The organism is Streptomyces sp. NPDC029292 (assembly GCF_055569295.1).
This window is the reverse complement of record NZ_JBVHXR010000001.1, coordinates 611,342-668,631: the sequence shown is the minus strand read 5'-3', so window position 1 is coordinate 668,631 and position 57,290 is coordinate 611,342. Positions and strand designations below refer to the sequence as shown.

At 70.5% G+C, this 57,290-nt stretch carries 50 protein-coding genes and 2 pseudogenes (2 of these 52 running past the window's edge); 28 read left to right on the top strand and 24 right to left on the bottom strand.

Going from position 1 to position 57,290, the window contains the following annotated elements; genetic code table 11:
* Both ACZ4WS_RS03080 and ACZ4WS_RS03075 read right to left on the bottom strand, forming a co-directional pair.
* A protein-coding gene (locus ACZ4WS_RS03080; RefSeq protein ID WP_467976578.1) for a glycoside hydrolase family 16 protein crosses the window boundary here: on the bottom strand, positions 1-1,141 show its 5' portion. It extends 257 nt beyond the left edge of the window; the window shows 1,141 of its 1,398 coding nt (coding positions 1-1,141); its start codon is at positions 1,139-1,141; its stop codon lies beyond the left edge, outside the window.
* Positions 1,142-1,326: 185 nt separating this feature from the next.
* Positions 1,327-2,589, bottom strand: coding sequence for a L,D-transpeptidase (locus ACZ4WS_RS03075; protein ID WP_467976576.1), 1,263 nt, complete (start codon positions 2,587-2,589; stop codon positions 1,327-1,329).
* A 292-nt stretch (positions 2,590-2,881) separates the two neighbouring features.
* Between ACZ4WS_RS03075 and ACZ4WS_RS03070 the strand changes: the two genes are divergently transcribed.
* On the top strand, positions 2,882-5,581 hold the full coding sequence (locus ACZ4WS_RS03070; RefSeq protein ID WP_467976574.1) for an FAD/NAD(P)-binding protein: 2,700 nt from the start codon (positions 2,882-2,884) through the stop codon (positions 5,579-5,581).
* A gap of 85 nt (positions 5,582-5,666) precedes the next feature.
* On the top strand, positions 5,667-6,722 hold the full coding sequence (locus ACZ4WS_RS03065) for a hypothetical protein (RefSeq protein WP_467976572.1): 1,056 nt from the start codon (positions 5,667-5,669) through the stop codon (positions 6,720-6,722).
* 3 nt (positions 6,723-6,725) lie between these two features.
* On the opposite strand, the pseudogene ACZ4WS_RS03060 reads toward ACZ4WS_RS03065, so the two are convergent.
* The 3 genes and pseudogenes from ACZ4WS_RS03060 to ACZ4WS_RS03050 all read right to left on the bottom strand — a co-directional run.
* A pseudogene (locus ACZ4WS_RS03060) lies at positions 6,726-7,187 on the bottom strand (MMPL family transporter); the annotation flags it as partial.
* Between the two features lie 19 nt (positions 7,188-7,206).
* Positions 7,207-7,974 carry an IclR family transcriptional regulator gene (locus ACZ4WS_RS03055; RefSeq protein ID WP_467976570.1) on the bottom strand — a complete coding sequence of 256 codons (768 nt, stop codon included), beginning with the start codon at positions 7,972-7,974 and terminating at the stop codon, positions 7,207-7,209.
* Entirely contained in the window at positions 7,971-8,399 is a 429-nt protein-coding gene (locus ACZ4WS_RS03050; RefSeq protein WP_467977156.1) for a MarR family winged helix-turn-helix transcriptional regulator, read from the bottom strand. The genes ACZ4WS_RS03055 and ACZ4WS_RS03050 overlap by 4 nt, the downstream gene beginning before the upstream one ends.
* A 283-nt stretch (positions 8,400-8,682) precedes the next feature.
* On the opposite strand from ACZ4WS_RS03050, the gene ACZ4WS_RS03045 reads away from it, so the two are divergent.
* Genes ACZ4WS_RS03045 through ACZ4WS_RS03030 form a run of 4 tightly spaced genes read left to right on the top strand, consistent with a single transcriptional unit; the run spans position 8,683 to position 12,461 of the window.
* Complete coding sequence (locus ACZ4WS_RS03045; RefSeq protein ID WP_467976569.1) at positions 8,683-9,600, top strand: SDR family NAD(P)-dependent oxidoreductase; 918 nt, start codon at positions 8,683-8,685, stop codon at positions 9,598-9,600.
* On the top strand, positions 9,600-10,472 hold the full coding sequence (locus ACZ4WS_RS03040; RefSeq protein ID WP_467976567.1) for an amidohydrolase family protein: 873 nt from the start codon (positions 9,600-9,602) through the stop codon (positions 10,470-10,472). Before ACZ4WS_RS03045 ends, ACZ4WS_RS03040 begins: the two co-directional genes overlap by 1 nt.
* Before the next feature lie 10 nt (positions 10,473-10,482).
* Entirely contained in the window at positions 10,483-11,991 is a 1,509-nt protein-coding gene (locus ACZ4WS_RS03035; RefSeq protein ID WP_467976566.1) for an acyl-CoA synthetase, read from the top strand.
* Between the two features lie 14 nt (positions 11,992-12,005).
* Complete coding sequence (locus tag ACZ4WS_RS03030; protein WP_467976564.1) at positions 12,006-12,461, top strand: MaoC family dehydratase; 456 nt, start codon at positions 12,006-12,008, stop codon at positions 12,459-12,461.
* A gap of 3 nt (positions 12,462-12,464) precedes the next feature.
* Here ACZ4WS_RS03030 and ACZ4WS_RS03025 read toward each other — a convergent pair whose 3' ends face one another.
* Positions 12,465-13,313, bottom strand: a complete 849-nt coding sequence (locus ACZ4WS_RS03025; RefSeq protein WP_467976563.1) for a hypothetical protein — start codon at positions 13,311-13,313, stop codon at positions 12,465-12,467.
* Positions 13,313-13,696, bottom strand: a pseudogene (locus ACZ4WS_RS03020) (histidinol-phosphatase); the annotation flags it as partial. The gene ACZ4WS_RS03025 and the pseudogene ACZ4WS_RS03020, both read right to left, overlap by 1 nt.
* A gap of 190 nt (positions 13,697-13,886) precedes the next feature.
* On the opposite strand from ACZ4WS_RS03020, the gene ACZ4WS_RS03015 reads away from it, so the two are divergent.
* Complete coding sequence (locus ACZ4WS_RS03015) at positions 13,887-15,134, top strand: RNA-guided endonuclease InsQ/TnpB family protein (protein ID WP_467976561.1); 1,248 nt, start codon at positions 13,887-13,889, stop codon at positions 15,132-15,134.
* On the opposite strand, the gene ACZ4WS_RS03010 is transcribed toward ACZ4WS_RS03015, so the two are convergent.
* From ACZ4WS_RS03010 to ACZ4WS_RS02985, 6 genes are all read right to left on the bottom strand, one after another.
* Entirely contained in the window at positions 15,121-16,971 is a 1,851-nt protein-coding gene (locus ACZ4WS_RS03010) for a LamG-like jellyroll fold domain-containing protein (protein ID WP_467976560.1), read from the bottom strand. The two genes, ACZ4WS_RS03015 and ACZ4WS_RS03010, sit on opposite strands and share 14 nt — an antisense overlap.
* Before the next feature lie 35 nt (positions 16,972-17,006).
* Positions 17,007-19,922, bottom strand: coding sequence for a glycoside hydrolase family 2 TIM barrel-domain containing protein (locus ACZ4WS_RS03005; protein ID WP_467976558.1), 2,916 nt, complete (start codon positions 19,920-19,922; stop codon positions 17,007-17,009).
* Positions 19,922-20,758 (bottom strand): carbohydrate ABC transporter permease, encoded by an 837-nt coding sequence (locus ACZ4WS_RS03000; RefSeq protein ID WP_467976557.1) that lies wholly within the window; start codon positions 20,756-20,758, stop codon positions 19,922-19,924. The genes ACZ4WS_RS03005 and ACZ4WS_RS03000 overlap by 1 nt, the downstream gene beginning before the upstream one ends.
* Positions 20,759-20,770: 12 nt before the next feature.
* Positions 20,771-21,733 carry a carbohydrate ABC transporter permease gene (locus tag ACZ4WS_RS02995; protein ID WP_467976555.1) on the bottom strand — a complete coding sequence of 321 codons (963 nt, stop codon included), beginning with the start codon at positions 21,731-21,733 and terminating at the stop codon, positions 20,771-20,773.
* Between the two features lies 1 nt (position 21,734).
* Positions 21,735-23,021, bottom strand: coding sequence for an ABC transporter substrate-binding protein (locus ACZ4WS_RS02990; RefSeq protein WP_467976553.1), 1,287 nt, complete (start codon positions 23,019-23,021; stop codon positions 21,735-21,737).
* A gap of 84 nt (positions 23,022-23,105) precedes the next feature.
* Positions 23,106-24,113 (bottom strand): carbohydrate kinase family protein, encoded by a 1,008-nt coding sequence (locus ACZ4WS_RS02985; RefSeq protein ID WP_467976551.1) that lies wholly within the window; start codon positions 24,111-24,113, stop codon positions 23,106-23,108.
* A gap of 127 nt (positions 24,114-24,240) precedes the next feature.
* Here ACZ4WS_RS02985 and ACZ4WS_RS02980 point away from each other — a divergent pair, with 127 nt between their 5' ends.
* From ACZ4WS_RS02980 to ACZ4WS_RS02965, 4 genes are all read left to right on the top strand, one after another.
* On the top strand, positions 24,241-24,990 hold the full coding sequence (locus ACZ4WS_RS02980; protein ID WP_467977154.1) for a DeoR/GlpR family DNA-binding transcription regulator: 750 nt from the start codon (positions 24,241-24,243) through the stop codon (positions 24,988-24,990).
* 43 nt (positions 24,991-25,033) lie between these two features.
* Positions 25,034-26,371, top strand: a complete 1,338-nt coding sequence (locus tag ACZ4WS_RS02975) for a 6-phospho-beta-glucosidase (RefSeq protein ID WP_467976549.1) — start codon at positions 25,034-25,036, stop codon at positions 26,369-26,371.
* Positions 26,372-26,396: 25 nt separating this feature from the next.
* On the top strand, positions 26,397-29,441 hold the full coding sequence (locus ACZ4WS_RS02970) for an alpha-mannosidase (protein ID WP_467976548.1): 3,045 nt from the start codon (positions 26,397-26,399) through the stop codon (positions 29,439-29,441).
* 206 nt (positions 29,442-29,647) lie between these two features.
* Entirely contained in the window at positions 29,648-30,466 is an 819-nt protein-coding gene (locus tag ACZ4WS_RS02965; RefSeq protein WP_467976546.1) for a sulfotransferase family protein, read from the top strand.
* Here the strand turns inward: ACZ4WS_RS02965 and ACZ4WS_RS02960 are convergent.
* The 4 genes from ACZ4WS_RS02960 to ACZ4WS_RS02945 all read right to left on the bottom strand — a co-directional run bounded on the left by ACZ4WS_RS02960 (position 30,426) and on the right by ACZ4WS_RS02945 (position 35,193).
* Complete coding sequence (locus ACZ4WS_RS02960; protein WP_467976544.1) at positions 30,426-31,451, bottom strand: D-cysteine desulfhydrase family protein; 1,026 nt, start codon at positions 31,449-31,451, stop codon at positions 30,426-30,428. The genes ACZ4WS_RS02965 and ACZ4WS_RS02960 overlap by 41 nt on opposite strands.
* A gap of 169 nt (positions 31,452-31,620) precedes the next feature.
* Entirely contained in the window at positions 31,621-33,309 is a 1,689-nt protein-coding gene (locus ACZ4WS_RS02955) for a carbohydrate binding domain-containing protein (RefSeq protein ID WP_467976542.1), read from the bottom strand.
* A gap of 215 nt (positions 33,310-33,524) precedes the next feature.
* Positions 33,525-34,037: a hypothetical protein gene (locus ACZ4WS_RS02950; RefSeq protein ID WP_467976541.1), complete on the bottom strand. Its 513-nt coding sequence runs from the start codon at positions 34,035-34,037 to the stop codon at positions 33,525-33,527.
* Between the two features lie 4 nt (positions 34,038-34,041).
* Positions 34,042-35,193, bottom strand: a complete 1,152-nt coding sequence (locus ACZ4WS_RS02945) for an ATP-grasp domain-containing protein (protein WP_467976539.1) — start codon at positions 35,191-35,193, stop codon at positions 34,042-34,044.
* 264 nt (positions 35,194-35,457) lie between these two features.
* Here ACZ4WS_RS02945 and ACZ4WS_RS02940 point away from each other — a divergent pair, with 264 nt between their 5' ends.
* Both ACZ4WS_RS02940 and ACZ4WS_RS02935 read left to right on the top strand, forming a co-directional pair.
* Positions 35,458-36,366, top strand: coding sequence for a metallophosphoesterase family protein (locus tag ACZ4WS_RS02940; RefSeq protein ID WP_467976538.1), 909 nt, complete (start codon positions 35,458-35,460; stop codon positions 36,364-36,366).
* Positions 36,314-37,012, top strand: coding sequence for a 4'-phosphopantetheinyl transferase family protein (locus ACZ4WS_RS02935; protein WP_467976536.1), 699 nt, complete (start codon positions 36,314-36,316; stop codon positions 37,010-37,012). The genes ACZ4WS_RS02940 and ACZ4WS_RS02935 overlap by 53 nt, the downstream gene beginning before the upstream one ends.
* Here the strand turns inward: ACZ4WS_RS02935 and ACZ4WS_RS02930 are convergent.
* The gene (locus ACZ4WS_RS02930; protein WP_467976535.1) at positions 37,003-37,239 is read right to left on the bottom strand and encodes a hypothetical protein; all 237 of its coding nucleotides are present in this window, start codon (positions 37,237-37,239) and stop codon (positions 37,003-37,005) included. The two genes, ACZ4WS_RS02935 and ACZ4WS_RS02930, sit on opposite strands and share 10 nt — an antisense overlap.
* A 239-nt stretch (positions 37,240-37,478) precedes the next feature.
* Between ACZ4WS_RS02930 and ACZ4WS_RS02925 the strand changes: the two genes are divergently transcribed.
* Entirely contained in the window at positions 37,479-38,522 is a 1,044-nt protein-coding gene (locus ACZ4WS_RS02925) for an alpha/beta fold hydrolase (protein ID WP_467976533.1), read from the top strand.
* A gap of 100 nt (positions 38,523-38,622) precedes the next feature.
* A complete protein-coding gene (locus ACZ4WS_RS02920; protein WP_467976531.1) occupies positions 38,623-38,868 on the top strand; it encodes a hypothetical protein in 246 nt (81 codons plus the stop codon).
* On the opposite strand, the gene ACZ4WS_RS02915 is transcribed toward ACZ4WS_RS02920, so the two are convergent.
* The 3 genes from ACZ4WS_RS02915 to ACZ4WS_RS02905 are packed head-to-tail and all read right to left on the bottom strand — an operon-like array spanning position 38,865 to position 41,321.
* Positions 38,865-40,085, bottom strand: coding sequence for an MAB_1171c family putative transporter (locus tag ACZ4WS_RS02915; protein ID WP_467976530.1), 1,221 nt, complete (start codon positions 40,083-40,085; stop codon positions 38,865-38,867). The genes ACZ4WS_RS02920 and ACZ4WS_RS02915 overlap by 4 nt on opposite strands.
* A gap of 13 nt (positions 40,086-40,098) precedes the next feature.
* Positions 40,099-40,629, bottom strand: a complete 531-nt coding sequence (locus tag ACZ4WS_RS02910; RefSeq protein WP_467977152.1) for a toxin-antitoxin system, toxin component — start codon at positions 40,627-40,629, stop codon at positions 40,099-40,101.
* Between the two features lie 35 nt (positions 40,630-40,664).
* Positions 40,665-41,321, bottom strand: coding sequence for a helix-turn-helix domain-containing protein (locus ACZ4WS_RS02905; RefSeq protein ID WP_467976528.1), 657 nt, complete (start codon positions 41,319-41,321; stop codon positions 40,665-40,667).
* A 221-nt stretch (positions 41,322-41,542) separates the two neighbouring features.
* On the opposite strand from ACZ4WS_RS02905, the gene ACZ4WS_RS02900 reads away from it, so the two are divergent.
* On the top strand, positions 41,543-42,199 hold the full coding sequence (locus ACZ4WS_RS02900; RefSeq protein ID WP_467976526.1) for an MmyB family transcriptional regulator: 657 nt from the start codon (positions 41,543-41,545) through the stop codon (positions 42,197-42,199).
* Positions 42,200-42,354: 155 nt separating this feature from the next.
* On the opposite strand, the gene ACZ4WS_RS02895 is transcribed toward ACZ4WS_RS02900, so the two are convergent.
* Positions 42,355-43,134, bottom strand: a complete 780-nt coding sequence (locus ACZ4WS_RS02895; protein WP_467976524.1) for a PDC sensor domain-containing protein — start codon at positions 43,132-43,134, stop codon at positions 42,355-42,357.
* A complete protein-coding gene (locus tag ACZ4WS_RS02890; RefSeq protein ID WP_467977150.1) occupies positions 43,091-43,897 on the bottom strand; it encodes a FadR/GntR family transcriptional regulator in 807 nt (268 codons plus the stop codon). Before ACZ4WS_RS02890 ends, ACZ4WS_RS02895 begins: the two co-directional genes overlap by 44 nt.
* A 125-nt stretch (positions 43,898-44,022) precedes the next feature.
* On the opposite strand from ACZ4WS_RS02890, the gene ACZ4WS_RS02885 reads away from it, so the two are divergent.
* Genes ACZ4WS_RS02885 through ACZ4WS_RS02870 form a run of 4 tightly spaced genes read left to right on the top strand, consistent with a single transcriptional unit; the run spans position 44,023 to position 48,037 of the window.
* Positions 44,023-45,060, top strand: a complete 1,038-nt coding sequence (locus ACZ4WS_RS02885) for an ABC transporter ATP-binding protein (RefSeq protein WP_467976522.1) — start codon at positions 44,023-44,025, stop codon at positions 45,058-45,060.
* A gap of 53 nt (positions 45,061-45,113) precedes the next feature.
* Positions 45,114-46,313 carry an ABC transporter substrate-binding protein gene (locus ACZ4WS_RS02880; protein ID WP_467976520.1) on the top strand — a complete coding sequence of 400 codons (1,200 nt, stop codon included), beginning with the start codon at positions 45,114-45,116 and terminating at the stop codon, positions 46,311-46,313.
* A 7-nt stretch (positions 46,314-46,320) separates the two neighbouring features.
* Entirely contained in the window at positions 46,321-47,211 is an 891-nt protein-coding gene (locus ACZ4WS_RS02875; RefSeq protein WP_467976519.1) for an ABC transporter permease, read from the top strand.
* A gap of 10 nt (positions 47,212-47,221) precedes the next feature.
* The gene (locus ACZ4WS_RS02870; RefSeq protein ID WP_467976517.1) at positions 47,222-48,037 is read left to right on the top strand and encodes an ABC transporter permease; all 816 of its coding nucleotides are present in this window, start codon (positions 47,222-47,224) and stop codon (positions 48,035-48,037) included.
* 13 nt (positions 48,038-48,050) lie between these two features.
* On the opposite strand, the gene ACZ4WS_RS02865 is transcribed toward ACZ4WS_RS02870, so the two are convergent.
* Positions 48,051-49,460: an aminopeptidase P family protein gene (locus tag ACZ4WS_RS02865; RefSeq protein ID WP_467976516.1), complete on the bottom strand. Its 1,410-nt coding sequence runs from the start codon at positions 49,458-49,460 to the stop codon at positions 48,051-48,053.
* Positions 49,461-49,552: 92 nt separating this feature from the next.
* Between ACZ4WS_RS02865 and ACZ4WS_RS02860 the strand changes: the two genes are divergently transcribed.
* From ACZ4WS_RS02860 to ACZ4WS_RS02825, 8 genes are all read left to right on the top strand, one after another.
* Entirely contained in the window at positions 49,553-50,710 is a 1,158-nt protein-coding gene (locus ACZ4WS_RS02860; RefSeq protein WP_467976514.1) for an NAD(P)/FAD-dependent oxidoreductase, read from the top strand.
* On the top strand, positions 50,707-51,006 hold the full coding sequence (locus ACZ4WS_RS02855) for a (2Fe-2S)-binding protein (protein WP_467976513.1): 300 nt from the start codon (positions 50,707-50,709) through the stop codon (positions 51,004-51,006). The genes ACZ4WS_RS02860 and ACZ4WS_RS02855 overlap by 4 nt, the downstream gene beginning before the upstream one ends.
* On the top strand, positions 50,999-52,714 hold the full coding sequence (locus tag ACZ4WS_RS02850; protein ID WP_467976511.1) for an FAD-dependent oxidoreductase: 1,716 nt from the start codon (positions 50,999-51,001) through the stop codon (positions 52,712-52,714). Before ACZ4WS_RS02855 ends, ACZ4WS_RS02850 begins: the two co-directional genes overlap by 8 nt.
* A 119-nt stretch (positions 52,715-52,833) precedes the next feature.
* Positions 52,834-53,730: a dihydrodipicolinate synthase family protein gene (locus ACZ4WS_RS02845; RefSeq protein ID WP_467976509.1), complete on the top strand. Its 897-nt coding sequence runs from the start codon at positions 52,834-52,836 to the stop codon at positions 53,728-53,730.
* Between the two features lie 32 nt (positions 53,731-53,762).
* Positions 53,763-54,764, top strand: a complete 1,002-nt coding sequence (locus ACZ4WS_RS02840) for a proline racemase family protein (protein WP_467976507.1) — start codon at positions 53,763-53,765, stop codon at positions 54,762-54,764.
* Positions 54,765-54,822: 58 nt separating this feature from the next.
* Complete coding sequence (locus ACZ4WS_RS02835) at positions 54,823-55,512, top strand: GntR family transcriptional regulator (RefSeq protein ID WP_467976506.1); 690 nt, start codon at positions 54,823-54,825, stop codon at positions 55,510-55,512.
* A gap of 69 nt (positions 55,513-55,581) precedes the next feature.
* Positions 55,582-56,580, top strand: coding sequence for a LacI family DNA-binding transcriptional regulator (locus ACZ4WS_RS02830; RefSeq protein ID WP_467976504.1), 999 nt, complete (start codon positions 55,582-55,584; stop codon positions 56,578-56,580).
* A 141-nt stretch (positions 56,581-56,721) separates the two neighbouring features.
* Positions 56,722-57,290 carry the start of an ABC transporter substrate-binding protein gene (locus tag ACZ4WS_RS02825; protein WP_467976503.1) on the top strand. The gene runs 775 nt beyond the window's last position, so 569 of the gene's 1,344 nt are visible here — the first part of the coding sequence; the start codon lies at positions 56,722-56,724; its stop codon lies beyond the right edge, outside the window.

Genomic DNA, 57,290 nt, shown 5'->3' with positions numbered 1-57,290 from the left:
CAGTGGAACCGAAGTTGACGCCCTTGTAGAGCGCGTAGTCGCCGTTCGCGAGCGCGCTGATGTTCTGGCCGCCGCCCGTGTCGGTGGTGGTCTCGGTGCCGACGCCTGCCTGGGCGTCGTACGACTCGGCCTGGATCGCGCTGTAGGCGTCACGGTTGCCGGACGGGGGAGGCGTGGTACCGCTCCCATTGGACTGAAGAACCTGGACGTAGTCCACGACCAGCGGGTGGCCGGGTTCCGTGCCGCTGTCCGGGCCGCCGCCGAAGGCGTCCGGGAAGCCGCCGCCCATCGCCACGTTCAGGATGACGAAGAACCCGTGGTTGGTGGCATTCGCCCAGGTCGTCGCGTCGACCTGATTCGCCTTCACCGTGTGGAAGTTGACGCCGTCGAGGTAGAAGCGGATCTCCTCGGGGCTGGTCGACCTGTCCCACTCGGCGGCGTACGTGTGGAAGCCGGCCTGACATGTGGTGCCGGTGCAGGGCGTGTTTCCGCCGATGCCGCTGGTCTCGTTGCACGGGCCGCCCGGGCTGGTGCCGCAGTGCATCGTGGCCCACTCGGTGTTGAGGCCCTGGACGTTCTCCATGATGTCCAGCTCGCCGACGCTGGGCCAGTTCTGGTAGTTGCCGCGGTAGGGCGCGCCGAGCATCCAGAAGGCGGGCCAGTAGCCCTTGGCGGCGGCGCCGGTCACATTGGGCATCTGCAGCCGGGCCTCGACGCGCAGCTTGCCGCCCGCGGGTGGCTGGAAGTCGGTGCGGTTGGTCTCGATGCGGCCCGAGGTCCAGTTGCCGGAGGCGTCGCGGCGCGGGGTGATCAGCAGGTTACCGCTGCCGTCGAGTGCGACGTTGTTCGTGCTGGAGGTCATCGTCTCGACCTCGCCGGTGCCCCAGTTGGCGGCGCCGCCCGGATAGCTGGTGCCGGTGTCGTACTGCCAGTTGGCGGTGTTGACGCCGGATCCGGCGGCCCCGTTGAAGTCGTCGAGGAAGACCTGGGACCAGCCGGACGGGGGTGTGGGGGCGGACGCGTTCGCGGGCAGGGTGGCGGCCGTGGCCGCGGCGGCCGCCAGGCCGAGGGTGCTGAACACAGCGATGAGCACGCGCCGCAGGGGGCCGCGTCTGACAGGTGTGCCGGAAGTTTCACTCATGGGTGCCTCTTCGGGTACGGAGTGGGGTGCGCGGGCGTTTTTGAGAGCGCTCTCACAGGCAGCTGCGCGGCCAATGTGCTCTCTGTCACTCCAACCGTCAAGAGGTGAAGTCGATAAAGTCCTTTCCCTGTACGGGAGTTCAGGCAATGAAACGGGGGGTTTCAGGGACGTACGCGGTGTACGTCCTAGAGAGCGCTCCCCGCCTTCCAGTCCGCCCACGACAGGTTCCACCCGTTGAGGCCGTTGGACGCCTCGACGGTCTTCTCGCCCGAGTTCTTGACGATCACCACGTCGCCGAGGATCGAGCTGTTGTAGAACTTGTAGCCCGCCACGGAGTTGTCGTCGGCGCCCTTGGCGTCGTGCAGACCGACGCAGCCGTGACTGGTGTTGCTGCTGCCGAAGACCGACGTCGAGGCCCAGTAGTTGCCGTGGATGAAGGTGCCGGACGTGGTCAGGCGCTGGGCGTGCGGGACGTCCGCGATGTCGTACTCGTCGCCGAGACCGACGGTCGAGGACTCCATCCGGGTCTCCTTGAACCGCTCGCTGATCACCATGATCCCGGACCAGGTGGTGTGGTCGGCGTCGCCACCGCTCACCGGGTAGGTGGCGAGGGTCGAGCCGTCCCGCTCGACCGTCATCGTCTTCTTCGCCAGGTCGACCGTGCTGACCTGGCGGCGGCCGATGTGGAAGGTGACGTCCTTGGACTGCGTGCCGTAGACGCCGTCCGTGCCCTCGACGTCCTTGAGGCGCAGGCTCAGCGTGATCTTCGTGCCCGCGGCCCAGTACTCCTCGGGCCGGAAGTCGAGCCGGGTGTCACTGAACCAGTGGCCGACCACCTCGACCGCGGGCTCGGCCGTCACCGTGATCGCCTTCTCGACGGCGGCCCGGTCCTTGACGGCCTCGGTGAAGTTGATCGACACGGGCATGCCGACGCCGGAGGTCGAATTCGCCTCGGGAGTGAAATAGCCCACGAAGGTCTCGCCGGGGGACTTCGTGACGAAGGTCGCGGTCTGCTCGTCGGCGCCCTGTGGCTTCGCTGTGACCGTGTACTTGGTGCCCGAGTACGGATTCCTGGTGGAGATCCATTTCGTACGGGCGTCATTGAGGGACCCGGCCAGGGTGGAACCGTCGTTGCCGGTGACCTTGACGGTCGAGAGCGTGCCGTCGGTGACGGTCACCTCGACCGGGCTGCTGAAATCGGCCTTCTTCGTGCCGTCGGCGGGCGTGACGGTGACCGTCGGCGTTCTGACCTTGGCCTTGGCTTGCGTGCTTGCTGCCGTCGTCGCGCCGGTGGTCCCCTCCGAGGCGTCCGCAGAGTCGCTGCAGCCCGTCAGGGCGACGGCCGGTACGGCACCGAGGACGGCGAGAATCCCGCGCCGTGACCACGCGGGCCGGTCGGACCGGCCCGCTGTCTGCCCGGACCGGTTCGATATCTGAGGGACGCCCACGGCACGCCTTTCTTAGATCACCACTGGGGGTGCATCTTGCGCCACTTCCATGGGTTGATCCTTTGAATCCCCGGGCCCCACCTGAGATTCCTGTGAAGACAGCGTGCGGGAAGGCCTGAAACCACGGTTGCCGGGCCGCCGCAGTTTGTGAACAGAGTATGAGCAGCCGACAGGCGCCCTGAGTTTCCGGTGAGATCCCCATGCCGGGAGCCCTTCCCCACCTGTCCGGTCGGAATAGTGAAGAAGGAGTTCCGCTTACCGAGCCCGCAGTACACCCTCGCCGGAGGTATTTGTGATTCCAGCCCGCAAGCGGCACACCGTGGCCATCGTCGGAGCGGGTGCCGCCGGCACGCTCACCGCTGTCCAGCTGTGCGAGACGGCGACCCGCCGCCGGGTGCCCCTCGACATCGTCCTGGTCGACCCGGCCCCGGAAGCCGGAGGCGGCACCGCCTACGCCACCCCCGACCCGCGGCACAGGCTCAACGTGCCCGCGGGTGGCATGAGTTGCTACCCCGACGACGCCGGCCACTTCACCCGCTGGCTGTGCCGGCACGGCGAACCCACCGTCACCGGCACCGACTTCGCCACCCGCTACCGGTACGGCGCCTACCTGGCCGACACCCTGGCCCAGGCGATCGTGCGGGGCCACGGCACGGTCGCCGTACGCCGGCTGCGGACCCGGGCGGAGAGCTGTACCGGCACCCCCGAGGGCGGGATGGAGTTCCACCTCGCCGACGGGGGACACCTGGTGGCCGACAGCGCGGTGCTCGCCACCGGGCCCGCCGCCACGCGGGGCGACTGGGCCCCGGCCGGACTGCGTGCCTCCGGACGCTTCATACGGTCGCCCTGGTCGCCGGACGCCCTCGACGGTCCGCTCGCCGACACCGCCGACGTGCTGCTGGTGGGCAGCGGACTCACGGCGGTGGACCTGGCCCTGAGCCTCGACCGGCCCGGACGCACTGTGCACGCCGTCTCCCGGGGCGGCCTGCTGCCCCAGCCGCACACGCTCAGCCCCGCCGGAGCGATGGCCGCCCCCGACGGGCTCGACGCGCCGTCGCTGTCCGCGCTGCGCAGGACCGTCTACCGTCACATCGGCCGGGCCGTCCGCACCCACGGCGACTGGCGCCCCGCGCTCGACAGCCTGCGCCCGCACACCGCGCGGCTGTGGCGCAGCCTCACCCCCGAGGAACGGGCCGCCTTCCTGCAGCGGGAAGGCACGGTGTGGAACACCCATCGCCACCGGATGGCGCCCGCGACGGCCGAGTCGGTGTCCCGCGCTCGTACCGCCCGGCGACTGCGGGTGCATGCCGCCACGGTCGCGGGCGCCGCCGTCCAGGGCGACGGCCCGGTCGTCGTCACGCTCTCCAACGGCCTTGACGTACAGGTTGGTTGGGTCATCGACTGCACCGGACCCGGACCGCGCCCCGAAGATCCCTTGTGGCGTTCGCTGTTCGACGCCGGTGCCGCGGTGCCCGGCCCGCTGGGCATGGGTGCCGCGACCCGCGACGGCCGTCTCCTCGACGCCGAAGGCCGCGCCGAGCGCCCGCTGTTCACGCTCGGCGCTCCGCGGCGCGGTGAGCTGTGGGAGACCACGGCCATTCCGGAGATCCGCGTCCAGGCCGCCGCCCTGGCGCAGGAGTTGCTCGCACCGTTGACGCCGCGGCGGCGGGCGGTGCGCCGCAGGCCCGTCGACGCGCTCGGGCTCGCCCTGTCCACGCACGCCGACGCGGCCGCCGCCTACCGCACCGGGCTCGACCGGGTCCTCAAGGTCAGGGCCGGAGCCGAGGACGCCTTCGGACGCGCGGTGGCCCTCGACCCCGGTTTCGCGCTCGGGCACGCCGCGCTCGCCCTGCTCGGCCACGAGTGCGGCGCCGACATCGACGTACCGAGGGCCCTCGCCGACGCGCAGCGCTCGGCGCGCGAACGGGCCGACGAGCGCGAGCGGTCCTTCGTGGACGTCGTCACGCGCCGCATCCAGGGCGCCTCCGCGGACGGGGGTGCCGGGGGTGCCGGGGGTGCCGACGCCCTCCTCGGGCATCTCGACACGCATCCCGCCGACGCGCTCGCACTCGCCGCCGCCGTGCCCACCATCGCCTTCTCCGGTATCAACGACCTCGACGACGCCTATGCGCTGCGCCTGGTCGAGCGCACCTCGCCGGCGTACGACGGCCACTGGTTCCACACCTCGCTGCTGGCCTTCCTGCGCCAGGAACAGGGCCGCTTCCAGGAGGCCGCCGAGCTGGCCCACCGCGCGCTGGCCGCCGAGCCCGCCTCCGGCCACGCCGTGCACGCGCTCGCCCACGTCCACTACGAGTCCGGCGCCCACGCGGCGGGCCGCGACTGGCTCGACGCGTGGGTGTCCGGGCAGGGCCGGGGCGCCGTCCACCGGGCCCATTTCTCCTGGCACATCGCCCTGCACGAACTGGCCTTGGACGACCCCGCCGCCGTACGCAGGCGCTGGTTCGCGCAGCTCGCCCCCGGGCGCGTGAGCGGGGTGCGGGCGCTGGTCGACTCGGGGTCGCTGCTGTGGCGGGCCCGGCTGAGCGACAGCTGGCGCGGGCAGGTGCCCGCGGCGGACGTTCTCGACACCGTCGCGCGCGAGGTCGTGGAGCGGCCCGCGACCGCGTTCACCGCGCTGCACGTGGCGGTCGCCCTCGCCGCCGCCGGGGACCTGGCGGCCCTGCGCCGCCTGCGCGACCACGCCGCGGGCGCCGACCCCGTACAGCGCGAGGTCATCGTGCCGCTGTGCGAGGCCTTCGCCGCGCTCGTCGAGGAGCGGTTCCAGGAGGCGGCCCGCGGCCTCGACGCCCTCTTGCCGGTGCTCCGCAAGGTCGGTGGCAGCGCGGCGCAGCGCGAGGTCGTCGAGGAGACGCTGCTGTACGCCCTTGTGGCGGCGGGGCGTTGTGAAGCGGCACGGCGGCTGCTGGGCGCGCGGCTCGACCGCGGGTCGGCGCCGCGGGACCAGCGGCTGCTGGCCGCGCTGCCCGGCTGAGCGGCCTGTCTCGTACGGGGCCCTGTTCGATCACGTGTCGGACACGGCCCCCGTGGTGCGTGTGGCCCTGGGGGAACCTGCCGGTGTGGCGAGACGCGGGGGATGTCTGGTGGACGGTCTGCTGGCCGTGCTGGGGCTCGCCCTGGTGCTGGTCCTGAGCGGGATGGCCTGGCTCTGGATCAGTGGCCGGCAGGACCAGGACGCGGCGCACGACAGGCTCAAGCAGTCCGTGGAACTGACGCGGACCCGGCTGTTGCGGGCGGCGGCGGACGGCACGCTGCTGGGGACCGAGATCGACCGGGCGGTCGCCGGCACGGGCAAGCCCCGGGCCGATGTCCGGCGCCACGGACAGCAGGTCACGGTGACCGCGCTGTTCATGGGCATGGGGGGTGGCTTCGGGGGCCGCACGGAGACCGGCTGCTACCGCTTGGAGGCCGTCCCGGCCGCCGACCCGCCCACTGTTTCCGCGCACGAACTGCCCGCCGCGAGCTGCCGCGACCGGCCGACGACCTCGTACCGGGATCCCGCCGCGGTGGCCGCGGACGTCGTCGCGGAACTGCGCGCGGCCGTTGCCCGCGGGGGGCTCACAGCCGTCGAGCACGCACCTGTCTGGCAGACCTACGGAATCGCCCGGACGGGCCAGGAGACCAAGGACGGCCGACTGACCACTCTCGTCCTGCTGTCCAAGGGGCTCGGCTCGCAGAACCGGGACTGCTACGAGTTCCGCGCCGGGCGGAAGCCCGTCACTGTCACCTCCAGGAAGCTGGAGCCGGACGGCTGTTTCCGCATCGAGCGCGAGCGGGAAGCCCGGGCGGAGGCGGCCCGGCGTGCCGAACTCGAAGCGAGCGCACAGAAGATCGAGCGGCGGCTCGACCGCGCTGTCACCGACAGGAGGCTGACGGACGCCGAGTTGGCACGGGCCCTCGCGCTGCCGAGGACGGACTCGTTGGGCCTGCCCGCGGTCGACGACCCGGTAGCCGTACCGGTCGGCACGGAGCGGTCGTCCGCCGAGGTGATCGTCGTCGCCAAGGTCAATGCCCTGCAGCAACCGGTGTGGAACGAAGGCTGCTACGAGTTCCGCGTCCATCTCGCGAAGCAGTCCGTCACCCGCCGTGCTACGGCGACGGACTGCCTCAACTAGGGTTCACTTACGGGCGAGTTGCTGCCGGGGCGCTGCTTCCTCGCGCACCCCGAACCGGTCGTGCGCCCGCCGCAGCGGACCCGGCGCCCACCATGCCCGCCGCCCGAGCAGCGCCATGGTCGCCGGTACGAGGAGCATCCGCACGACCGTCGCGTCGATCAGGACCGCCAGGATCAGCCCGAGGCCGATCTGCAGGATGGGTGAGAAGCCGCCCGTCATGAACGCGCCGAACACGACGGCGAGGAGCAGGGCGGCGCAGGTGACCACGCGGCCGGAGCGGCGCAGACCGTCCACCACGGCCCCCTGATGGTCACCGGTCCGCAGCCAGGTCTCGCGCATGCGGCCGAGGATGAACAGCTCGTAGTCCATGGCAAGACCGAACGCGATCGCGATGATCAGCGGGGGCGCGGTCAGGCTCAGCGCGCCCAGGCCCTCGGCGCCCAGCAGCCCGGCCAGGTGCCCGTCGGGCCCCCGCGTTGCGCCGCTAAGAGCCCCGCTCGACCGGCGTCTGCGGCTGCCACCCCAGTACCCGCGAGATCCCGCGCGCCGCGAGCCGCACCGCAGGGATCAACGCCGGGACCTGCGCGTCGACTTGGGGCACCACGACCGAGACGGCCGCCACCACTGTGCCGCCCGCGCCGAGCACCGGAGCCGCCACCGACACGGCGTCGTCGGTGACCTGACGGCTGCTCACCGCCACACCCGTGCGCCGGACTTCGGCCAGCACCCGGCGCAGCCGCACCGGATCGGTGAGGGTGTACGGCGTGAAGGAGGCGAGCGGACGGTCGCAGTACGTCTCCTGGAACGCCGGGTCGCCGTGCGCGAGGAGGGCGAGCCCCACACCGGTCGCGTGCAGGGGCCAGCGGGCGCCCACCTGGATGCGGACGCCGACCGCGGAGCGCCCGGAGATCCACTCGATGTACACGACCTCGGAGCCGTCGCGGACCGCCAGCTGCACGTTCTCGTGCGTCGCTTCGTACAGGTCCTCCAGGTACGGCAGCGCGATCTGCCGCAGCGCGAGACCGCGCGGAGCGAGCGCCGCGACCTCCCACAGGCGCAGGCCCACGTGGTAGACACCGTCCTCGTCCCGCTCCAGGGCGCCCCACTCGGTGAGCGCGCCCACCAGCCGGTGGGCCGTGGTGAGGGTGAGCCCGGCCCGGCGGCTGATGTCCGTCAGGGACAGCGCCGGGTGCTCGTGGTCGAAGGCGGCGAGCACGGCGAGGAGGCGGTCGGGCGCGGACAGGGTGGTCATGAGTCGAGTTCGGTTTCCGCGATCCGTTGCAGGAGGGTGTGCAGGGTCTCGCGCTCGGCGAGGTCGAGGGGCCGGAGCAGATCGTTCGTGACGCGCAGGCCCGCTTCGTCGGTGTCGCGCAGGAAGGACCGGCCGTCCTGCGTCAGCACGACGATCCGGCTGCGGCGGTCGTCCGGCGACGGGCGGCGCTCGGCGAAACCGAGCTTCTCCAGGTCGTCGACCAGACCGACGATCGCGCTCGGGTCATAGCCGAGCCGCGTGCTCAGTTCCCGCTGCAGCGCGCCCTCGGAGGTGGCCAGGAAGCGCAGCAGCGCGTAGTGGCGCAGGCGCAGTCCCGACTCCTGCAGGAACGTGTTGAAGAGCTGACCGGAGCGCAGGCCCAGGCGGTACAGCAGATAGCCGGTGTCCGCGTGCAGCCCGCGCATCCACGGCTCCTGGGCGTCGATGGGGGCGGGGTTGGTGGCATGCGGCTGGCCTGCGATGACGGGCTCCCTGGGCCGGGCCCCGGGCGGGGGCGGTTCGTACGTACTCGGCACGACATCACGCCGTACTCCGCACAGCATGACGCACGGACGAGTCGGCAACAACTATTGACGTCAACAATTATTGTCTTTAGCTTCGATCTCGTAGCCGCAGCACCGAACGTGAAGCCGCGCTTCCAGCGGCTCACCGCATCTTGAGCCGACCGCATCTCGAAGGGACCCCCTCGTGCCCAGCATCGATCTCACCGGCAAGGTGGCCGTCGTCACCGGCAGTGGCCGTGGCCTCGGCCTGGCCTACGCACACGCCCTCGCGGCCGTGGGCGCCTCCGTGGTCGTCAACGACGTCGACGAGGCCGTGGCCGAGCAGGCCGTGAAGTCCATCACCGAGGCCGGCGGCAGGGCCGTGGCCGAGGTGGTCGCGGTCGGTACCAGCGAGGCCGCGGACCGGCTCGTGGCCCGCGCGGTCGAGGAGTTCGGACGGCTCGACATCCTGGTCACCAACGCGGGCATCCTGCGCGACAAGGTGCTGTGGAAGATGACCGACGACGACTTCGACGCGGTGATCACCACCCATCTGAAGGGCACCTTCACCTGCGCCCGCGCCGCCGCCGTGCGGATGCGCGAGCAGGGCGAGGGCGGCTCCCTGATCCTGGTCGGCTCGCCGGCCGGGCAGCGCGGGAACTTCGGCCAGACGAACTACGCCGCCGCGAAGGCGGGCATCGCCGCCATGGCCCGTACCTGGTCGATGGAGCTGGGCCGCGCGGGCATCACCGTCAACGCGATCGTGCCGGTCGCGGCCACCGCGATGACCGAGACCATCCCCGTCTTCGCCCCCTACATCGAGGCCATGAGGAACGGCGAGCCGCTGCCCGACTTCCTCCGCAAGGGCGAGGGCTTCGGCACCCCCGAGGACTGCGCGGCCCTCGTTCCCTTCCTCGCCTCGGAGGCCGCGCGCGGTGTCACCGGGCAAGCCATCGGCATCGGCGGCGACAAGGTGGCACTCTGGTCGCATCCGCAGGAGATCAAGGCGGCGTACGCGGACGGCGGCTGGACCCCGGACACCCTCGCCGACGCCTGGGCCACCTCCGTCGGCGCCGAACCGCAGACCGTAGGGATCCCCGCGCCCAAGCTGCCGGAGGCGTGATGGACCTGAACGAACTCGTCGCGATCGACGTCCACACCCACGCCGAGGTGTCGTCGAAGGGCCACTCCTCGCTCGACGACGATCTGCATGACGCCTCCAGCGCCTACTTCAAGGTCGAGGGCAAGCGGAAGCCCACCCTGGAGGAGACGGCCGCCTACTACCGCGAGCGGAAGATGGCCGCCGTGATCTTCACGGTCGACGCCGAGTCCGCCACCGGCACCGAGCCCGTCCCGAACGAGGAGGTCGCCGAGGCGGCCGCCGCCAACCCGGACGTGCTGATTCCCTTCGCCTCCATCGACCCCTTCCGCGGCAAGGCGGGGGTCAAGCAGGCCCGCCGCCTGGTCGAGGAGTACGGGGTGAAGGGCTTCAAGTTCCACCCCAGCATCCAGGGCTTCTTCCCCAACGACAGGTCGGTGGCGTACGACCTGTACGAGGTGATCGAGGAGACCGGCGCGATCGCCCTCTTCCACACCGGGCAGACGGGGATCGGCGCCGGAGTGCCCGGCGGCGGCGGGATCCGGCTCAAGTACTCGAACCCGCTGCACGTCGACGACGTCGCGGCCGACTTCCCGCACCTGAAGATCATCCTGGCGCACCCGTCCTTCCCCTGGCAGGACGAGGCCCTCGCCGTGGCCACGCACAAGCCGGGCGTGCACATCGACCTGTCCGGCTGGTCGCCGAAGTACTTTCCGCCGCAGCTGGTGCAGTACGCCAACACGCTGCTGAAGGACAAGGTGCTCTTCGGCTCCGACTTCCCCGTCCTCACCCCCGACCGCTGGCTCGCCGACTTCGAGAAGCTGCCGATCAAGGACGAGGTCAAGCCGAAGATCCTCAAGGAGAACGCCGCCCGTCTGCTCGGGCTCACACCGTAAGGGGCATCGGATGCGCAATGAGGGACTGGGGTCATGGCCCGCACGCCGGGCCCGCAAGACCCCGCACCGCACCGCCCTGATCCACGGCGACAACAGCGTGAGCTACGCCGAGCTGTACGCACGCACGACCCGTCTCGCACAGGCCCTGCGCGCCCTGGGCCTGCGCCGCGGCGACCGGGTCGCCTACCTCGGCCCCAACCATCCGTCGTACCTCGAGACCCTCTTCGCGGCGGGCATGCTGGGCGCGGTCTTCGTACCGCTCAACCCCCGCCTCGCCGGGCCCGAGATCGCCTACCAGCTGGGCGACTCGGGAGCCAAGGTCCTCGTGTACGCGCCGTCGCTGGCCGGGCTCGTCGCAGGCCTGCCGGGCAGCTCCGACGTACGGACATTCGTCGAAGTCGGCGCCCGCTACGAGGAGTTGATCGCCGGAGCCGCCGACGAGCCGGTCGACCAGCCCGTCACCGCCGACGACACCTGCATCATCATGTACACCTCGGGCACGACGGGCCGCCCCAAGGGCGCGATGCTCACCCACGGCAATCTGACCTGGAACGCGGTCAACGTGCTCGTCGACCACGATCTGATCACCGACGAACGCGCCCTGGTCTCCGCCCCGTTGTTCCACACGGCCGGGCTCAACATGCTCGCCCTGCCGGTGCTCCTCAAAGGCGGCACCTGCGTCCTGGTCGAGTCCTTCGACCCGGCGGCCACCTTCGACCTGATCGAACGGCACCGGATCACCTTCATGTTCGGCGTGCCGACCATGTTCGACCAGGTGGCCCGCCATCCGCGCTGGGCCGACGCCGACCTGTCCTCGCTGCGCATCCTCACCTGCGGCGGCTCACCCGTGCCGACCCCGCTCATCGCCGCCTACCAGGAACGCGGGCTCACCTTCCTCCAGGGGTACGGCATGACCGAGGCCGCGCCCGGCACCCTCTTCCTGGACGCGGAACACGCGGTCGGCAAGGCGGGTTCGGCGGGGGTGCCGCACTTCTTCAGCGATGTTCGGGTGGTACGGCCCGACTTCACGCCGGTCGACGTCGGGGAGACGGGCGAAGTGATCGTCCGCGGGCCGCACGTCATGCCCGGCTACTGGGGCCTGCCCGACGAGACGGCCGCCGTCTTCGCCGACGGCTGGTTCCGCAGCGGGGACGCCGCACGCGTCGACGAGGACGGCTATGTCTTCATCGTCGACCGCATCAAGGACATGATCATCTCGGGCGGCGAGAACATCTATCCCGCCGAGATCGAGGACCTGCTCCTCGCCCACCCCGACATCGTCGAGTGCGCCGTCATCGGAGTGGCCGACGACAAGTGGGGCGAGGTGCCGCGCGCGGTCGTCGTCGGCCGCGAGGGGGCCGACCTGGACCCGGACGCCGTCCTGGCGTCGCTGGCCGGACGCCTCGCCAAGTACAAGATCCCGAAGTCGGTCGTCGTCGCGGACGAACTCCCGCGCACCGCCTCCGGAAAGCTCCTCAAGGCCCGTGTCCGTACGCGGTACGGCACAACCGACTCCTAGACAAGGAACGCCCTGTGACCATCACCGTGAACGGCCTCGACGAACTCAAGAAGCTCGCGGGCAGCGACCTCGGCACCAGCGAGTGGATCGAGGTCACCCAGGAACGCGTCAACACCTTCGCCGACGCGACCGGCGACCACCAGTGGATCCACGTCGACCCGGAGAAGGCCGCGGCGGGCCCCTTCGGCGCGCCCATCGCGCACGGCTATCTGACCCTCTCCCTCTTCATCCCGCTCTTCACCGGGCTGCTGGACGTCGAGGGCGTGTCGACGAAGGTCAACTACGGCCTGAACAAGGTGCGTTTCCCCGCCCCGGTGAAGGTAGGTTCGCGGATCCGGCTGGCCGCGAAGCTCGCCTCGGTCGAGGACGTGCCGGGCGGGGTGCAGATCGCCGTGGACGGCACGATAGAGATCGACGGCGGCGGGAAGCCCGCCGCCGTCCTGCAGAGTCTGTCGCGGTTCTACGCCTGACCGTTATTGCTGCCGGTACGAGTACACGGTGGTGGCCAGTGCGCACGCGCCGGGCTGGACGACCTCGGCGCGCAGCGTGCCCCGTACGGCGTCGTAGTCCACGCCCTCCGCCTCGTACGTCCCGTCCGTGCACAGGCTGCGCTGCGGCACGGCGAAGAGGCTGGTGACGTGACCCGTGATCGGCTGACCGTCCAGCTGGTGCTCCAGGTCGACCTGGAGGGTCGGCCGGTCCTCGGGGAACAGCGTGCGGGAGCTGTCGTCCGAGGCGCACAGCAGGCGGGTGTCGTTCACGAAGTCGCAGCCCTGGATGTCACGGACCGGCTTGTCGAGGGTGATCTGCCAGGCCTCCGCCAGGGCGCCGCCCTTGCGCGGGGTCGACGGATTGAGCAGCGGAGTGGGGAAGACCTGGAGCCGGTTCTGGTCGCCCCACTCGCCCGAGACCAGCCACTGCCCGTCGGGCGAGACGGTGGCGAAGGAATTGTTCAGCTTCTCGCCCGGGTTGAGCTGGTGGACGTACTCGTAGCGCCTTCCGGCGGGTGTGGTGACGGCGAACATCTTCGACGTCGCCGTGTCCGGTCCCTGATAGGCGTCGAAGACGTACCCCTGCGCGATGTCCGGGTCGCCGACGTGGTTCCAGCCCTTGATGCGCAGATCGAGGGGGATGGAGGCGAGGCCGCGGTGCAGCAGCGAGCCGTCCGCGCGGCTCGCCAGCCCCTGACCGCCGCTCAGCGAGTCGACGTACGCCGTGCCGGTCTCGGTCCAGCGGGGCTCACCGGCCACCGCGGACGACGTACTCATGCCGACCGTGAAGGCACCCAACAGGGAGGCCAGGGCAAGAAACTGACGTTTCATCAAGAACCTTCCACGTCGACGAAGACCGGGTTCGCATAGAACCACGTATCGACCCACGGGTCACCGTTTCCGGGCACGTGCGGAATCGGACCGTGCGGGTCGATCGAGGCGCCGAGATACCCCGCACCGTTGCGGTTCCCGTCGCTGCCGCGCAGCCGGACGTAGAAGGACTCGTCGCCCGCGACCAGCGGGATGCGCAGGGTGTACGTCCCCTTGCGGCCGGTCACGTCCCACGTGCGTACGACCGTGGTGTCGGGCGCCCGCCAGTCGTCACGGTCGGCCACCGGGCCGCGCACCGCGCCGCGGATCACGTCGACGTGGGCGTGCTCGTGCAGGAGGCTGTGCGGGTTGGGACGCGAGGCCATGGTCACGCTCACGTTCAGCAGATTCTTGTGAGGAACCCCAGGGCTTCGGTCCTGGGAGGAAGCGCATCCTCGCGGCCCGGTGCGGAGCGACCAGGTGTCGCGTCCGGCGCAGCTGTTGAGGCATACACACGGTGGCATGTTCACTCGGTGGGGTGATGGGTGGGGAACGTGCGACGGGAAGTCGTACGGGTGTGTACGTTCGGTGATCGTGAAGCTGGTGGTGCAGGTCAAGCTGCTGCCGACGCCCGTGCAGGCGGCGGCACTTGAGGCGACCCTGCGCGCCTGCAACGAGGCCGCCAGCTGGGTGGGCGAAGTGGCCTTCGAGCGCTGCGAGTTCAAGAACTTCGCCCTGCGTAGGCACACCTACGAGCAGGTCAAGACCCGGTGGAACCTGGGGGCGCAGGCCGCCCAGCACGTGATCAAGAAGACCTGCGACGCCTACGTCACGCTGAAGGCGAACCTGAAGGCGGGGCGTCTGGGCCGCCCCGGCTCGAAGCGCCACAGGCGCGCCACCGAGAAGCCTGTTGCCTTCCGTCCCTGGGGTGCCCAGCCCTTCGACGACCGGATGCTGTCCTGGCAGATCCCCGACCGCACGGTGTCGATCTGGACCACCGGTGGCCGGATGAAGAACGTGGCCTTCACCGCCTCGCCCGAGCAGCTGGCCACCCTCGCCCTGTACCGCAAGGGTGAGTCCGACCTGCTGGAGCGGGACGGCATGTGGTTCCTCAACGCCACCTGCGAGGTTCCCGAGGCGGAACTGAACGTGGATCCGGTGGACTTTCTGGGTGTCGATCTGGGGATCGTGAACATCGCCACCACCTCGGACGGCGAGATCATGGCCGGACGCGAGCTCAACCGGATGCGGGTCCGTGAGCGCAGCCTGCGCACCAAGCTGCAAAAGAAGAACACCCCGTCCACCAAGCGCCGAGCCAAGAAACGGCGGCGCAAGGAAGCCCGGCGGGCGAAAGACATCAACCACAAGATCGCGAAACATGTGGTGGCCGAGGCAGAACGCACCGGTCGCGGAATCGCCCTGGAAGATCTGACGGGGATCCGCGAGCGGGTACGGCTTCGCAAGCCCCAACGGGCCACCCACTCCAGCTGGGGCTTCGCTCAGCTGGGGGCGTTCATCGCATATAAGGCCCGCAGGGCGGGGGTGCCAGTGGTGTACGTCGATCCGGCGTACACCTCGCGCACCTGCGCCGAGTGCGGGCACATCGACCAGGCGAACCGGGTCTCCCAGGCTCGATTTGCGTGCCGGAACTGTGGATTCGTTGATCACGCAGACCGGAATGGCTCCCGCAACATCCGCGCGAGAGCGTGGCAGTTGCGGCGACGCGGGGCCCCGTCAACGGCCCCCGCCCCACCCCTGAAACTCAAGGGTGGGCTGGACGCAAACGCCACGTCACTGCCAGTGACGCCCGTTGTGCAAGCCCGGGACTTTAGTCCCGGGTAGTTGACTGGTTCATGAACGCCGAGACCGGCAGGGCGCGTTCGGCGATCCGTACATCACCGAGCCGGCCGTGCAGAATCTGGTCGATCTTCCCGGCGTACTCGTAGCCGCCGAGCAGCCAGGGCAACCCGAGCGAGGTGAGCCCCACGGCGGCGGCGGTGGGGTTGCGGGCGACGGGGCAGCCCTGGACGTACATCGTCGTATGCGACCCGTCGTTGACGACGGCGACGTGCCACCACTGCTCCCGCGCCGTCTCGTCGCCCCAGTTGGTGGCGATGCCCTGCTGGTTGAGCGGCCGGACCGCCCACTGCGGTCCCGGCCCGTCGGAGAGGGAGAGCGTGGCGAGCGGCTCGTCCGGGTCGCCCTCGGTCTTGCCCGCGCCGCCGCCCGTGCCGGTGCGGCTGACCAGCGAGGCCCACGCGTGGTGCGAGGCGTCCCAGTCGGCGGGCAGCTGGTAGAAGGCCTCGATGGTGTAACCGCGCCGGAAGACCGCCGAGTTGAGAGGGGCGCTGTCCACCGTCCGCAGATACGCGCCCTTCAGCGGTGGCTTGCCGCCCTGGAAATCCAGGCTCCCATGTCCTGGCTGGTCGGGATGGTGCGCCGAGGACCAGGTGAGGGAGTCGTCGGCGACCTTGACGACGGTCAGGTCGTTGCCGTGCCCGGACAGATCACGGACCGTGCCCTCGACCGCCGCACCGTCCTCGTGTCCGTCGAAGCGCCAGTAGGCGACCGTGCCGCGGACCAGCATCCGCGCGGCGGGCCGCGACGGCCGGGCGGGCACCGGCGCGAAACCCGAGAAGCGCTTCTCGAAGTCGATGGCGACCGAGAACCGGTCGGCGTCGCCGCTGAGTTCGCTCTCCTGGCGCTCCAGCTCGTTGAGACCCTCGGCCGCCCGGCCCAGGATCCACGGCGAGATGGTCTCGACGTCGATGGTGTTCCGGTCGAGGTCGAAGCGGTAGAGGCGGATCATCGCCGCACCGCCGTAGTAACGGTTCTGATAGTTCGTCAGGTGCAGATGTACGTCGTTCCCGGCCGCGTTCTCGCGGGTGGCGCGGGCGGCGGGCCAGTAGTGCCCGTTGAGGGTGAGGAAGATCTGGTCGTGGTCCTCGATCAGCTCGTCCCAGAGCTGCTGTCCGTAGGAGGAGAGGGTGTCGTCCCCGACGACCAGTTCATGCGTCGTCAGGATGACGGGCGCCTTCGGATGCTGGGCGATGACGTCCTTCGCCCACACGTAGCCCTTCGCCGACAGCCGCCAGTCCAGCGCGAGGACGAGCCACTCCCGGCCCGCCGCCGTGAAGTGGTGAAAGGTGTTGTAGCCGTCCGGCGAGGCACCGCCGAAGGTGCGCTTGCTCGCCAGGCGCCGCGGTCCGAAGACGTCCAGGTACGGGGTCGCGCCCCGCTGGTCGTCCGTGGACGACCTGATGTCGTGGTTGCCCGCCAGCACGCTGTAGCCCACACCGCGCCGGTCGAGCAGCTCGAACGCCTTGCCCGCCGCGTCGAATTCGGCCTGCGCGCCGTTCTCCGTGAGGTCGCCCAAATGGGAGAGGAAGACGATGTTCTCGTCCTTGCCGTGCTCCAGGAGATAGCGGAGCGACGCCTCGATCGGCGCCGGGTTGATGCTCGGCCCGTCGAAGAGGTACTGCGTGTCGGGCATGACGGCGAGGGTGAAGCGACGGCTCTCCGGGTCGGGCCGCCACCCCGCGTCACCAACCGCCGCCCGCGCCGTGGCGGGCAGCGCCACCGTCGTCGCCGCCGCGCCGATCAGCGCCGTCGCCCGCAGGAAGTTGCGTCTTCCGGCGCCGGCCTGCTCGGCCTCCGCCTGGCCATGCGAAGTACACACGTCTGCTCCATCAAAGAGGTGGGGTGCGAGTGAGGTCAGAGGACGCGCAGCGTCCAGGACCAGCGGTGGACACCGGTCCCGATGAGGTACGCGGGCGAGGTGTCCGGCCCGCACGAGGCGGTGCCCAGGCCCCGGTGCGCGGCGTCGATGTGCACGACGCAGCCGGGCCGCGGCACCAGCTCGTCGTGGTGTGCGGCGGCGGCCAGGTCCTCGGCGCGATACCGGGTCACCGAGACCTGCCGTGGCTCGTCCAGCGCGACCGCCAGGCCCGTGGCGTCCGGCGCCGACAGCGTGAAGTGCCGTACGCCGTGCCGCCCGCCGCTCTCCTGCGGCCGCAGATAGGGGGTGAACAACTCGTCCACGGGGACGGAGTGGTGCCCCACGGGCGCGCCCGCGCTCCGGTCCGGATAGGACTCCCAGGGCCCCTGCCCGAACCACTCCAGGACATCGAGCCCGGCCACGGTCTCGAAGACGGTGCCGACCCGTGCCACATCGTCGAGCCGCTCCGGCAGTTCGGCGGTCTCCTCGACCCGCAGCCCACCGTCGACGCGCGTGAACACCTGCTCATGGCGTACGGCGCCCGCCCACGTGTCGTACTCGGAGAGCACGGTGACGTTCCCGCCCTCACGGCGTACGGCGACGACCTTGCGCAGGAGCGTGTCGAGACCCCACGCACGCCAGCGCACCGCCACGCCGCCCAGCTCGTCGTTGTCGGTCGGCGTCCGCCACAGCGACAGAACGGGGGCGGCAGTGAGGAGCGGATGGACGAGCAGTCCACTGTCGTCCACGTCGACGGGCGGGCCGTCGGCGCGGGCCGAGGACACGGCGGCAGCCGTCCGCAACGCGACCTGCGGCAGACACACCTCCGTGCCGCGCGGCGCCCACACCTCGTCGTCCGCCGTCGTCACGCGCAGCGTCAGCCAGGCCTCGCCGCCGTCCTCCGGCAGGGCGAAGGGGAGGGACAGGGCGGCCGACCCGCCCGGTCGTACGGCGGGCAGCTCGGCCGGAGCCGTCAGGGTGGAGCCGTCCGCGAGCGACAGTTCCCACTCGGCGGCCAGCCACTCCAGACCGCGGAAGTGCTGGTGATTGGTCACCCGCAGCTCGCCCCCGAGGTACGCCAGCCGTACCGGCCCCGCGATCTCCCGGTGCTCGTACATCACCGGTTTGGGCGTCCGGTCGGGAAAGACGATCCCGTCGGCGATGAACGCGCCGTCGTGGATCGTCTCGCCGAAGTCGCCGCCGTACGCCCAGCGATGGCCCGGCGCCGCGACACCGTTGTCATACAGTCCGGCGCCACCGCGCCCGGCCGGTCTTCCGTCGTTCACGCGTTGCAGAATGCCGTGGTCCCAGAACTCCCAGATGAAACCGCCCTGAAGCCCCGGGGTTGACTCGATGGCGGCCCAGTGGTCGGCGAGCGTGCCGTTGCTGTTGCCCATGGCGTGCGAGTACTCGCACTGGATGAGCGGCTTGGTCTGTTCGCCGGACAGGGCGTGCGCGACGCAGTCCTCGACGGGCGCGTACATGGGGCAGGCGATGTCGGACGCCACCGTCGTGTCGGCCCAGCCGAGCTTGGCGGCGCCCTCGTACTGGATCGGCCGGGTCGGGTCGTGGCGGCGTAGCCAGCCCGCGGCGGCGTCGTGGTTGGCGCCGTAGTCGGACTCGTTGCCCAGCGACCAGATGATCACGGAGGGATGGTTCTTGTCGCGGAGCACCATCCGCGAGACGCGGTCCACGAAGGCGCTCGTGTAACGCGGGTCGTCGGCGATCTCGTGGGCGTGGTCGTGCGCCTCGATGTTCGCCTCGTCGACGACGTAGAAGCCGAGCTCGTCGGCCAGGTCGAGCAGGGACGGGTCATTGGGGTAGTGGGCGGTGCGGATCGCGTTGAACCCGAAGCGTTTCAGCAGCTCCAGGTCCGCGCGCATCTCCTCGTACGACACCGTCCGGCCCGTCAGCGGATGGAAGTCGTGCCGGTTGACGCCCCGGATGTAGACCCGCTCGCCGTTGATCAGCAGGTCCCGGCCGCGGATCACGACCTCGCGGAAGCCGACGCGGTGGCGCGAGGTGTCGGCGACCGAGCCGTCGGCGCGGTGCAGCCGCACGGTCAGGCCGTACAGCTCGGGTGTCTCCGCCGTCCAGGTGCGGACATCGCGGACGACCGTCACCAGGCGCGCCTCGCCGAGGAAGTCGGAGACCCGGCCGTCCTCCGCGTTGAAGCGGTCGAACTCCGGGTTCTGCGCGAGGAGTTGGCCCTCCAGCTCGCCGGTGACGTACCAGCCCTCGGCGAGCGCGCCGGAAGCGTCCCGCACCTGGCAGTCCACCCGCAGCTCGCCGTCGAGCCGCGTCCGCACGGTCACGTCGGCCAGATACAGCGGATCGGTGGCGTACAGCAGGACCGAGCGGGTGATCCCGCCGTGCCACCACTGGTCCTGGTCCTCGATGTGCGAGGCGTCCGACCACTTGACGACGGTGAGCCGTACGGTGGCGGGCCGCCCGGGGCGTACGACGTCCGAGAGGTCGAACTCGGCCGCGAGATGCGAGTCCTTGGAGATGCCGACGGGCCGCCCGTCCACATGGACCAGCAGGACACTCTCGGCGGCACCGACCTGGAGCACGATCCGGCGTCCGGTCCAGTCGGCGGGGACGTCCACGTCACGCTCGTAGACGCCGGTCGGGTTCGCGGACGGAGACGTGGGCGGGAACTCGCCCCACGGCATGCGGAAGTTGGTGTACTGCGGCAGGTCGTCCGTGCCCTGCATGGTCCAGGCGCCGGGGACCTCGCTCCGGGCCCAGTCGCCCACAGCGGCGTCAGGCGCCGGCAGCAGCTGGAACCGCCAGTGGCCGTCGAGGGAGAGTGCCTGGGAGCGCCGGTCCACCGCGTTCATCGCCAGCCGCCCCCAGGAGGTCACCTCGGGTGACTCCCAGGGGCGGAGCGCGAGCAAGGGGTCGGCCATCAGCGGATGGCCCCCTTGCCGAGGTCGCCGATGATCTGCTTGGCGCCGATCGCGAAGACGATCAGCAGCGGGACGAGGGCGAGCAGCGCGCCCGTCATGACCATCCCGTAGTCGGTCGTGCCGTGCACGCCGTTGAGCTGGGACAGGGCGACCTGGAGGGTCACGTTGTCCGGGTTGGTGAGGGCGATCAGCGGCCAGGCGTAGTCGTTCCACTGGCCCATGAAGGTGAAGATGCCGAGGAAGGCGAGGCCGGGGCGGACCACCGGGAGCGCCACGTGCCAGTACTGGCGCAGGAATCCGGCGCCGTCGAGCTTCGAGGCGTCGAGGAGTTCGTCGTGGATGGCGCTCTTCATGTATTGGCGCATCCAGAAGATGCCGAACGCGTTGGCCGCCGCCGGGACGATCAGCGCGGTCATCGAGCCGATCCAGCCCAGCTTCGCCATGATCACGAACTGCGGGATCGCCTGGAGCTGGGCGGGAACCATGAAGATCGCCATCATCAGCACGAAGAGCACCCGGCGGCCCGGGAACCGGAACTTGGCGAAGACGAAGGCCGCCAGCGAGTCGAAGAACAGGACCAGGACCGTCACCGAGCCCGCCACGAGCAGCGAGTTGAACATCGACCCGAAGAAGTCGACATTGTCGAAGAGATGGCGGACGTTCTCGAGGAAGTGTGAGCCGGGCAGCAGCTTCGGCGGGTAGGAGAAGATCTCGGTCGACGAGTGCGTCGACATGATCACGGCCCAGTAGAACGGGAAGACCGAGAGCAGCAGGCCGACGATCAGGACCAGGTGGAGGGCTATGCCCCGCTGCCGTGAACCCTTGATGGATGCCATGGTGGCGGTCTCCTATTCTTCGCCCCGGCGCTGCACCAGGCGCCAGTTGATGATCGAGAAGAGGACGACGACCAGGAAGATGCCCCAGGCCACGGCGGCGCCGTATCCGAAGTCGTTGTTGTCGAAGGTCTGCTGGAAGAAGTAGAGGACCATCGTCTGGCCCGCGTGGCCGGGGCCGCCCGCGAACGACGAGTTGTTGTCCGTCGTCTGCAACAGCACCTGCGGCTCGGAGAAGCTCTGCAGTCCGGTGACGGTCGAGATGACCAGCACGAAGAGCAGCACCGGACGCATCAGCGGCAGCGTGATGCGGAAGAAGGTCTGCAGGGGTCCGGCGCCGTCCATGCGCGCCGCCTCGTACAGCTCGCCCGGGATCGTCTGGAGACCGGCGAGGAAGATGATCGCGTTGTAGCCGGTCCACTGCCAGGTCATCAGTGTCGCGATGGCGACCTTGATGCCCCAGGGCGTGTTCAGCCACGCCACCTGGTCAAGACCGACCGCGTGCAAAACAGCGTTGGCCAGGCCGAAGTTGGTGGAGAAGACCGAGCCGAAGATGATCGCGACGGCCACGATCGAGGTGACGTTCGGCAGGAAGAAGGCGAAGCGGTAGACGTTCTTGAAGCGGACCGCCGAGTTGAGCAGCACGGCCGTGACCATCGCCAGGAAGATCATGGGGAAGGTGGCCAGCGCCCAGATGATGATCGTGTTGCCGATCGCCGTCCAGAACTGGCTGTCCCCCAGGAGATAGCGGTACTGCGACAGACCCGCGAACTCCATCGAGCCGAGCCCGTCCCAGCGGTGGAACGAGAGGTAGAGGGAGAAGCCGACCGGGATCAGGCCGAAGGCGAGGAAGAGCAGATAGAAGGGGGAGATCGCGGCGTACAGCCGCCAGTAGCTCAGGATGCCCTTCTTCTGGTGGACGGCGGGGGTGGCGGCCACGACCGCCGGGGGTGTCTCGACCACAGGTGCGGTAGCCATGTCAGTAACTCACCCCCAGGTGGTCCGCGATGCGCCGGCACTTGCTCATGGCGTCCTTCCAGGCCTGCTTCTCGTCCTTGCCGAGGACGGAGAAGTTCCGCAGCTCGTCGTCGATCGGGGTCTTGAGCGCGATGTCGTACGGGCTGTCGAAGGCGACCGGGATCTGCTGGGCCGCCGGGCCAAAGACGTCCATGGTGATCTGATTGCCAAAGAACGCGTCGGGTTCGCGCAGCTTCTTCATGGCGTACGACGCGGGAGTCGACGGGAAGAGCACCGAGTCGACGAAGCCCTGGGCCTGGTTGCCCGCGTCGAGCATCCAGGTGATCATCTCGAAGGCCTTCTCCGGCTCCCGGCACGCCTTGGTGATCGCGAGGAACGAGCCGCCGATGTTGGACGGTCCGCCCGGACAGCTCGCCACCCGCCACTTGCCCTTGGTCTTCGGCGTGTTGAGCTTGATGTCACCGGCCGCCCAGGAGGCGTTCAGCTGGCTGGGCAGCAGGCCCCGCTCGGTGGCCGATATGTTGTCCGGCGTCCCGTTGACGATCTTCGAGACCAGGCCGCGACGGGTGGCCTCGACGGCACGGTCCCAGGCGGTGCGCACATGCTCCTGGTCGCCGATGAAGTGCCGGTCCTTGTCGACGAACCGCTTGGTCGTCTGGTTGATCGAGATGCCGTAGATGCTGAGGGCGTCGGTGAGGATGAAGGCGCCGGGGACACGCTTTCTGAGCTGCTCACCTGCCGCCATGAACTGCTCCCAGGTGGCCAGCTCCTTGGAAACGTCCTCGGGCTCGTAGGGCAGTCCGGCCTTCTCGAAGGTGGCCGGCTGGTAGTAGTGGGCGACCGGACCGCAGTCGATCGGGAAGCCCACCATCGAGCCGTCCTCGGCGATGCCCTGATCCCACTTCCAGGGCAGGTACCGGTCCTTCAGCTTGTCGGCGCCGAGGGTGCGCAGATCCACGAACTGGTCGGAGTTCGGCAGATACGAGGCCATGTCCTCGCCCTTGAGCCCGGCGATGTCCGGGATGTGGGCGCGTCCGGTCATCGTGGTCATCAGCTTCGAGCGGTAGTAGCCGCCGATCTGGATGGCCTGCAGGTTCACCGCGCTGTCGTAGCGGGTCTTGGCGTCCTGGACGACCTTGGGGCTCAGCCCGCCGCTCCAGTACCACATGACCATGTTCCGGCCGGTGGAACCGGTCGGAACGGCACAGCCGGTCGCCAGGCCGCCGAGCGCCGTGGCGGCCGTACCGGCCAGGCCCGCGCGCAGCAGGCCTCTTCGTGAGAGCCGCACAGCTCCCACCGCCTTTCGGTTCTTTGACGTTCTCTGAAGTTCGGTTGACGTTCTTCGACTGCGAGAGGTACCGATCAGGGGGGCTCAGCGGGGGGTGACGGGCGCGTACCGGACGGGCCGTCCGGGGTCCGCGGGGATCCGGTCGGCCAGGAATCCGTACGCGCGCCGCAGTTCGGGATCGTCGAGGGAGCGCCACCAGCGGTGGACGCCGTACCAGCCGGGCGCGGCGAGGGCACCGCCGTGCCGCTGTACGGAGAGTCCGGCGGCAAGGACCGCGAAGCGCAGGCGCTCCTCCAGCGGCCAGCCGCCGAGCGAGGCGGCGACGAAGCTCGCGCCGAAGACATCTCCGGCACCGGTCGCATCCAGGACATCGATGTCAAGGGCGGGCACCTCGGCGTACTCGCCCGTCGTCTGGTCCACCGCGACCGCGCCGTCGCCGCCGCGCGTGACCACGGCGACCGGCACGAGTTCGGTGAGCTTGCCGAGCGCGGCGACGGCGCTGTCGGTGCGCGTGTAGGCCATCGCCTCCGCCTCGTTGGGGAGGAAGGCGTGGCACAGGGAGAGCTGGTCGAGGAGGTCGGTGGACCACTGCTGGGTGGGGTCCCAGCCGACGTCCGCGTAGATCCGCGTGTCGTTCGCGGCCGCCTTGGCCAGCCAGGCGCGCGGCTCGGCCTCGAGGTGCACGAGGGCGGTGCGCGCCTCGGGCGGGTCGCCCATCAGCGCGTCCTGCGAGTACGGCGGTTCCTGGCCGTGGGTGACCAGGGCGCGGTCGTGACCGTACGCGAGCGAGACGGTGACCGGGGTGTGCCAGCCGTCCGCGGTACGGGAGAGCGCGAGGTCGACGCCCTCCTGGTCGGCGAGGACGCCATGGCAGTACGAGCCGTAGGAGTCGTCGCCGAAGACCGTGGCGAGGGAGGTGCGCAGGCCGTAACGGGAGGCCGCCACGGCCAGGTTGGCGATGCCGCCGGGGCTCACGCCCATGCCCTCGGTCCAGATCTCCTCACCGGGGGTGGGCGGCTTGCCGAGTCCGGTGAGGACGAGGTCGTAGAAGAGCAGCCCGGTGAGCAGCACATCGGGCCGTTCGTCACCCACGGATGCGTCCTCTCGTCAAAAGTCTGCAATTCGGTGCTCGGAATCGTGCGCGCCTCCCGAACATTTGGCAAGAGTCGAGCAGAACTGAGCATGGAATTGATTGGAGATGACGAGTACTGTTCACGACGTGCTGGCAGAGCGACGACATCAACTCATCCTGCGGGCCCTGCGCTCCGGCGGTCCCGCGGCCGTGACCGATCTCTCCGAACAACTGGGCGTGAGCCCGGCCACGGTCCGCCGTGACCTGCTGAAGCTGGAGGAGGAAGGCCTGCTCACGCGGGTGCACGGCGGCGCGGTCGTGGACGAGGGCGACCAGCCCTTCGCCGAGGTCGCCGAGGTGCGCGTGCCCGAGAAGGACGCCATAGCCGCGAAGGCCGCCTCGCTGATCCAAGACGGTCAGTCCGTGCTCCTCGACATCGGCACCACCGCGTACCGGCTGGCCAGACAGCTGCACGGCCGCCGGATCACCGTGATCACCAGCAACCTGGTGGTCTACGAGGAGCTGGTGGACGACGAGGGCATAGAGCTGGTGCTGCTCGGCGGCATGGTCCGCCGCGAGTACCGCTCCCTGGTCGGCTTCCTCACCGAGGACAATCTGCGCCAACTGCACGCCGACTGGCTCTTTCTCGGCACCAGCGGGGTGCGGCCGGGCGGCCAGGTGATGGACACGACGGTGGTCGAAGTGCCGGTGAAGCGGGCCATGATCAAGGCCGGGGAGCGGGTCGTCCTGCTCGCCGACCGGGCGAAGTTCCCGGGGACGGGGATGGCGAGGGTCTGCGGACCGGAGGAGCTCGACGTGGTGGTGACGAACGCGCCGGTGGACGCGGCGACGCGGTCCTCGCTGGAGGAAGCGGGCGTGCAGGTGGTCGTGGCGTGATCCCCGGCTGTGAACTCGCAGAACTTGCAAAGGTGGTAGTTGCGTGAGGCTGACCATTCTCGGCGGCGGCGGATTCCGCGTCCCGCTCGTGTACGGGGCACTCCTCGGGGACCGCGCGGAGGGCCGCGTCACCCAGGTCGTGCTGCACGACCTGGACGCGGGACGGCTCTCCGCCGTGGCCCGCGTCCTGGCCGAGCAGGCGGCCGGCGTGCCGGACGCCCCCGAAGTGACCGTCACCACCGACCTCGACGAGGCCCTGCGCGGCGCCGACTTCGTCTTCTCCGCGATCCGCGTCGGCGGCCTCGAAGGACGCGCGGCGGACGAACGGGTCGCCCTGGACCAGGGCGTCCTCGGCCAGGAGACGGTCGGCGCGGGCGGCATCGCGTACGGCCTGCGCACGGTCCCGGTCGCCGTGGACATCGCGCAGCGCGTGGCCCGTCTCGCCCCCGACGCCTGGGTCATCAACTTCACCAACCCGGCGGGCCTGGTCACCGAGGCCATGTCCCGTCACCTCGGCGACCGCGTGATCGGCATCTGCGACTCGCCGGTCGGCCTCGGCCGCCGTATCGCCAAGGTCCTCGGCGCGAACCCGCGCGAAGCCTGGATCGACTACGTCGGGCTCAACCACCTCGGCTGGGTGCGGGGGCTGCGCGTCGCGGGCCGGGACGAACTCCCGCGCCTGCTCGCCGACCCGGAGCTGCTCGGCTCCTTCGAGGAGGGCAAGCTCTTCGGCCCGGAGTGGCTCCAGTCGCTGGGCGCCGTCCCGAACGAGTATCTGCACTACTACTACTTCAACCGCGAAGCGGTCCGCGCCTACCAGGAGGCGGAGAAGACCCGCGGTGCCTTCCTGCGCGACCAACAGGCCCAGTTCTACGACGAGATGAAGCGTCCGGACGCCGCCGCGCTGACCGCCTGGGACCGCACCCGCGCCGAGCGCGAGGCCACGTACATGGCGGAGAACCGGGACGCGGCGGGCGCGGGCGAACGCGACGCCGACGACCTCTCGGGCGGCTACGAGAAGGTGGCGCTCGCCCTGATGCGGGCCATCGCCCGCGACGAGCGCACCACCCTGATCCTCAACGTCCGCAACCGCGGCACCCTGTCGGCCCTCGACTCCGAGGCCGTCATCGAGGTGCCGTGCCTGGTGGACGCCAATGGCGCGCACCCCGTCGCCGTCCACCCGCTGCCCGACCACGCCACCGGCCTGGTGTGCGCGGTGAAGGCGGTCGAGCGGGAGGTGCTCTCCGCCGCCGAGTCGGGTTCGCGGACGACCGCGGTGAAGGCCTTCGCTCTGCACCCGCTCGTGGACTCCGTGAACGTGGCACGCCGACTGGTCGACGGCTACATGGCCGTGCACCCCGGCCTGGGATATCTGAAGTAGAGATCGATCGAGGAGACGTACGGCCATGCATGACGAACGCCGCCGCATCGAGGAGCGCGTCGAGCGCGTCCACGACCAGCGCATCAAGCCCGCGATATACGCCGCGTCCGTGCCCTTCGACGTCGAGGCCTGGCAGGCACCCGGCGAGCCCGTCCCGTTCGAGGAGGCCGCGTCCGCCTCGTACGAGCCCTTCGCCATGGACACCCCATGGGGTCCGCCGTGGGGAACGACCTGGTTCCGGATGCGCGGGACCGTGCCGCCCGAGTGGGCGGGGAGGCGCGTCGAGGCCGTCATCGACCTCGGCTTCACCGGCGACTGGCCCGGCAACCAGGCCGAGGCGCTCGTCCACCGCACGGACGGCACCCCGCTGAAGGCGGTCAACCCGCTCAACCAGTACGTGCCCATCGGCAACCCGGCGACGGGCGGCGAGCAGATCGACTACCTGGTCGAGGCGGCCTCCAACCCGGACATCCTCGCCAACGACTTCGCGCGCCCGACCCCGCTCGGCGACGTCCTCACCGCGGGCGACAAGCCGCTCTACACCTTCCGCCGCGCCGACATCGCCGTCCTCGACGAGGAGGTCTGGCACCTCGCCCTCGACATCGAGGTACTGCGCGAACTGATGCTGGAGCTCGACGAGCACGACCCGCGCCGGCACGAGATCATGCACGCGCTGGACCGGTCCCTGGACGTCCTGGACCTGGACGACATCTCCGGCTCGGCGGCCGCCGTCCGCGCGGCCCTCGTCCCCGTGCTGTCCAAGCCCGCGCACGCCAGCGCCCACACCCTCTCGGGCGTCGGCCACGCGCACATCGACTCCGCCTGGCTGTGGCCGATCCGCGAGACCAAGCGCAAGACCTCCCGCACCTTCTCGAACGTCACCGCACTCGCCGACGAGTACGAGGAGTTCATCTTCGCCTGCTCGCAGGCCCAGCAGTACGAGTGGGTGCGCGACAACTACCCGCAGGTCTGGGCCCGCATCCAGGAGTCCGTGAAGAAGGGCCAGTGGGCGCCGGTCGGCGGCATGTGGGTCGAGGCCGACGGCAACCTGCCCGGCGGCGAGGCCCTGGCCCGCCAGCTCATCCACGGCAAGCGGTTCTTCATCGAGCACTTCGGCATCGAGACCAAGGGCGTCTGGCTGCCCGACTCCTTCGGCTACAACGCCGCCTACCCGCAGCTCGCCAAGCTCGCCGGCAACGAGTGGTTCCTGACCCAGAAGCTCTCCTGGAACCAGACCAACAAGCTGCCCCACCACACCTTCTGGTGGGAGGGCATCGACGGCACCCGCATCTTCACGCACTTCCCGCCCGTCGACACCTACAACGCCCGCTTCAGCGGCGTCGAGATGGCCCGCGCCGTGAAGAACTACGCCGACAAGGGCCGCGGCACCCGCTCCCTCGCCCCCTTCGGCTGGGGCGACGGCGGTGGCGGCCCCACCCGCGAGATCATGGAACGAGCCCGCAGGCTGGCCGACTTGGAGGGCTCGGCGAAGGTCGTCGTCGAGCATCCGGATGCCTTCTTCGCGGCCGCCCGCGAGGAGTACCCGGACGCCCCGGTGTGGGTCGGCGAGCTCTACCTGGAGCTGCACCGTGCCACCTACACCTCGCAGGCCCGCACCAAGCAGGGCAACCGGAGGAGTGAACACAAGCTCCGCGAGGCCGAGTTGTGGGCTACGACGGCCGCGCTCCACGCGCCGGGCTACGCCTACCCGTACGAGAAGCTCGACCGGCTCTGGAAGACGGTCCTGCTGCACCAGTTCCACGACATCCTGCCGGGGTCGTCGATCGCCTGGGTGCACCGGGAGGCCGAGGCGGAGTACGCGCGGGTCGCCGAGGAGGTCGAGGCGCTCACAGCGGAGGCCGTGGCCGCGCTGGGCACCGGAGAGTCGCGGGCCTTCAACACCAGCCCGTTCGACCGGGCCGAGGTGGTGCGCACTTCTGCGGGCGAACCGACGTATGTGAAGGTGCGAGCGAGCGGAAGCGCTCCGCTCGGCCAGGCCCAGCCCAACGACATCGTCGTCGTGACCGACCGCGTCCTCGACAACGGGCTCGTCCGGGTCGAGCTGGCCGAGGACGGAACCCTGGCCTCCGTACGCGATCTGCGCGCGCGCCGCGAAGTCCTCGCGGACAAGGGCAACCTGCTCCGCCTCCACACGGACCTGCCCAACTACTGGGACGCCTGGGACATCGACAAGCACTACAAGAACCGCTACACGGACCTGCTGGACGTCGAGTCCATGACGGTCGTCGATCGGGACATCCTCGTCGGCGCGATCCGGGTGACGCGCACCTTCGGCAAGGGTTCGAAGATCACCCAGACGATCTCCCTGCGCGCCGACAGCCCCCGCATCGACTTCGAGACCGAGATCGACTGGCACGAGGCGGAGAAGATCCTCAAGGCAGCCTTCCCGGTGGACATCAGGGCCCCGCACTCCTCCGCCGAGATCCAGTTCGGCCATGTCCAGCGCCCCACCCACACCAACACCAGTTGGGAGGCGGCCCGTTTCGAGGTGTATGGCCACCGCTGGGTGCACATCGGCGAACCGGGCTACGGCGTGGCGGTCATCAACGACTCCACGTACGGCCACGACGTCTCTCGCACGGTCCGCGAGGACGGCGGTACGACGACGACCGTCCGGCTGTCGCTGGTGCGCGCCCCGCGCGTGCCCGACCCCGAGGCGGACCAGGGCAAGCACCGCTTCACGTACTCCCTCCTGCCGGGGGCGAGCATCGAGGACGCGGTCGCGGAGGGCTATGCGCTCAACCTGCCGCTGCGGGTGGCCGACGCGGCACCGACGGAGCCCGTCGTGTCCGTCGACGGCGAGGGCGTGACGATCGAGGCGGTCAAGCTCGCCGACGACGCCTCGGGCGATGTCGTCGTCCGCCTCTACGAGTCCCGGGGCGGCCGCGCCACCGGCACCCTGCGCACCGGCTTCCCGCTCGCCGGGGCCCAGGTGACCGACCTCCTGGAGCGCCCGCTGGCGACGGCGGACACGGACGGGAACGCGGTCCCGGTCGCGCTGCGGCCCTTCGAGGTGCAGACGCTGCGGCTGGCCGTGGAGAAGAAGTGACCGCGCTTCCCATGAAGAATTAAGGAAGCGGTAAAAGGCCTGGTCGCGGCGGGTTCAGTGCCCGCCGTGACCACGGCCCGTTCCCCGCGCGACACCTGGAGTTCGCCCGTCGCCCCTGTGATGCGGGGGAGACGAGAAAGAGGTGTCACGTGCGAGACCCGCGTATGTCCGCGATAGGCAAGGGGCTGAGGCGTCGGGGGAGGCTGATGGCGCAGGCGGTGAGCCCGCCGCGGCGGTTGCTGGATGCCGTGCCCTCACCCAGGCCCCCCGGGGAACCTCCGTACGTCGCCCCGCCCGCCCCGCGCCTGGTGGACTCGCCCGTCTTCGTGCTCTCCTCCGTGCGCTCCGGCTCGACCCTGCTGCGGGTCCTGCTCAACAGCCACAGCCAGATCCGCGCCCCGCACGAGATGCATCTGCGCACCGTCCACGTCCACTTGTCCCGCGACTTCACCGCGGAGGCCATGAAGGCGCTCGAGCTCGACAAGGACGAGCTGGAACACGCCCTGTGGGACCGGCTGCTGCACCTCGAACTCATCCGCAGCGGCAAGCGCATCATCGTCGACAAGACCCCGCCCAACACCCTCGTCTGGCCCCGCCTGCACCGATGTTGGCCGGACGCCCGCTACATCGTCCTGCTCCGCCACCCCGGCGCGGTCATCACCTCCCTGACCAACCGCCGCTCGGACCCCGACCACGAGGCCATCCACGCCGAGGTCCTCGACTACAGCGAGAAGCTCGAAGAGGCCAGGCAGAACCTCGACGCCCACGTGATCACGTACGAACAGCTCACCGCCGACCCGGAGTTGACCACCCGCGGCCTCTGCGACTACCTCGGAGTCCCCTGGGAGAGCACCATGCTCGACTACGGAACCCAGGACCACGGCACCTTCCGCCCTCAGCTCGGCGACTGGAGCGACACCATCAAGTCGGGCCGTGTGCAGCCCGCCCGCAGTGCCGGTCCGATGGTCGAACTGCCGCCCAGACTCACGGAGTTGGCGCGTGCGTGGGGGTATCCGGCGGGCTGAGGAGCGCCGCCTCCGCCCGCGCGAGCGTCGCGGGATGGCCGAAGAGTCCGGGAAGACCGCCGGTGTGCAGGAAGACGGTGCGTTGCCCCGGGGTGATGTCGCCGTCCTCGACGGCGGCGACCAGCCCGGCCATCGCGCGCCCCGTATAGATCGGGTCGAGGACGATGCCCTCGGTGCGCGCGGCCAGGGTCAGGGCGCTCATGACCGGTTCGCTGAGCGTGCTGTAGCCGTCTCCGACCTGGTCGAGCCGCAGCCGCAGCGCCTCCGGGGCGCCAGGTGTGCCGGACAGCTCCGACGTCAGGTCCGACGTCAGGGCCGACACGGTCTGGGCGGGGTCGGTGACGGCGCCGCAGTGCACGCCCAGAACGCGTGCGCTGCCGAGTCCGGCGACGAGTCCGGCCATGGTGCCGCCCGAGCCGAGCGCGACGACGACGGTCGCCAGGCCGGATGCCTGGCCGAGGAGTTCGCGCGCGCACTCGAGGTAACCGCGGGCGCCGAGCGGGCTGGACCCCCCGAAGGGGATCAGCGCCGGGATCTCGCCCCGCCGCCGCAACTCCTCGACCACCTGCTGGGCCCGGGACTCCAGCCCCTCGCCGTAGCCCGCCCAGACGATGGTGGCGCCGAAGAGCCCGTCGAGTGCGAGGTTGCCGGAGGCCGACGATCCGGGCTTCCCGGCGAGTACGAGGACGACGCGGAGTCCCAGCCGGGCGCCCGCCGCCGCGGTCAGCCGCGCGTGGTTGCTCTGCGGTGCGCCGGTGGTCACCAGGGTGGTGGCGCCCTCGGTCAGGGCGGCCCCGCATGTCCACTCCAGCTTGCGGATCTTGTTGCCGCCGCCGCCCAGGCCGGTGAGGTCGTCGCGCTTGACCCACAGGTCGTCCGGGCCCAGTCCGAGCGCGCGGGCCAGCCGGGGGGCGGGTTCGAGCGGGGTGGGCCAAGTGCCCAGCGATGCGCGCGGCGGGGTGTCGTCCTCGGAGTGCGTCGTCATCGCCACGGGCCTTTCTGGTTGCGCCGGACTCGCGGCGAGCGTAACGCGAGGGTCTGTTCGCAACGCTGCTCCAGTCCGCCCTCACGTGCGGCGATGGGCCGCCCGGAAGTCCCGGACGACCCACCGCACTGTCCTGCTGTCTGTTCTGCCGTCTGTCCTGCCGTCCTCCTCAGCCCGTGAAGCCGGCCGTGAGGGACGTGAACTGCCAGTTGTTCTGGCTGATGCCGGAGCAGTTGCTGACCACGCCGCCGCCCGGGCAGGGCCGGTCGCGGTTGACCGACCAGAAGGCGAGCCGGGCGATGTGGTGGGAGTTCGCCCAGTCGCGGATCTGCGTCCAGATGGCCACCGTGGTGTTCTCCTGCTGGTCGCTGAGACCGTTCATGCCGGAGATGCCGATGTGGGAGTAGGCCGTCGCGTCGTCCCATCCGAAGGTCGACTTCAGCTTGGCCTTCAGCCCTTCGGTGGCGTTGACGGTGTTGCCGTACATGTCGGAGCCGCCGCCGAAGTCGAACGGCATGATCGTGAAGACGTCGATGTTGGCGTTGAGCGACTGCGCCTGCTCGATGAGACGGTTGCCGTAGTACGTCGGGCCGGTCGTCGAGGTGCCGAAGGTGACGATCGTCTTCAGGCCGGGGTTGTTGGCCTTGACGGTCTTCAGCGCGGTCAGGATCTTGGCCTGGACGGCCTCGTTCTCGAACTCGTCCGTGTTCTCGATGTCCATGTCGATCGCCTTGAGGCTGTAGGCGTCGATCACCTTCTGCAGAGCACCGGCGAGAGCGCTCGCGGACGAGCAGTTGGCGCCGAGCTTGCTGCCCTGCCAGCCGCCGAACGACGGGACGATGTCACCGCCCGCGGAACGGATCTGGTTGATGGCGGTCTGGTCGACGCCGCCGGTGAGCGCGCGGCTGCCGTCCCAGGCGGGGGTGCAGCCGCCGGAGTCCAGCATGAACGCCATCGTGAACCACTTGATGCCGGTCGAGCTCATCACCGTGGTCGGGCTCGGCGGGTCGCCCCAGCCTTCGTAGAGGTAGGGCGCGGCTTGCTTGAAGCCGGTGTCGCCCCCGCTGCCCGCGTCCGTCGTGACACTCACGGAGTTGGAGGCCGCCGAGGTGTTCCCGGCCGCGTCCCGCGCCTTCACGGTGAACGTGTACGCGGTGCTCGCCGACAGCCCGCTGACCGTCGCGCTCGTACCCGACACGCTGAGCACCTGGTTCGAGCCGCTGTAGATGTCGTACGCGGTGACGCCGATGTTGTCGCTCGACGCGCCCCACGACAGTGACACGCTGGAGGAGGTCTTGCCGGTGGAGGTCAGGCTCGTGGGCGTGGTCGGCGCCTGGGTGTCGGAGCCACCGCCACCGCCCGGACCGTCCAGGCTGATGTCGTCGGCGTAGTAGGTGCCCTGCGCGTACCAGCCGTGGACGTAGATCTTGGCGCTGGTCTGCGAGGCACCGGTCGTGAAGGACACGCTGAGCTGGCTGTACGCCGACGGGGACGTCGTCCAGGTCGAGGCGCCGCCGTCGACGCCCAGGTACACATAGCTGCCGCGCACCCAGCCCGACAGGGTGTACGCCGTGTTCGGCTGTACCGCGACGGTCTGGCTGCACTGGGCGTTGTCAGTCGAACTCACGGCCCCCGCAAGGGCCTTGGAGCCGCCGTGCACGGGGCTGGAGACGACCGAGCCCAGGTTCCCGGTGCAGGACCACGGGGAGAGGCTGCCCGACTCGAGGCCGGGATTGGACAGGATGTTGGCCGCGTGGGCCGTACCGGGGAGGGCGACCGCCCCGGCCAGGGCCAGTGCTGCGGTGCCGAGCAGAGCGAAGAAGCGACGTCTGGAACGTCTGAAAGGTGTGATGCGCACGCGATCTCCCTGGAGAAATGGGGGTGTTCGGGAGTGCCGAAGGGTGCGCAACCAAGTTGGTATGGACCAATCCAGCTGTCAAGACGCTGTGCATGAATTGGTCCAGACCGGTAAACGGAGTCATCGCGTGGACGTTGCCGAGAACCCCCGAAGTCCACCGGTCGGAGCCTCGCGGCCGCGGAGTCCTTCGCCCGGGGGTGTGTCTCGCAGGCCGGTCACAGCTTGAACACCACTCCGCGCCATGTCCATCCCGCGCCGAGGGCCGCGTCCCGCAGGGGGTCCTTCATCTCCGCGGGGTCGAAGCGGAACACCTCCGTCTTCTGCGGTCGGCCGTCGGCCCCCCGCTCCACCTTCCAGTGCCGGGAAACCGTGGTCACCTGCCCACGGGAGTACTCGCGCGACCGCGCCAGCCTGGGCGTGTCCCCGACCCACGTGACCTCCCACTGCTCGTCGAGGGTGCGGACCTCGTGGTTCGCCGGGACCAGGCGCATCCGGGTCTTCAGGGTCCGGCTGAGCTGGGTCCGGACGAAGAACGTGCGCCAGGCGGGCTCCTGGATCTTCCACTCCGCCACCAGGTCGGCCCCCTCCGAAGGGGTGCCGTTGCGTACGACGTACGGCACGTCCGGGCCGTTGAGCCCGAGCAGCGCGGCCCGGACTTCCTCGGCGGAACGCGGTGCGACACCGCTGCTGGGGTGCTTGGTGCCGGTCAGTTTGTCGAAAAGGCTCATGGGGCTAGGCCGGGGCGATCGCGGCGGTGGCTGTGGTGGCCGAAGCGGTGGCGGGGGGCGTGCTTTCCGTGGCCGGGGCGGGCACGGCGGCCAGCGTGGGGGCGGGCGTGTCGGTCCGCTGCTGAGGCAGCGACACCGGGCGGACCGGACGGGGTCCCGAGACCACCGTGTAGTCCTGCCCGAGGAACGGCGGAACCAGCTCGCCCGGCTCCTCCCCGAGCGCCAACTGCACTGCCGCCCAAGGGGCGTTGACGCCGCAGAGCGCGAGCTGGTGCAGTCCGCCCGCCGGACGGGTGTTGACGTCCATGAGGACCGGCTCGTCGCCGTACATGCGGAACTGAATGTTCGTCAGATAATGCAGTCCGAACGACTCCGCGAGCAGCCGCGCGGGTTCGATCCACGAGGGGTGCAGGGTGAACCCGCGACGGCGCCCGTTCTTGGTGCGGCCCACCGCCATGCGGACCCGGCCGTCGGGCCCGGTGAGGCAGTCGACGGACACCTCGGGTTCCTCCAGGCGCGGCATCACCAGCCAGTCGACGGGCTGGTCGGCGCCCCGCAGCGCGTCCACGACGAGGCTCAGCGGCACGTACGGACTGGGAAATCCGTTGAGGTGCGCGAGTGAGAAGGGGGCGCGTGTGATGACGCGGAAGCCCACCCCGCCCGCGCCCGCCGCGGGCTTGAAGCAGGCCTTGTGACCGGCGGCCTCCAGTGCCTCGACCGCCATGAGGAGTTCTTCCTCGCCGCGCACCCGCCACCACGGCGGCACCGGCACGCCCACCGCCTGGACCGCCTGGTACGCCGTCGCCTTGTCGTGGAAGACGGCCACGGCCTCGGACGGCGGCGCCAGCAGCGCCGTACCGATCGCGGCGAACTCCGCTCGATGGGCCACGATCGCCGCCTGCTGCAGGACCGGCACGAACACGTCGATGGAGTGCCGCGCGCACTGGTCGAGGGCGTATTCGACATAGGCGGCCCGGGACAGGCCCTCCGGTTCCATGGCGGCGGTGTCGGCCGCGGCCAGAATGGGCGAGTCGGCGTCTCCGTGCGTGGCATGGATCTCGACCGGGCGGCCGTGCGGATTATGTCGCAGCTGATCCATGAAGAAGACGTTCTCCGCGTACGTGCGGTTGAGCCAGACGCGTACGCGAGAACCCATACAGGCCGCCTTTCACGGTTCCCGGGCACGGCGGAGCCGGCCGTGCCCGGCCAGGGGAGTGGGAGGAACACCAAGCCGCCGTACGCCGAAGGAGGTTCGTGGCAGCCGTGTTGGGGCGATCATAAGGGGCGCGGAGCCCCTCTGCTGCTACGGGCGTGTTACGGATTCCCGGATACCTGGCGTCGACCAGCGGCGGGCCGTTCTTGTCCGCCGGGGTGCGCGTGTGTTCTTGTGTTTCCATTCGTCTTCTTCGGGGGTGTCGAGGTGCGGTCGACAGACGGCGGTCGTGGCAACCTGCTGGCCATCAGCGATCTGCACGTCGGGTACGCCGAAAACCGCGCCATGGTCGAGGAGATGCGCCCCGAGTCGGACGACGACTGGCTCCTGGTGGCCGGTGATGTCGGGGAGATCATGGCCGACGTCGAGTGGGCCCTGGAGAGGCTCAGCGGCCGCTTCCGCAAGGTGATCTGGACGCCCGGCAACCACGAGCTGTGGACCCACCCGAAGGACCCCGTGGAACTGCGCGGCGTCGCCCGCTACGAGCATCTCGTCGCCCTGTGCCGGAAGCTGGGTGTCACGACCCCCGAGGATCCGTACCCGGTGTGGGACGGGCCGGGCGGCCCCGCGGTCGTCGCGCCGCTCTTCCTGCTCTACGACTACTCATTCCTGCCGCGGGGCTGCGCGACCAAGGACGAAGGGCTGGCCTACGCGCAGGGAACCAAGGTGATCTGCACCGACGAGTACCTCCTGCACCCCGACCCCTACCCCAGCCGCGAGGCCTGGTGCCGGGCCCGGGTCGCCGAGACCGAGCGCAGGCTCGCCGACCTGCCCGACGACCTGCCCACGGTCCTGGTCGGCCACTACCCCCTGGACCGCCACCCGATGGACGTTCTGCGCTATCCCGAGTTCGCGATGTGGTGCGGCACCCGGCTGACCGCCGACTGGCACCGCAGGTTCCGCGTCGAGGCGATGGTCTACGGTCATCTCCACATCCCGCGGACCACCTGGCACGAGGGCGTCCGCTTCGAAGAAGTGTCGGTGGGTTACCCCCGCGAGTGGCGCACACGTCCGGGACCGCCGGGCATCCTGCGCCACATTCTGCCGATGGAGGTCGGAGCCGGTGATCGAGGAACTGGTCCCGGAGTCGGTCGTGGCCGTGGAGACCTACGGTGACGACGGGGGCGCGAGCGCGACCCTGTACCCGGAGGAGCAGGCGCTCCTGACCCGGGCCGTGGCCAAGCGGCGCCGCGAGTTCGCCGCCGTGCGCGCCTGCGCCCGGCGTGCCATGGAGAAGCTCGGCGTGGCCCCGGGCCCTGTCCTGCCCGGCGAACGCGGAGCCCCGCAGTGGCCGGCGGGCCTGATCGGCAGCATGACGCACTGCGAGGGCTACAGCGCCGCCGCACTCGCCCGCGCCGACGACCTGGCCTCCCTCGGCATCGACGGCGAACCCCACGCGGAGCTCCCGAAGGGCGTCCTCGACGCCGTGGCGCTGCCCACCGAATCGGCCCGGCTGGACCGCCTCGGCGCCGAGATCCCGGCCGTCCACTGGGACCGGCTGCTGTTCAGCGCCAAGGAGTCGGTCTACAAGGCGTGGTTCCCGCTCACCGGAAAGTGGCTGGACTTCTCCGAGGCGGACATCGAGATCCTCCCGGATCCCGCGCCCCGAGGCCCCGCCCTTTCCGGTCGCCTGCGTGCCCAACTCCTCGTGCCGGGCCCCGTGGTGGGCGGCGACCGCGTCGCGTTCTTCGACGGGCGCTGGACCGTCCAGCGGGGCCTGATCGCCACCGTGATCGCCGTGCCTCACGTGCCTCACGCCTGAGCCGGCTCCGGGCACCAGGTGTGCAGCAGCCGGAAGAACGCCTCCTCGTTGCCCGCGAGCCCGGCGGCCGCCAGCGCCCGCTCCGCCTCGGCCAGCGCGGAGGGCGGCACCACGGGTGGTCGGCGCCCTTCGGGCGGGCCGTCGAAGGCGGCTCGCACGGTCTGGAGGAGGCGCAGATAGGCCTGTACGGCGGCGCGTTCGTGGTCGGTCAGTACGGCGGTCGGCATCGGACGGCTCTCCCCGGGTCGGCTTGTCGTGGTGGTGCATGGCAGTGCGTGACTCCAGCTTGCCGTCCACCACTGACAATCCCCTTTCGGTACGGGGAGGTTCGCCCGCTTAGCGGAGGCGAAACCTCACGGAAATCCCTTGTGGGACAGCGGCCCTAGGCTGGAGTGGAGACGGGGGACCGCCTTCCGGGCGGCTGGGGAGCTGCCTTCACGGCGGCCTGAGAAGGGGAGGTGAGCCCGTGGCCGACGTACCGCCTCGGCGTCCGCGGCGCACCTTGCGACTGCGCTCCGTGGGCGACGGGGAACTGCGCCTGCACCACCGCGTCGTGCACGGCTACCGGCGCGCCTACCGGATGGCGGGCGAGGGCCCTGCGCTCGTGCTGATCCACGGCATAGGAGACTCCTCGGCGACCTGGGCGGAGCTGATCCCCGACCTCGCCCGCACCCACACGGTGATCGCGCCGGACCTGCTCGGCCACGGGGCGTCCGACAAGCCCCGGGCCGACTACTCGGTGGCCGCGTACGCCAACGGGGTGCGCGATCTGCTCGCCACGCTCGACATCGAGTCCGCCACCCTGGTCGGGCATTCGCTGGGCGGCGGCGTCGCGATGCAGTTCGCCTACCAGTTCCCCGAGCGCACCGAGCGGCTGATCCTGGTCAGCGCGGGCGGCGTGGGCGGCGAGGTCAATCCCGTACTGCGGGCCGTCTCGCTGCCCGGCGCCCACCTCATGCTCTCCACGCTGCGGCTGCCCGGGATGCGCCTCCAAGTGGGCCTGTTCGCCCGGCTGATGAGACTCCTGGACACCGATCTCGGCCAGGACGCACCGGAGTTGCTGACCCTCGTGGACGCCCTGCCCGACGCCACGTCCCGCAGTGCCTTCATCCGCACCCTGCGCGCCGTGGTCGACTGGCGCGGCCAGGCGGTCACCATGCTCGACCGCTGCTATCTCACCGAGGGCATGCCCACGATGCTGCTCTGGGGCGACCGGGACAGCGTGGTGCCGGTGCGGCACGCGTACGGCGCGCACAAGGCGATGCCGGGCAGCCGTCTGGAGATCTTCGAGGGCGCGGGCCACTTCCCGTTCCACAGCGACCCGGCGCGCTTCCTCGCCCTCGTCGAGGAGTTCACGAGCACCACGCACCCGGCCGACTGGAGCCGCGAGCACTGGCGCGAGCTGCTGCGCGCGGGCCGCCCCGGCACGGCCGCCGGCCAGCCGGACACCGCGCAGAACCGCGCGGTGGAACGGGACCTGCGGGAGGCGAGCGAACGCAGCGCGACGTGACGCCTGCTCGCCTCGCGGAGGTCCTCCGTCGCGCAGGTCCTCCTTCGCGCGGGCACCGCCGGACCGTGGCAGAGGGGTGTGATGGGCCTGTGGGAGGCCCTTGCGTGGGCGGGGCCCGTCGGGCAGCGCGTCGCGCCTGACGACGGTGGCGTCGGTCGGGCAGCTCGCCGCGCCCCGCGACGGTGACGTCGGCGTACGCGTGCGGGGCGGTGGCGGCCATCAGCCGGACCAGGCCTCCGCCGACGACGGCAGCTCGGCGGGACGCACCCCGGCGGGACGCAGCTCGGTGGGACGCGCCCCGGCCGGACGCCGCGCCCGGCTTCGGACGGTCGTTGGCGGGCGCTAGCTGGTTCGCTCGCGGAAGTCGCTCGCCGACCGGGCCGGGGCCCACCCCCGGGCGGCCGCCACGACGGGTGACTGGCGCAGGGCGATGGACATCCGCACGAGGTCGCGCGGGCCGTCGGTGTGCGCGGACGCATCCGTGGGCGGGGAGGTGGCCGCCTCCGCCGAGCTGATGACCCTGCCTTCCGGGTCGGCGGCCCTGGCCCGCACCGCCGCCGTCACCATCGCCGCGTCGGCCTCGGCCTGCGCCTGGGCGTGCTCGGAGCCCGCGGCCACCGCCGCGTCGTAGGCGTGGGAGCGCACCTCGGAGTCGAAGTAGGGGTACAGGCTGAGCATGCCGTCGTGGATGTCGGACTCCCGCTGGGTCACCTGGAGTTCGGCGGGGGACCACCAGGCGATCCGCACGGCGTGGTCCTCGTGCGCCGAGACCGGCTTCAGCTCGCGCCACAGCGGCCCGAGCCTGCGGTACGTCGACCAGGTGCTCCAGACGTCCCCGATGCGCTGACAGGCCAGCGGGAGACAGAAGCCGAGCGCGGTGATCTGCTCCCCGACGGAGGCCAGTGCGGGCGCCACATTGGTGCTCAGACCGTCCAGGTTTCCGCCGTTCCAGCGGGCGATCACGGCGGTGAACTTGGCGATCGCGTAGGGGATGTTGAACGTGGAGCCGGCCACGATGGTCAGCAGCCCGGCACGCAGCCAGCCGCGCACGTGGAGTGCCCAGCGCCAGCACATGATGTTCAAGGTGACGCCCGCGACGGTGAGCGCGATGAGGTAGAGCACGATCATCTCGCGGATGAAGGGCGTGTTGGCGTAGTAGGTGTCGAGGTCCCGCAGCCGCTCCTCGGGGGTGTCCCCGAGCGCGAACAGAACGATCAGCGCGACGCCCACCACGCTGTATCCGGCGATCCAGCGGAGCGAGAGGCGACGGGTCTCCTCCGGCGGCCCGCCGCGCCAGTTGATGAGCAGCACCAGGTAGGAGGCGCTGAAGGCGCTCAGCAGGCAATAGACCAGAGGCGCCGAGAAGTTGGGGACCCCGGTGAGTTCGTTGACCTTGGCGATCGTCGGCGGCGCCGCGAAGAGGAACACCAGGCCCGCGAGCGCCAGGAGCACACCCACCGACCGCAGCAGCGGGTCGCGCCAGCCACGGATCAGGGCGGGCGACTTGACGGCGAGGGCGACGCCCATGGCGGCGGCGGGGACGTAGTAGCTGGATCCGTCCATGGGCTCGGGGCCTTCAGCCCTGCGGGCCGCGATAGCCCAGTGATGCCTCGATACGGCCGGCCAGACCGTCGCGCCGCACGGGTCCGCGCAGTGACGAACCGGCAAGCCACGTACGGCACTTGCTGGCGAGCAGCAGACCGAAGCTCTCGGCCTCCTTCTCGTTGTCCAGGTCGAAGCGGGTGCGCGCGGCCACCTTCAGGACGGTCGCCTGGAGGTCCGCGTGGTCGCTGAGTAAGCGTGCCGCGACGGCGGCGCCCTCGACGTGGTGGCCGCAGTGCCCGGCCTTCATGTGCCACAGCTCGTGGCCGAGGATCACCAACTGGTGGTCGGGGGCGGTGCGTTTCTCGATGACGACGAGGTCCTGTTCGGCCATGTCGAGCCAGAGCCCGCTGGCGGTGCCGGGCGGGAACGCGGCCGTACGGAACTGGACGGGACGGCCGCGGCGTCTGCTCATCGCGCCGCACAGCTCCGCATAGAGGTCGGCGGGTTCCGCCGGAGCCGGGAGCGACAGCTCCGCGACCAACTCGCCGCACAGGCGGCGCATTTCCTTCCCGATGCCCACAGCTGTTCTCCCCCGGCTCACGACTCGGGCCGCTTGACGCTCTCCAAGAGCATGTCCAGCCACTCGGCGACTTTGTCCCGGTGCTGGTCGGTGGGCAACTGCGCGGCCCGCCAGGCGATTCCGCGGACGCCGTGGTCCAGGAGCAGCCGCTCCAGCGGGTCGTTCGTGACCGAGGCCGCCGCGCGCTCGCGGTCGGCGAGACGCTGAAGGAGCTCCTGCTCCGAGCGCTGCAAGGCGCTCACGAGCGCCTCGGAGTCCTCGGCAGTGAGGAACCCGGCATGCACCCGGAAGAAGCGCTGAATGGCGTCGCAGTGCTCCATCGTGGGGCGCCGGTCGCCATTGATGAGGGCTCCCGCCTGCTGGCGCGACATGCCCGCGCCGTCGGCGATCTCCTGCTGCGTGTACCGGCGTCCATTGGGCTTGAGCCGGGTACGGCGCAGCAGATCCAGGCGTTGCAGGAAGCGGGCCTGCAAGTCGGGCTCCCCGGCGCGGCGGCCGCTCAGCAGGGCCTTCACCACGGGTTCGGGGACGCCGGACTCGGCCGAAAGGCGCTGGATGTCGAAGACCTCGGCGTGCTGCACGCCGAGCCGGTCGGCGAGTGCGGTGACCCGGGCCACGACGGCCTGCAGCAGAACCGTCGCCGTGGCGCCCGGAACTTCGAAGCCATCCGTCACCGACAGATCTCCTACGTCTCTCTCAGACCGCTCTCACGATGGTCAGGAACGATCCGGAGACTAGCGGTTCGCTCGAACTCACATCCAGGTCTCGCCACAACTGTGGCGAGATTCAGCCGTCAACAGACGCCAAATGCCACGATAGTTGACACGACTCGGCCCTGGGCAGCAGGATCGGGGCGCCGCGTGAAGGCCGCATAGGCAAGAGGGGTGACCTCCCGATGGCGTACCAGGCAGGAAGGCAGCGGTCCCGGCCGCGACCTGTCCCCGAGAGTCTCCGGGCTCAGGCGTATCTCCAGGACTACGCCGCTCTCCTTGAGGCCGTCCCGTTCCCCTCCGTCGTCTTCGACCACCGCTGGGACGTCGTCCTGTCGAACGCCGCGTTCGAGACACTTTTCGGCGGCGTCGGCCCGCATCCGACGGCCATGCCGGGTGACAACTTCCTGCGGTTCGTCCTGTTCCATCCGGATGCGAGCACCGTCCTCGGCGAGCACGAGTCGAGCTGGTGCCTGCCGATGCTGGCCCACTTCGCGGCCGCCGTGGAGCGCCACGGCCAGGACCGCGGACTGCAGTCGATCCGCCGGGACATCGCGCAGGACCCGATCATGGACGCCGCCTACCGGCACGGTCTGCCGCACTGGATCCGCGCGGTCGGCCCGGACGCCGTCGAGCAGGACGGCGCCGTACGCCCGCTGACGCACCCGGACCCGCGCTGGGGTCGTACGGACTGCCGGGTCGTCGGCGACACCCCCAAGACCCTTCAGGACATGGGCTATACGCGGATGACGCTGGTCCTGCGCGAGGCGCGGCAGGCCTCGGCCGGACCGCGCAAGGCCCGCAAGACGCGAAACGGCGCGGCGGAGCTGCGGGCGGTGTGAGCCGCCCGGCGGTACAAGGTGTGCGCTCGCCCGGCGGTGCAAGGTGCGAGCCCGTCCCGCAGTCAATGGTCTGAGTCCGTCCGGCGGTGCAAGGGGCGAGCCTGCCCGGCGGTCCACGGTGTGAACCCGCCCGGTGGTCAGTGGTCTGGGCCCGCTCAGTCGTCCAGCACCACCAGCACGAGCGGAACGCCGTCGCACGGAACCAGGCGCATCCCGTCGAGGCGCGCGGGCCGCGCCCCCGCCAGTACGGCCCCGAAGTCCGGGCCCTTGGTGAGCGATCCGGCCAGATGCGCCGGATCGGCGGAGGCGGCGACCCGCCCGCGCGCGTTCACCAAGTGGGCGGCGCCGTGCAGGCGTTGGAGCAGCGGGACGACCGCCGCATCGAAGTGCCGCAGATACACGTCGGCCGCGGCGACCCCCACGAACCGGCCCTCCACCTGCACGGGCGCGGACAGCGTCAGGCTGTACTCGTCGGAGCAGAGGTAGTCCACATAGGGCCCGGCGACCGCGCGTTGCCCGGTGTCGCGGGGGAGGGCGAACCAGTCCCAGTGCGTGTAGTCGGAGTACGCGGAGTGCTGCGGGTCGAGGTCGAGCAGCAGCGGTCGTACGTCCCCGTCGGAGCCCGTCTGCCACCACTCCAGCCATGCCGGTACGTCGGTCAGCAGTCCCGGCGCCGCGACGAACCCCACGCCCGACACCAACTCCTGCCGGGCGAGCCGGAGATGAAGACCCGGGCGCAGCGCGGCCAGGTCGACGGTCGCGGGGCGCCGGCCCCGCGCGGCGGCCCGGGTGAGTAGGGCCGCCGTTTCGGCGCGGGTCTCGGCGACCGCCTCGAACACGGCCTCCAGCGTGCAGCGGACCTGGGCGGCGACGGCCGATTCGGCGGGCGCGTCAAGCGTCGCCGCGGCGCCCATCATGCCGGGGCTCCTGCTCATGGGTGCCCTCCAGCGGACGGGGACCGGACACGGCGCGCGGCATCGCGAGACGCAGGGCGATGAGCCGCGCCGTCGAGTCCTGGACGCACCGCTCGGCCAGCGCTCTGGCCGATTCGTGGGCCCCATCTTGCACCGCCGAGATTACGGAGCGGTGACGGTCTGCGACTTCTTCACGATATTCGTCGTCCCCGAGCACCAGACACAGCAGCGCCCCCACCTCGGTCTGGAGCGCGACCTGTTCGCGGGTCAGCCGGGCGGACTGTGCCGCCGCGGCGAGCTCGACATGAAACCGGCCGTAGACGCGGCTGCGGGCCGCCGCGTCCTCGGCGGACGCCAGCTCCTCAAGGGTGCGCCGCAGCTGCTGAAGATCGTCCGGTTCCGTGCGCTGTGCCGCCAGCCGGGCCGCCGCGCCCGACACCGCGGCCCAGTGGTCGCCCAGATCGCGCAGCTCCTCGGTGCTCCAGCCGGCCAGCCGGGCCTTCAGCCGCTCCTCGCCGGGGACCTCGGGGAGGGACACGAAACTGCCGCCGCCGCGCCCCCTGCGGGTGGTGACCAGACCCTGCTGTCGCAGCGCCATCAGCGCCTCGCGCAGGGTCACCGTGGACACGCCGAGCTGCCCGGCCAGCTCCATCTCGCCGGGCAGCTGCTCCCCGTCCGCGAGCAGTCCGAGCTCGATGGCGTCGCCGAGCCGACGGACGACCGTCTCCACTCGCGCCCGGTTGTCCACCGGAGTGAAGATGGCCCTCCGGGCACCACCGTCCATCTGTTGCTTCACGTTGACCACCTTGTGCGATGACTCAACCTTTACCTTAAGGGGGTCTTGAGATTTGAACTATGACTTCATATCTTTCCGGTCAACGTAAGAGTGCACCAGAAAGGTTCCCATCCATGGAGGGAAGTGCGATCCGGCTGCAGGGTCTGCGGAAGTCGTTCGGCGAGACGACCGCGGTGGCAGGGGTCGACCTGGAGATATCCGACGGCGAGTTCTTCTCGATGCTCGGCCCGTCCGGCTCCGGAAAGACGACTGTCCTGCGCATGATCGCGGGCTTCGAGAGCCCCACCTCCGGCCGGATCGAGTTGGCCGGCCAGGAGGTCACCGGGCTCGCCCCGTTCGAGAGGGATGTGCACACCGTCTTCCAGGACTACGCGCTCTTCCCGCACATGACCGTGGAGCAGAACGTCGCGTACGGCCTGAAGGTCCGCAAGGTGCCCAAGGCCGAGCGGCTGGTGCGGGCCCGCAAGGCGCTCGCCGACGTACGCCTCGAAGGGTTCGGCAAGCGCCGCCCCGGCCAGCTCTCCGGCGGTCAGCGCCAGCGCGTCGCGCTCGCCCGCGCCCTCGTCGGGCGCCCCCGTGTGCTGCTGCTCGACGAACCGCTCGGCGCCCTCGACCTCAAGCTGCGCGAGCAGATGCAGGTCGAGCTCAAGGCGATCCAGCGCGAGGTCGGCATCACCTTCGTCTTCGTCACCCACGACCAGGAGGAGGCCCTGACGATGAGCGACCGCATCGCCGTCTTCAGCCAGGGCCGCATCGAACAGGTCGGCACCCCGGCCGAGATCTACGAGCGGCCCGCCACCCCCTTCGTCGCGGGCTTCGTCGGCACGTCCAACCTGCTCGAAGGCCAGTCCGCGCGGCAGGTCGTCGGCTCACCGGGCACCTACAGCATCAGGCCCGAGAAGATCCGGGTCCTCAAGGAGTCCGCCGAGGCCGACGAGCCGGAGCACTCCACCGCCACCGGCACCGTCGCCGAGGTCGTCTATCTGGGGGACGCCACCCGTTTCCTCGTGGACCTCGACGCCGGAGGGCGCCTCACCGCGCTCCAGCAGAACCTGGAGACCTCCTCCGAGGACGTCGCCGCCTACCGCGGCACCCGGGTCCGGCTCCAGTGGCACCGCCGGCACACCTTCCAGGTCCCCGACCCCCGCTGACCCACCCCCGCTGACCCACCCACGCTCAGTCCCCATCACGTATGGAGTTCGTCGTGCGCCTCACCCGAACCCTTCAGGCCGCCGCCGCAGTCGCGGTGCTTGTCGCGGCCACCGCCTGTGGATCGTCCGACTCGGGCGGCTCCTCCTCGTCGACCGGGCTCAACCCGCCCGACCTGAAGCCGCAGTCCAAGCTCGGCAAGACCGAGGGCCAGGTCAACCTCATCGCCTGGGCCGGCTATATCGAGGACGGCTCCAACGACCCCAAGGTCGACTGGGTCAGCGACTTCGAGAAGCAGACCGGCTGTCAGGTCAACTCCAAGGTCGCGGCCAGCTCCGACGAGATGGTCAAGCTGATGAAGACCGGCCAGTACGACGCCGTCTCCGCGTCCGGCGACGCCTCCCTGCGCCTCATCGCCTCCGGCGACGCGGCCCCGGTCAACACCGGCCTCGTACCCAACTACAAGGACGTCTTCAGCGGCCTGAAGAACGGGGCCTGGAACTCCGTCGACGGCCAGATGTACGGCATCCCGCACGGCCGCGGCGCCAACCTGCTGATGTACAACACGCAGAAGGTCACGCCCGCCCCCACCTCCTGGTCCGCCGTCTTCGACGACGCCTCCAAGTACAAGGGCCACGTCACCGCGTATGACTCGCCGATCTACATCGCCGACGCGGCGCTGTATCTCAAGGCGACCAAGCCGGAGCTGAAGATCAAGGACCCCTACGCGCTGGACCAGAAGCAGTTCGACGCGGCCGTCGCGCTGCTGAAGAAGCAGAACGCGAACGTGGGGGAGTACTGGAGCGACTACCTCAAGGAGATCTCCGCCTTCAAGAGCGGTGACTCCGTGGTCGGCACCACCTGGCAGGTCATCGCCAACCTCGCGCAGGACGAGGGCGCCAAGGTGAAGGCCTTCGTGCCCAAGGAAGGCTCCACGGGCTGGTCGGACACCTGGATGATCTCCGCCAAGGCCAAGCACCCCAACTGCGCCTACAAGTGGATGGACTGGATCATCTCGCCGAAGGTGAACGCCCAGGTCGCCGAGTACTTCGGTGAGGCCCCGGCCAACTCCAAGGCGTGCACCGAGACCAGCGACAAGTCCTTCTGCGACACCTTCCACGCGGCCGACGAGAGCTACTGGAAGAACATCGCCTTCTGGAACACGCCCATCGAGCAGTGCCTCGACGGCCGCACCGACGTCAAGTGCGTGCCGTACGCCAAGTGGGTCCAGGCCTGGACCGAGATCAAGGGCTGAGCGACCGATGACCACCACCGCGCAGGCCGCCGGACGGTCCCCCGTCCGGCGGCTCGCCGGGACCCTGCACCGACACCCCCGGCTGCGGCTGTCCCTCCTGCTCACCGCGCCGCTGCTCTGGCTGGCCGTGCTCTACCTCGGCTCGCTGGCCGTGCTGTTCGTCTCGGCGTTCTGGACGACCAACTCCTTCACCTCCGAGGTGGTGAAGGTCTGGTCGACCGACAACTTCCACGCACTGTTCACCACGCCGGTCTTCCGACAGGTGATCCTGCGCAGCATCGGCGTCGCGCTCGCGGTCACGGCCCTGTGCGTGGTGATCGCCTTCCCGGTCGCCTTCTACACGGCCCGCATCGCCAAGCCCAAGTGGCGCCCGTTGCTCGTGGTCGCCATCCTCACGCCGCTGTGGGCGAGTTACCTCGTCAAGGTGTACGCCTGGCGGCTGATCCTCTCTCAGGGAGGGCTCGCCGACTGGATGTTGAAGCCGTTCGGGCTGAGCGGTCCCGGGTTCGGACTGCCCGCGGCGGTCATCGCGCTGACGTACCTCTGGCTGCCGTACATGATCCTGCCGATCCACACGGCACTTGAGCAGCTGCCCGCCAACCTGCTCGACGCGTCAGCCGACTTGGGCGGACGTCCCGGGCGCACCTTCCGCTCGGTGGTCCTGCCGATGGTCCTGCCGGCCGTCGCCGCCGGCTCGATCTTCACCTTCTCGCTCAGCCTCGGCGACTACATCACCGTGCAGATCGTCGGCGGCAAGACCCAGCTCATCGGCAACCTCGTCTACTCCAACATCGAACTCAACCTGCCCATGGCCGCCGCGCTCGGCACGGTCCCCGTCGTGGTCATCGTGGTGTACCTGCTCGCGATGCGCCGTACGGGCGCCCTGAGCAGTATCTGAGGAGCCCGCCGTGCAACTCTCCCGTTCCGCGCGCATCGCGCTCCGCGTCGCCGCCGGGCTCGGCTTCGCGGTCATCTACATCCCGCTCGCGCTCGTCCTGGTCAACTCCTTCAACCCGGACCGCAGCGCGAGCTGGCCGCCCTCCGACCTCACCTTCCACTGGTGGTCGGTCGCCTGGGAGAACGAGGGCGCCCGCGCGGCGCTCTGGGTCTCGGTGAAAGCAGGGCTCGGCGCGACCGCCATCGCGCTCGTGCTCGGCACGCTGATCGCCTTCGCGGTGGCCCGGCACCGCTTCTTCGGCCGCGGCGCCATTTCCTTCGTGGTCGTCCTGCCGATCGCGCTGCCCGGCATCGTCACGGGCATCGCGCTCAACTCGGCGTTCAGTACGGTGCTTGAGCCGTTCGGCGTCGGCCTCGGCCTGTTCACCGTGATCGTCGGCCACGCCACCTTCTGCATCGTCGTCGTCTTCAACAACGTCGTCGCCCGGCTGCGCCGCACGTCCGGCTCGTTCGAGGAAGCCGCGATGGATCTCGGCGCCGACACCTTCCGTGCCTTCGTCGACGTCACCTTTCCGCTGGTGCGCTCGGCGCTCCTCGCGGGCGGGCTGCTCGCCTTCGCGCTCTCCTTCGACGAGATCGTGGTGACGACGTTCACGGCCGGGCCCGGCATCGAGACCCTGCCGATCTGGATCTTCAACAACATGACACGGCCCCAGCAGGCGCCGGTCGTGAACGTCGTGGCGGCGGTGCTCGTCCTGCTCTCGGTGCTTCCGATCTACGCGGCGCAGCGGCTGTCCGCCGACACGGCGACGGAGAGCAGGATCTGAACCCGTCGAGTGGCTATCCGGCGAACTCCCGCATCCACGCCTCGACTTCGTCGGACGAACGGGGGAGCGCCGCCGACAGGTTCTCGTGGCCGTCCGCCGTGACGAGGAGGTCGTCCTCGATCCGGACGCCGATGCCGCGCCACTCCTCGGGCACCGTCAGGTCGTCGGGCTGGAAGTAGAGGCCCGGCTCGACGGTGAGGACCATGCCCGGCTCCAGGACCCCGCCGACGTACTCCTCGTTGCGGGCCCGGGCGCAGTCGTGGACGTCGAGTCCGAGCATGTGCCCGGTGCCCGCCATGGTGAAGCGGCGCTGCAGACCGAGTTCGTACGCGCGCTCCGCCGGGCCCTCGACGAAGCCCCACTCCACCAGCCGCTCGGTCATCGACCGCTGGGCGGCCTCGTGGAAGTCCCGGTAGCGGGCGCCCGGCCGCACCGCGGCCATGCCCGCCTCCTGGGCCTCGTACACCGCGTCGTACACCTGCCGCTGGAGCGGGGTGAACGTGCCGCTGATGGGGAGGGCGCGGGTGACGTCGGCGGTGTAGAGGGTGCGGGTCTCCACGCCGGCGTCCAGCAGGAGCAGCTCGCCGGGGCGGACCGGGCCGTCGTTCTGCACCCAGTGCATGATCGTGGCGTGCTCGCCGGCGGCGCAGATGGAGCCGTAGCCGACGTCGTTGCCCTCGACGCGGGCGCGGCGGAAGAAGGTGCCCTCGATCCACCGCTCCGAGGTGGCGACGGCCTGCGACAACTCCCGTACGACATCGGTGAATCCGCGGACCGTGGAGTCCACCGCCCGGCGCATCTCGCCGATCTCCCACGCGTCCTTGACCAGCCGCAGCCCGGAGACCGCCTCTTCGAACTCGGCGTCCCGCTCCTCGTCCGTGGCGAGCGCCGCCTCGATGACGGGGTCGTGGCCGCGCACCACACGGGTCGGTACGCCGGTGTCCTTGAGGTCCTCGGCGATGGTACGGATGTCACGGCAGGACAGGCCGAGGACCAGCTCCGACTCGGCGAGGGAGCGGCGGCGGCCCATCCACAGCTCGGCCGTCATGCCCGTCCAGAACTCGTCGCTGTCCCGGCTGTCCCGGGGGAGCTGATAACAGTGCGCGTCATGACCGCCGTCCGCACGCGGCTCCAACACCAGGGCGCCGTCCCGTGCTTGATCACTCGTCAGATGGACATAGCCGGAGTACGGACGGAACGGGTAGTGGGTGTCGTTCGAGCGGTTCTTGAGGCTTCCGGAGGGGACCACGAGCCGCTCGCCCGGGAAGCGGGCGGAGAGCGCGGCGCGGCGGGCGGCCGCGTACGGCGCCTGCTCGGTCGGCGCCAGATCGCGCTGCTCGGTGTCGTCCCAGCCGGTCCGCATCAGGGCGGACAGCTCGTCGGAGATTCCTCGGTACAGACCGTTCTTTCGGCCCTTGGCCACGTCAGGCACCTTCTCGTGTAGGTCTTCGTGTGCAGTCGTCTGGGGTGTCGTCGAGTATTCCGTGGGAGAGAAGCATGTGACATAGTACTGATGTGAGCAAGCCATTTACCTGCGATGTCGTGGTCGTCGGGGCCGGGATGGTAGGCGCGGCCTGCGCCCTGTACGCGGCCCGGGCGGGGCTCGACGTCGCCCTGGTGGACCGCGGTCCGGTGGCCGGCGGCACGACCGGCGCGGGCGAGGGGAACCTGCTCGTCTCGGACAAGGAGCCCGGGCCCGAACTCGACCTCGCGCTGCTGTCGGCACGCCTGTGGGCCGACCTCGCGGAGGAGGCGGGCCTCGGACCGGCGATCGAGTACGAGGCGAAGGGCGGCGTCGTCGTGGCCGCCACGCCCGACGGGCTGGCCGCGCTCGAAACCTTCGCCGCGGGCCAGCGGGCGGCCGGGGTCTCCGCCTCGTCGGTCGCCGCCGACCAACTCCGCGACCTGGAGCCGCACTTGGCACCAGGGCTGGCGGGTGCCGTGTTCTACCCGCAGGACACCCAGGTGATGCCCGCCCTGGCCGCCGCGCATCTGGTACGCGCGTCGGGGGCACGGCTGTTGACCGGGCGGACCGTGACCGAGGTGCTGCGCACGGCGGACGGGGCGGTGCGCGGCGTGCGGACCGATCAGGGCGACCTCCACGCCCCGGCCGTCGTGAACGCTGCCGGCACGTGGGGCTCGGCGGTGGCCGCGCTGGCGGGCGTTTCCCTCCCCGTCCTGCCCCGGCGCGGTTTCGTGCTCGTGACCGAGCCGCTGCCGCGGAGGGTGCGGCACAAGGTGTACGCCGCGGACTATGTCGCCGACGTGGCCAGCGACTCGGCGGCGCTGCAGACCTCGCCCGTCGTCGAGGGGACGGCCGCGGGGCCGATCCTGATCGGCGCGAGCCGGGAGCGGGTTGGCTTCGACCGGTCCTTCTCGCTGCCGGTCGTACGGGCGCTGGCCGCCGGGGCGACCCGGCTGTTCCCGTTCCTGTCGGAGGTGCACGCCCTCCGTACGTACCTGGGCTTCCGTCCCTACATGCCGGACCACCTGCCCGCGATCGGCGCCGACCCCCGGGTGCCCGGCCTCTTCCACGCCTGCGGGCACGAGGGCGCGGGCATCGGGCTCGCCACCGGTACCGGGCAGCTGCTCGCGCAGGTCTTGGCCGACAAGACCACTGACCTCGACCTCTCGCCGTTCCGGCCCGACCGCTTCGTCCAGGAGGCCGCGTGAATCCCCGGGAGCTGGTCCGGGCCCAGCCGGAACCCGCGTTCACCGTCACTCTCGACGACCGCGAGATCGAGGCGCTGCCCGGCCAGACCGTCGCCGCCGCGCTGTGGGCCGCGGGCGTCACGTCCTGGCGCACCACCCGCGGCGGGGGCCACCCACGCGGCGTCTTCTGCGGCATCGGCGTCTGCTTCGACTGCCTCGTGACCGTCAACGACCGCCCCAATCAGCGGGCTTGCCTGGTGCCGGTGCATCCGGGCGACTCGATCCGTACGCAGGAAGGCACGGGGCACGATGACTGACCGACCGCACCTCGCGGTGATCGGGGCGGGCCCGGCGGGGCTCGCGGCGTCCCTGGCGGCGGCCGCGCGGGGCATCCGCGTCACGCTGATCGACTCGGGCGCGGAGGCGGGCGGGCAGTTCTACCGTCAACCGGCGGCTGGACTGGGTGCCCGCCGCCCGCGGGCGCTTCACCATCAGTGGCGGACGTGGGAGCGGCTGGCCGAGGGACTCGCCGTGCACGTGCAAGCGGGCACGATCAGGCATCTGACGGACCATCACGTGTGGCTCGTCGAGCGCTGCGCGCCGACGCCGGGTGCGGACCACGGCGACGCGACGCTTCGCGCGCCGGACAGGGGCGGCGTCCGTGATGGGGGCGGTGTGCGGGGCGTGGCCGGCGTTCGTGATGGGGGCGGCGTGCCGGATGTGGCCGACGTTCCTGACGCGGTCGGCGTGCCTGACGCCGGCGAAGTCCGTGCTGGGGGCGGCGTGCCTGACGTGGCCGACGCCCGTGACGTCGTCGGCGTGCCTGACGTGCCCGGCGTGCCGGGCGTGCCGCCCCCTTCCGCGCCGCTGTGCGCGCAGGCGCGCACCCCCGGCTTCGCCGTCCACGCCCTCCTCGGTCCCCTCCAGGAAGACCCCGTCACCGTCCACGCCGACGCCGTGCTCCTCGCCACCGGTGGATACGAGAAGGTGCTGCCCTTCCCCGGCTGGACCCTCCCCGGTGTCGTCACCGCGGGTGGGGCCCAGGCCATGCTCAAGGGCGGGCTCGTCGTGCCGGGGCGGACCGCTGTCGTGGCCGGGACCGGGCCGTTGCTGCTGCCGGTGGCGACCGGGCTGGCGGCGGCCGGGGTCGAGGTCGCGGCGCTCGTCGAGTCCGCCGATCCGAAGGCGTTCGTACGGAAGGCGGGGGCGCTGGCGGCGCAGCCGGGCAAGGTCGCCGAGGGCGCCCGGTTCGCCGCCCAACTCCTGTGGCACCGCGTCCGGTTCGTCCCCCGGCACACCGTCGTCGCGGCGCACGGCACCGACGTACTGGAGGCCGTGACCGTCGCCGCGCTCGACGCCCACGGGCGCGTCAGGCCGGGCACCGAGCGGCGTATCCCCTGTGACACCCTCGCCGTCGGTCACGGCATGCTGCCGCACACCGACCTCGCCGAGACGCTCGGCTGCCGTATCGACGGGCTGAAGGTGCACGTCGACGAGGAGCAGCGGACGGACGTGCCCGGCGTGTGGGCCGCGGGTGAGGCCACCGGAATCGGCGGCTCGGCGCTGTCGCTCGCCGAGGGGCACATCGCGGGCCGCTCGATCGCCGCCCGGCTCGCCGGCGGGGTACCCGATCCGCGCGAGTGGGCCGCGGCCGCCAGGTCCCGTACGAGAACGCGGGAGTTCTTCGCCGCGATCGACACCGTGTACGCGCCGCCCGCGCACTGGACGGACCAGGTCACCGACGACACCGTCGTGTGCCGCTGCGAGGAGGTCACCTGCGGCGAGATCCGGGCGGCCGTCGGCGAGCTCGGCGCGGGCGACGTCCGTACCGTGAAACTGCTCACCCGTGCCGGGATGGGCTGGTGCCAGGGCCGGATGTGCGAACCCGCGGTCGCGGGGCTCGCCGGGTGCGAACAGACGCCGGCGCGGCGGCTGTTGGCCCGCCCGGTGCCGCTCGGGGTACTCGCGCGTGCGGGGGAGCCTCCTCGTGCGGGGGAGCCTCCTGGGGAGCCCGAAGACGGCTGACCCGCGCCGTACGCCACCTCGCGCCCGCCCGGCATCTCGAACTCGCGTCCACCCGCGCCTCGCGCGTCACCCGGGCAGCGTGCCAGTGAAATGTCACACCCTATTGAGAGGGATCCCTCATGACCACCACCGACAACCGCCCCTGGCGCGGCGTCCTCGTCGCCACCGCGCTCCCGCTGAACGACGACCTCTCCGTGAACTACGACCAGTTCGCCGACCACTGCGCCTGGCTCGTCGAGAACGGCTGCGACGGCGTCGTACCGAACGGCTCGCTCGGTGAGTACCAGGTGCTGACTCCCGAGGAGCGCGCGAAGGTCGTCGAGACGGCGGTCGCGGCCATCGGCGGCCGGCGCGTGATGCCCGGCGTCGCCGCCTACGGCTCCGCCGAGGCCCGCCACTGGGCCGAGCAGGCCCGCGACGCCGGCTGCCGGTCGGTGATGCTGCTGCCGCCCAACGCCTACCGCGCCGACGAGCGCTCCGTCCTCGCCCACTACGAGGAGGTCGCCAAGGCGGGCGTCCCGATCGTCGCGTACAACAACCCGATCGACACCAAGGTCGACCTGGTGCCCGAACTGCTCGCCAAGCTGTACGAGGAGGGGTACATCCACGCGGTCAAGGAGTTCTCCGGCGATGTGCGCCGCGCCTACCAGCTCGCCGAACTCGCCCCGGGACTGGACCTGTTGATCGGCGCCGACGACGTCCTGCTGGAACTCGCCGTCGCGGGCGCCAAGGGCTGGGTCGCCGGCTATCCGAACGCGCTGCCCGGCGCGAGCGTCGAGCTGTACCGCGCCGCCGTGGACGGCGACCTCGACACGGCCGGCAAGCTCTACCGTCAGCTGCACCCGCTGCTGCGCTGGGACTCCAAGGTCGAGTTCGTGCAGGCGATCAAGCTGTCCATGGACATCGTCGGCCGCCACGGCGGACCGGTCCGCCCGCCGCGCGTCCCGCTGCTGCCCGAGCAGGAGGCCACCGTCCGCGCCGCCACGGAGCGGGCCGTCGCCGCCGGTCTCGCCTGAGTCCCCACCGCTCTCGATCCATCAGGAGTGTCATGCGCAGCAAACTCGTCCTGCACGCCGTCGACTCGCACACCGAGGGCATGCCCACCCGGGTGATCACCGGTGGGATCGGCACGGTCCCGGGCGCGACCATGAACGAGCGGCGGCTCCACTTCCGTGAGCACCGCGACGACATCAAGCAGCTCCTGATGAACGAGCCGCGCGGCCACGCGGCGATGAGCGGCGCCATCCTCCAGCCGCCCACCCGCCCGGACTGCGACTACGGCGTGATCTACATCGAGGTCTCGGGCTATCTCCCGATGTGCGGGCACGGCACCATCGGTGTCGCGACCGTGCTCGTGGAGACCGGCATGGTCGACGTCGTCGAGCCGGTCACCACCATCCGCCTCGACACCCCGGCGGGCCTCGTCGTCGCAGAAGTCGCGGTCGAGGACGGCGCCGCCAAGGCGGTCACGCTCAAGAACGTGCCGTCCTTCTCCGTCGGCCTCGACCGCAAGGCCACGCTCGCCGACGGGCGGACGGTGACCTACGACCTCGCGTACGGCGGCAACTTCTACGCGATCCTGCCGCTGGAGCAGTTCGGACTGCCCTTCGACCGGGCCCGCAAGGACGAGATCCTCGCCGCCGGTCTGTCGCTGATGGACGCCATCAACGCCGACGACGAGCCCGTCCACCCCGAGGACCCGTCGATCCGCGGCTGCCACCACGTCCACCTGTACGCGCCCGGCGCCACCGCCCGCTACTCGCGGCACGCGATGGCGATCCACCCCGGCTGGTTCGACCGCTCACCCTGCGGTACGGGTACCAGCGCGCGCATGGCGCAACTGCACGCCCGCGGCGAACTCCCGCTGCACACCGAGTTCGTCAACGAGTCCTTCATCGGGACCCGGTTCACCGGACGGCTGCTCGGCACCACCGAGGTCGCCGGAATCCCCGCCGTGCTGCCCAGCTTCACCGGCCGCGCCTGGATCACCGGCACCGCCCAGTACCTGCTCGACCCCTCCGATCCGTTCCCGGCCGGATTCGTCCTCTAGGGCTCGGGAGATACTGGTAGCGCGTGACATTGCATAAGCCCCCACGAGGAGACTCTCCATGGCCGCCCAGCGCAGTAGCGCACCTTCTGCCGCTCCCGTCCTGCCCACGCTGGGCGGGAAGAAGAGCAGCTACCGCGAGCGCGTCGCCGACGCGCTGCGGGCCGCGCTGATCGCGGGCGAACTGCGCACGGGCGAGATCTACTCCGCGCCGACGCTCGCCGCCCGCTTCGGCGTCTCGGCGACGCCGGTACGCGAGGCCATGCTCGACCTCGCCAAGGAGGGATTGGTCGACACGGTGCCCAACAAGGGTTTCCGGGTCACCGCTGTCTCGGAGAAGCAGCTGGACGAGTACACCCACATCCGCTCGCTCATCGAGATCCCCACCGTGGTGGAGCTGGCCACCACCGCGGATCCCGTCTCTCTGGAGGCGCTGCGCCCGGCCGCCCGGGAGATCGTCACCGCGGCGGCGGCCGGGGACCTCATCGCCTACGTCGAGGCGGACATCCGCTTCCACCTCGGCCTGCTCGCCCTCGCGGGCAACACCCATCTGGTCGAGGTCGTCGGCGACCTCCGCAAGCGCTCCCGCCTCTATGGTCTCAACGCCCTCGTCGAGGCGGGTCGCCTGGAAGCCTCCGCGGAGGAGCACCTGGAACTCCTGGAGGCACTCCTGGACCGTGACGAGGAGGCCGTGCGCGAGGTGATGACCCGACATCTGGGCCATGTCCGCGGCCTGTGGGCGGCTCACTAGCCGGTACCTGCCCGTACGGTTCCACGGTTTACGCAAGCCGCTTGCATTTCTTGCTCTATTCTTGCGCTCATGACGCGACGACTTGCTCAGGTGGCGAAGAAGGTCGGGGTCAGTGAGGCCACGGTCAGCCGGGTGCTCAACGGCAAGCCCGGTGTCTCCGATTCCACCCGGCAGGCGGTGCTCTCCGCCCTGGACGTCCTCGGCTACGAGAGGCCCACGCAGCTGCGCGGCGAACGCGCGCGGCTCGTGGGCCTCGTGCTGCCCGAGCTGCAGAACCCGATCTTCCCGGCCTTCGCCGAGGTGATCGGGGGAGCGCTCGCGCAGCTCGGGCTCACCCCGGTGCTGTGCACGCAGACCAAGGGCGGTGTCTCCGAGGCGGACTACGTGGATCTGCTGCTCCAGCAGCAGGTCTCCGGTGTGGTGTTCGCCGGCGGTCTGTACGCGCAGGCCGACGCGCCGCACGAGCACTACCGGCGGCTCGCGGACCGCAACATCCCGGTGGTGCTGGTCAACGCGGCGATCGAGCACCTCGGCTTCCCGTGCGTCTCCTGCGACGACGCCGTGGCGGTCGAACAGGCCTGGCGGCACCTCGTCTCACTCGGTCACGAGCGGATCGGTCTCGTGCTGGGTCCGGCCGACCACATGCCCTCGGGCCGGAAGCTTGCGGCGGCGCGGGTGCTCTCCCCCGAGCTGCCGGACGAGCACGTCGCGCGGGCCATGTTCTCGATCGAGGGCGGTCGCGCGGCGGCTTCCCGGCTCATCGACCGCGGGGTCACCGGCTTCATCTGCGCCAGTGACCCGCTCGCCCTCGGCGTGGTGAGAGCCGCGCGCCGCAAGGGACTCGGCGTGCCGTCCCAGGTGTCCGTCGTCGGTTATGACGACTCCGCGCTGATGAACTGCACCGAGCCGCCCCTGACCACCGTCCGCCAGCCCATCGAGGCCATGGGGCGGGCGGCCGTCGAGTTGCTGAACGCCCAGATCGGCGGGGGCAGCGTCACTCCTGAAGAGCTGCTGTTCGAGCCGGAGTTGGTGGTGCGAGGGTCCACGGCGCAAGCTCACCGCCGGTGAGATCCGGATAGCTGTCAAATAATTACAGACTCTGCGTGACATCTTGCGGACAGATGTCGGCGGTGCTTGAGTGTGCGACGCCAGAACACGGCGGCAGCCCCGCCGTGGGCCTTCCTCGCTCCTGCCCAAAGGGGTCCACCGATGAGAAGTACCGGGTTCCGCCGTACCGCCGTCATGCTCATGGCGTCCTCCCTCGCGCTCACCGCCTGCGGCTCCAGTGGCGACGGCTCCGCGGATGGCAAGACCCGCATCACGGTCAACTGCATGCCGCCGAAGAGCGCCAAGGTCGACCGTTCGTTCTTCGAGGCCGACATCAAGGCGTTCGAGAAGGCCAACCCGGACATCGACGTCGTCGCGCACGACGCGTTCCCGTGCCAGGACCCCAAGACGTTCGACGCCAAGCTCGCCGGCGGCCAGATGGAGGACGTCTTCTACACGTACTTCACCGACGCGGGGCACGTCGTCGACGTCAACCAGGCCGCCGACATCAGCAGTTACGTCAAGGACCTCAAGAGCTACAGCACCATTCAGCAGCAGCTGCGCGACATCTACACGGTCGACGGCAAGATCTACGGAGTTCCGCGCACCGGCTACTCGATGGGCCTGATCTACAACAAGAAGCTCTTCGAGAAGGCGGGCCTCGACCCCGACAAGCCCCCGGCGACCTGGGAGGAAGTGCGCGCCGACGCCAAGAAGATAGCCGCGCTCGG

Coding starts and splice junctions, on each gene's coding strand:
- ACZ4WS_RS02960 (WP_467976544.1), bottom strand. CDS start 31,451: ATGACGACGCACTCCGAGGACGACACCCCGCCGCGCGCATCGCTGGGC.
- ACZ4WS_RS02840 (WP_467976507.1), top strand. CDS start 53,763: ATGCGCAGCAAACTCGTCCTGCACGCCGTCGACTCGCACACCGAGGGC.
- ACZ4WS_RS03040 (WP_467976567.1), top strand. CDS start 9,600: ATGGACCTGAACGAACTCGTCGCGATCGACGTCCACACCCACGCCGAG.
- ACZ4WS_RS03025 (WP_467976563.1), bottom strand. CDS start 13,313: ATGAAACGTCAGTTTCTTGCCCTGGCCTCCCTGTTGGGTGCCTTCACG.
- ACZ4WS_RS02845 (WP_467976509.1), top strand. CDS start 52,834: ATGACCACCACCGACAACCGCCCCTGGCGCGGCGTCCTCGTCGCCACC.
- ACZ4WS_RS02945 (WP_467976539.1), bottom strand. CDS start 35,193: ATGGGTTCTCGCGTACGCGTCTGGCTCAACCGCACGTACGCGGAGAAC.
- ACZ4WS_RS02910 (WP_467977152.1), bottom strand. CDS start 40,629: ATGCGCCGCCTGTGCGGCGAGTTGGTCGCGGAGCTGTCGCTCCCGGCT.
- ACZ4WS_RS02965 (WP_467976546.1), top strand. CDS start 29,648: ATGGCGCAGGCGGTGAGCCCGCCGCGGCGGTTGCTGGATGCCGTGCCC.
- ACZ4WS_RS02890 (WP_467977150.1), bottom strand. CDS start 43,897: ATGGACGGTGGTGCCCGGAGGGCCATCTTCACTCCGGTGGACAACCGG.
- ACZ4WS_RS03005 (WP_467976558.1), bottom strand. CDS start 19,922: ATGGCCGACCCCTTGCTCGCGCTCCGCCCCTGGGAGTCACCCGAGGTG.
- ACZ4WS_RS02835 (WP_467976506.1), top strand. CDS start 54,823: ATGGCCGCCCAGCGCAGTAGCGCACCTTCTGCCGCTCCCGTCCTGCCC.
- ACZ4WS_RS02900 (WP_467976526.1), top strand. CDS start 41,543: ATGGCGTACCAGGCAGGAAGGCAGCGGTCCCGGCCGCGACCTGTCCCC.
- ACZ4WS_RS02850 (WP_467976511.1), top strand. CDS start 50,999: ATGACTGACCGACCGCACCTCGCGGTGATCGGGGCGGGCCCGGCGGGG.
- ACZ4WS_RS03035 (WP_467976566.1), top strand. CDS start 10,483: ATGCGCAATGAGGGACTGGGGTCATGGCCCGCACGCCGGGCCCGCAAG.
- ACZ4WS_RS02970 (WP_467976548.1), top strand. CDS start 26,397: ATGCATGACGAACGCCGCCGCATCGAGGAGCGCGTCGAGCGCGTCCAC.
- ACZ4WS_RS02895 (WP_467976524.1), bottom strand. CDS start 43,134: ATGAGCAGGAGCCCCGGCATGATGGGCGCCGCGGCGACGCTTGACGCG.
- ACZ4WS_RS02915 (WP_467976530.1), bottom strand. CDS start 40,085: ATGGACGGATCCAGCTACTACGTCCCCGCCGCCGCCATGGGCGTCGCC.
- ACZ4WS_RS02930 (WP_467976535.1), bottom strand. CDS start 37,239: ATGCCGACCGCCGTACTGACCGACCACGAACGCGCCGCCGTACAGGCC.
- ACZ4WS_RS03000 (WP_467976557.1), bottom strand. CDS start 20,758: ATGGCATCCATCAAGGGTTCACGGCAGCGGGGCATAGCCCTCCACCTG.
- ACZ4WS_RS03050 (WP_467977156.1), bottom strand. CDS start 8,399: ATGCGCGGGCTGCACGCGGACACCGGCTATCTGCTGTACCGCCTGGGC.
- ACZ4WS_RS02885 (WP_467976522.1), top strand. CDS start 44,023: ATGGAGGGAAGTGCGATCCGGCTGCAGGGTCTGCGGAAGTCGTTCGGC.
- ACZ4WS_RS02830 (WP_467976504.1), top strand. CDS start 55,582: ATGACGCGACGACTTGCTCAGGTGGCGAAGAAGGTCGGGGTCAGTGAG.
- ACZ4WS_RS03055 (WP_467976570.1), bottom strand. CDS start 7,974: ATGACCACCCTGTCCGCGCCCGACCGCCTCCTCGCCGTGCTCGCCGCC.
- ACZ4WS_RS02875 (WP_467976519.1), top strand. CDS start 46,321: ATGACCACCACCGCGCAGGCCGCCGGACGGTCCCCCGTCCGGCGGCTC.
- ACZ4WS_RS02950 (WP_467976541.1), bottom strand. CDS start 34,037: ATGAGCCTTTTCGACAAACTGACCGGCACCAAGCACCCCAGCAGCGGT.
- ACZ4WS_RS02995 (WP_467976555.1), bottom strand. CDS start 21,733: ATGGCTACCGCACCTGTGGTCGAGACACCCCCGGCGGTCGTGGCCGCC.